The sequence below is a fragment of the Cedecea sp. NFIX57 genome, assembly GCF_900177785.1.
In the GTDB taxonomy this organism is placed as follows: domain Bacteria; phylum Pseudomonadota; class Gammaproteobacteria; order Enterobacterales; family Enterobacteriaceae; genus Cedecea; species Cedecea neteri_C.
The window spans coordinates 56,020-113,690 of record NZ_FXAS01000002.1 but is presented as its reverse complement, the minus strand read 5'-3'; the positions used below and the strand labels follow the sequence as shown (position 1 = coordinate 113,690).

Genomic DNA, 57,671 nt, shown 5'->3' with positions numbered 1-57,671 from the left:
ATGCCGCCGAGGTTGTACTCAGCCTGGCGCCGGAAACCAACGGCCAGGTGGCAGTGAAAGCCTGGGCCGCGCTCGGTGAATTTACCGGCCGCGACCACACGCACCTCGCACTGCCGAAAGAAGAAGAGAAGATTCGCTTCCGCGACATTCAGGTTCAGCCGCGCAAAATCATCTCCAGCCCGACCTGGTCTGGCCTGGAAGACGAACATGTGTCCTATAACGCGGGTTATACCAACGTGCACGAGCTGATCCCGTGGCGCACCCTGTCCGGCCGCCAGCAGCTTTATCAGGATCATCAGTGGATGCGCGACTTTGGCGAGAGCCTGGTGGTGTACCGTCCGCCGATTGATACCCGCTCCGTCGAGGGCATGATGGGCCACAAGTCCAACGGCAACCCGGAAAAAGCGCTTAACTTCCTGACGCCTCACCAGAAATGGGGCATCCACTCCACCTACAGCGACAACCTGTTGATGCTGACGCTGGGTCGCGGGGGCCCGATTATCTGGCTGTGTGAAGCAGACGCAAAAGAAATCGGCATCGCCGATAACGACTGGGTTGAAGTGTTTAACAAAAACGGGGCGCTGACGGCGCGAGCGGTAGTGAGCCAGCGCGTTCCCGCCGGGATGACGATGATGTACCACGCGCAGGAACGCATCATGAACCTGCCTGGGTCTGAAATCACCGGCCAGCGCGGCGGCATTCATAACTCGGTCACCCGCATCACGCTGAAGCCAACCCACATGATTGGTGGCTATGCCCAGCTGGCCTACAGCTTTAACTATTACGGCACGGTCGGCTCTAACCGCGATGAATTCGTGGTGGTTCGCAAGATGAAAGAAATTAACTGGTTAGACGGCGAAGGCAATGACCAGGTACAGGAGAGCGTAAAATGAAAATTCGTTCACAAATTGGCATGGTGCTGAATCTGGACAAATGCATCGGCTGCCATACCTGCTCGGTGACCTGCAAAAACGTCTGGACCAGCCGCGAAGGAACGGAATACGCGTGGTTTAACAACGTGGAAACCAAGCCTGGCCTGGGCTATCCGAATGACTGGGAGAACCAGGAAAAATGGAAGGGTGGCTGGATCCGCAAAATCAACGGCAAGCTGCAGCCCCGCATGGGCAACCGCGCGATGCTGCTGGGTAAAATCTTCGCTAACCCGCATTTACCGGGGATCGATGATTATTACGAGCCGTTTGACTACGACTACCAGAACCTGCACTCCGCGTCGGAGGGCAGCAAAGCGCAGCCCGTGGCCCGGCCTCGCTCGCTGATTACCGGCCAGCGGATGAACAAAATCGAATCCGGCCCGAACTGGGAAGAGCTGCTCGGCGGCGAATTTGAAAAACGCGCGCAGGACCAGAACTTCGTCAATATGCAAAAGGCGATGTACGGCCAGTTCGAAAACACCTTCATGATGTACCTGCCGCGCCTGTGCGAGCACTGCCTGAACCCGGCGTGTGTGGCGACCTGCCCGAGCGGCGCTATCTACAAGCGTGAAGAAGACGGCATTGTGCTGATTGATCAGGATAAATGCCGCGGCTGGCGGATGTGTATCACCGGCTGCCCGTACAAAAAAATCTACTTCAACTGGAAAAGCGGCAAGTCCGAGAAGTGCATCTTCTGTTATCCGCGCATTGAAGCGGGGATGCCAACAGTCTGCTCAGAAACCTGCGTTGGGCGTATTCGTTACCTCGGCGTGTTGCTGTATGACGCCGATGCGATTGAGCAGGCAGCCAGCACGGAAGACGAGAAAGATCTGTATCAGCGCCAGCTGGACGTGTTCCTCGATCCGAACGATCCGGCGGTTATTGCGCAGGCGCTGAAAGACGGGATCCCGCAGGGGGTCATTACGGCGGCTCAGCAGTCGCCGGTGTACAAAATGGCGATGGACTGGAAGCTGGCGCTGCCGCTGCACCCGGAATACCGCACGCTGCCGATGGTCTGGTACGTGCCGCCGCTGTCGCCGATTCAGTCCGCGAGCGATGCGGGCCAGTTGCCGCACACCGGCATTCTGCCTGACGTCGAAAGTCTGCGTATTCCGGTGGAGTATCTGGCCAACCTGCTGACTGCCGGGGACACAGCGCCGGTGCTGCGGGCGCTGAAACGCATGATGGCGATGCGTCACTACAAACGTGCTGAAACCGTTGAAGGCGTGATCGATACCCGCGCGCTGGAAGAGGTGGGGCTAACCGAAGCTCAGGCGCAAGAGATGTACCGCTACCTGGCTATCGCTAACTACGAAGATCGTTTTGTGGTACCGACCAGCCACCGCGAACTGGCGGAGAACTCTTTCCCAGAGCACAGCGGCTGCGGCTTTAGCTTCGGCGATGGTTGCCACGGCAGCGACACCAAATTCAATCTGTTCAACAGTCGCCGGATTGATGCCATTGACGTCTCAAGCAAAACGGAGCCGCATCCATGATTGACTTACTGATTATCTCCCGCCTGCTGGAGTACCCTGATGCTGCCCTCTGGCAGCATCATCAGGAGCTGCATGAGGTGCTGGCACAGAGTGAGGCATTGACGGAAATGCAGCGCGCTAGCCTGGATGGATTTATCGACTCACTCTGCCAGCGGGAGCTGCTGGACGCGCAATCCAGCTACAGTGAATTGTTCGACCGGGGCAGAGCCACCTCGTTGCTGTTGTTTGAGCACGTTCATGGTGAATCGCGCGATCGCGGCCAGGCGATGGTTAATCTGATGAACCAGTATCAGCAGGCCGGGCTGGAAATAGACAGCCACGAGCTGCCGGATCATCTGCCGTTGTATCTGGAATACCTGTCCCAGCGCACGCTGACAGAAGCGCAGGGTGGGCTGCAGGACATTGCGCCAATCCTCGCTTTGCTCAGCGCCCGGCTCAAGCAGCGTGAGAGCGACTATGCGCTGTTGTTCGACCTGCTGATCGCTCTTTCTGAAAGCGGCGTCAGCGTGGAAACCGTTCGCCAGCAAATTGCTAACGAAGCGCGCGACGACACGCCTCAGGCGCTGGATGCGGTGTGGGAAGAAGAGCAGGTGAAGTTCATGGCTGATGACAGCTGCGGAGAGACTGAAATTACCGCGCACCAGCGCCGTTTTGCCGGGGCGGTGGCTCCGCAGTACCTGAATATAGCAGGAGGGAAATAATGCATTTTCTCAACGTCTTCTTCTTTGACATCTACCCGTACCTTTGCGGGGCCGTGTTCCTGATTGGCAGCTGGCTGCGCTATGACTACGGGCAGTACACCTGGCGCGCCGCATCCAGCCAGATGCTGGATCGCAAGGGCATGAACCTGGCGTCAAACCTGTTTCATTTCGGCATTCTTGGGATTTTTGCCGGGCACTTCCTCGGCATGTTGACGCCGCACTGGATGTACGAGGCGTTTTTGCCGCTGGAAATTAAACAGAAAATGGCCATGTTTGCCGGGGGAGCCAGCGGCGTGATGACGCTGGTGGGCGGCCTGCTGTTGCTGAAGCGTCGCCTGTTTAGTCCGCGCGTTCGCGCCACTACCACTGGGGCCGATATCCTGATTCTTAGTCTGCTGATGATCCAGTGTGCGCTGGGGCTGGGCACCATTCCGTTCTCCGCCCAGCATATGGATGGCAGCGAAATGATGAAACTGGTGAACTGGGCGCAGCACGTGGTGACTTTCCGCGGTGGTGCCTCGGAATACCTGGACGGCGTGGCGTTTATCTTCCGCGTCCATCTGGTGCTCGGCATGACGCTGTTCCTGCTGTTCCCGTTCTCGCGCCTCGTGCATATCTGGAGCGCGCCGGTAGAGTATTTGACGCGCAAATACCAGATTGTTCGCGCTCGCCGCTAGTCGGTATGAATTATCACAAGCCCGGTATATGCCGGGCTTTTTACATTATTAACAAATTCGTTTTTTCGAATATGATGATTGACTTTAACGTCGTGAGCTTTACTATGGCCGCGTCAATCCAAGAGATTTCAATATGACTACCCTGACGCCTTTACAGCTTTTTAAACATCTGTCGGAAGAAACCCGGCTTTCTATTACCCTGCTGCTGAGGGCGAAAAGCGAGCTTTGCGTTTGTGAGTTGACCGCCGTGCTGGATCAGCCTCAGCCTAAGGTTTCCCGGCATTTGGCGATGCTGCGTGAGGGTGGTTTGCTGCAGGACAGAAGAGAGGGGAAATGGGTTTACTATCGTCTGTCGCCGCATATGCCCGCGTGGGCGGCGGCGGTCATTGAGCAGGCCTGGCAAAGCCAGGGGCATGAAGTGCTGGAGCGTTTGAAACGCATCGAGGCGAGCGGGGCTATGGCGCTTTGCCAGTAAAAAAATTTAACTAAACATATTCGTTTTTTCATATATGAATGTAATTGTACTTAAGCAGGAGTGAACATGTTTTTAGCTGGAGCACTATTTCTTCTCACCCTGGTACTGGTTATCTGGCAGCCGCGGGGGTTGGGAATTGGCTGGAGTGCGATGCTGGGCGCGGGGCTGGCATTGGTGACGGGCGTAGTTCAGGTCACCGATATTCCCGTAGTGTGGGCGATTGTCTGGAACGCTACGGCGACCTTTATTGCAGTGATTATCATCAGTTTGCTGTTGGATGAGTCGGGATTTTTTGAATGGGCGGCGCTGCACGTTGCCCGCTGGGGAAAGGGGAGTGGGCGGCTGCTTTTCACCTGGATTGTGCTGCTTGGGGCGGCCGTGGCGGCGCTGTTTGCCAATGATGGCGCGGCGCTGATTCTGACGCCGATTGTTATCGCCATGCTGTTAGCCCTGGGCTTTAGCCCCGGCGCGACGCTGGCCTTTGTGATGGCCGCAGGCTTTATCGCCGACACGGCAAGCCTGCCGCTGATTGTCTCTAACCTGGTGAACATCGTTTCCGCTGATTTCTTCCAGCTTGGGTTCAGTGAATACGCCTCGGTGATGGTGCCGGTGAACCTCGCTGCAATTGCTGCCACGCTTGTCATGCTGCATCTGTTTTTCCGCAAAGAGATCCCCCCGGTTTACGACCTCGAATTGTTGAAAACCCCGGCCAGCGCTATCAGGGATCCGGCTACGTTTAAGGCGGGCTGGGTTGTCCTTGTCCTGCTGCTGGTGGGATTTTTTGCTCTGGAACCGCTGGGGATCCCCGTCAGCGCAATAGCCGCCGTGGGGGCATTGATTCTGCTGGCGGTGGCAAAAAAAGGGCAGGCGATCAATACCGGCAAAGTATTGCGCGGCGCGCCCTGGCAGATTGTGATTTTCTCTCTCGGGATGTATCTGGTGGTTTATGGCCTGCGCAACGCTGGCTTGACTGAGCAGCTTTCCAGTTTGCTTAACATGCTGGCACAGCATGGACTTTGGACGGCGACGCTTGGTACAGGATTTATTACCGCCTTCCTGTCATCCGTGATGAACAACATGCCCACGGTGCTGGTCGGTGCCTTGTCGATTGAAGGCAGCAGCGCGGGCGGCGTTATTAAAGAAGCGATGATTTACGCCAATGTGATCGGCTGCGATCTCGGGCCTAAGATCACGCCAATTGGCAGCCTTGCCACCCTGCTGTGGCTGCATGTGCTTGCCCAGAAGAAGCTGACTATCAGCTGGGGTTATTACTTCCGGACCGGCATTGTGATGACGCTGCCGGTGCTGCTCGTCACGCTGGCGGCGCTTGCCCTGCGACTTTCTTTCTCTCACTGAGCGACCTTCTATGAGCAACATTACGATTTACCACAACCCTGAGTGCGGCACGTCCCGCAATACGCTGGCAATGATTCGCAACAGCGGCACGGAGCCCACGATTATCTATTACCTCGAGACGCCGCCGTCCCGTGAGGAACTTGCCGGGCTGTTGACCGACATGGCGATCGGCGCCCGTGAACTGCTGCGTAAAAACGTTGAGCCTTATGAAGTATTAGGACTGGAGAAAGGGGAGTTCAGCGAGGATCAACTCATTGAGTTGATGGTGCAGTACCCGCTGTTAATTAACCGACCGATTGTAGTGACTGAGCGGGGGACGAGACTTTGCCGTCCTTCGGAGCGTGTGCTGGATATTCTGCTGGAAGCACAGCAGGGCGCGTTCAGCAAAGAAGACGGCGAGCAGGTTGTGGATGAGCGGGGCCAGCGCCTGAAACCGTAAAACCCGCTTGAAACCCTGGGGGGAAGGGTTCACAATGCTTCGCAAGGTGATGGCGTTCCACCTTCCCCAACCGCCTCGTTCAGAGGCTGATGACGCCTGGTATGACTCTTTTAATCCAAGAGGCATGTCAGGCTGGTCAGCGTTTACCCCCCGGCTCTGCATGCTTCCCTTAACAGGGCTCGAGCCATGATACATGTTATTGGTCACCTTCATCCCGACAGCGATGCCGTTTGCAGCGCCGTGATGGTTGCTCGCTGGTTAACGCTGCGGGGCCGGACGGCACAGGCGTGGCGCTGCGGTGAGGTTAACCGTGAAACTGAACTGATTTTCTCCCGCGCCGGGCTTCCTCTGCCCGAGCTTCTCTCGTCTCCTCTGAGCAATAAAGACATCTGGCTGGTGGATTTTAACGAGCCAGGGCAAGGGCCAGACTCGCTTACCACCGGCAATATTGTCGGAATTATCGATCATCACCGTTTGGGCGGGCTGATAACCCGGCTGCCGCCAGAGGTGTGCATTAAACCCGTGGGCAGCACGGCCACGGTACTCTGGCAGCTTATGGACTCCCGACTTCGGGCTGGGATCTCTGCCAGCGAGGCTATTTTGCTCCTCGGTGCGCTGCTCAGTGACACTGTCACACTACGTTCGCCCACAACCACGCCTGAGGATCGGCTGGCAGCGGATGAACTGGCCGGGCGCATCGGCATCGATTATGAAGAGTTTATCGCCGACTTGCTGACGGCCAAGACATCTATTGCCGGGTTGAGCGCGAGGGAGCTGTTGCACAAAGATCTCAAGAGTTTTGACATCAACGGTGTTCGGCTAAAAATTGCGCAGCTGGAGCTACACTCTCTCACGCAACTTGCCCCTCTGCAGGATGCTCTACTGGAAGAAATGACCCGGCATGCAGCCGACGCCGATGTCGATCTTGTCGTGTTGATGGTGACCGACATTAATGCCGGGTTTTCCGAACTCTATTTCTCCACATCTTCATTGATTTCCGGGGCGCAGCCCCGCGTGATGCCCGGCATGATGAGCCGCAAAAAACAGCTTCTCCCCTGGCTGCAAAGCCAACTCAATCCTGCCTGGAGTCCGCTATGAGTCTCTATTCCCACGTTCTCGTACTTATTCAGGGCAAGACTGACGGACTGGTGCTGATCCAGCATGCCGCTCGCCTTGCCGGGGTGCTGCCTGTCCAAATCACGCTGGTACACATTAGCGAAGACTACCGGGAGATGAATTATGTCTCCGATGCGCGAATGGATGACAACGTATCTGCCGACCTGATTCAGGCGAAAGCGTTGTTTAGCGAGCTGGTGCGTTCCGTAAACGTGCCGGTAAAAACGCGAGAGCTGGTGACGTTGAACCGCTTTGAAGACGTTGAAAAGTGCATCTCGTCACTGGGAGTGGACCTGGTGATGGCCGGGCATCGCAATCGCTGGCTGGGGCAGATCTCTTCTGATTCGATGGAATACGTCAATCATCTGAATGTTGACGTGTTGATTAAACATATCGATGGCAAAAAATGAGGTAATCACCATGAATTTTACGCTGGATAAAATTGTTGCTCGTGAAATTTTGGATTCCCGTGGTAACCCCACGGTTGAAGTTGATGCTTATACCGCTGGCGGCGTGATGGCCCGGGCATCGGTTCCGTCCGGTGCCAGCACTGGTTCAAGGGAAGCCATTGAGCGACGAGATGGCGATAAACAACGCTATAACGGTAAAGGTGTGCAGAATGCCGTGCATTCAATCAACACTGAGATTCATCAGGCACTTGTGGGCGTTGATGCCCGTGAACAGCGGGAGGTAGATGACATTCTGCTGGCGCTGGACGGCACGGAAAATAAGGCGCGGTTGGGGGCCTACGCCATTCTCGGCGTGTCTCTGGCCGTGGCGCGACTTGCCGCTCAGGTGACCGGCCAGCCGCTGTTTCGTTATCTCGGCGGGCTGAGGGCAAATCTCTTGCCGGTTCCCTGCATGAATATTGTTAACGGCGGGGTGCATGCCCGTGGGCAGGGGGCGGATTTTCAGGAGTTTATGATTGCGCCGCATGGGGCGGGCAGTCTGACCGAAGCCGTTCGTCAGGGGAGTGAAGTCTACCAGGCGCTTCGCCAGATCCTGCTGGATAACAATCTCTCTGCGGCAGTCGGGGATGAGGGCGGATTTGCCCCGGCGGTGTCCTCTAATAAACAGCCGTTGCAGTTTATCGTGCAGGCGATTGAGAAAGCCGGCTACCGGCCTGGGGAAGATATCAGCATCTGTATCGATCCTGCTTCCAGCGAATTCTATACCGAGGGTAAATACCATTTAAGAACGGAAAGGTGCACGCTTAGCGCCGAAGAGATGACGAGCTATTATGCCGAGCTGCTAGGCCAGTTTCCGATTGTGCTGCTTGAAGATGGGTTGGCCGAGAATGACTGGGCAGGCTGGAAACACCTGAACCAAAAATTGGGCAACAGGGTCGAGCTGGTGGGCGACGATCTCTTCGTGACTAACGTGAAATACATCCGACGTGGCATAGAAGAGAACCTGGCTAACGCGGCGCTGATCAAGCTGAACCAGATAGGCACCCTAAGCGAAACCTTTGACGCGGTGGCACTTTGCCAGCAGCACGGCTGGGGAACGTTTATTTCGCACCGCAGCGGTGAAACGACGGACAGCTTTATTGCCGACATGACGGTTGCCCTGCGTGCGGGGCACCTGAAAACCGGCGCGCCTTGTCGGGGCGAAAGGGTAGAAAAATATAATCAGTTGATGCGAATTGAACAGGCGCCAGGCGCCGATGCGCATTTTGCCGGTCGTGGCGCTTTTATTCATAAAAGCTAAAAGCAAAGTTCTTATTTAACAACACCGTATCGTTTAGATCTTTTTGAGGGAAATATGGTTAAACCACTGTTTGCAGTTATTGTTGGCGGCTCAGCTGGGTGTGTGATTCGCTGGCTCCTTGCGTTACGTCTGAATGGCCTTTTCCCTCATTTGCCCCTCGGCACGCTGGCGGTCAACCTGTTGGCCGGGTTGATTATCGGTGGCGCGTTGGCTTTCTTTCTGCGCCAGCCGCATCTGGACCCTATGTGGAAACTGCTGATCACCACTGGCCTGTGCGGCGGTATGAGTACCTTCTCAACCTTTTCTGTTGAGTTATTTTCGCTGCTGCAGGGGGGAAATTATGCCTGGGCGATGGCGTCTGTTTTCGCTCATGTGCTGGGTTCACTGCTAATGACCGCGGTCGGTTTCTTTGTCATAAATGCCGTGATGTAACTTCTACGGACTCAGGCTACCTGAGTCCGCTTTTTTTAGGTTTAGTTTATCCCACTCAGTTTCTTCAGTCGTTCGATGCCCACCGGTTCTTCAGGCTGAAGCGGCGTGAGGGCTATGCGTCTGGCATGTTCGTTCTGAATTTCCTGAATAATTGGTATTTCTCTGCTGGCTCTGGCCTTCAGCAGTGGAGACGAGGGCTGCGCGGCGGAGAGGCTGTTGTTGATAATCCACGCCCAGGGCTCAATTGCGGCCCGTCGCAGATCGTTTTGCAGATTAACCGCCTCCAGCATCGGGGTTGTTTCCGCCAGCGTGACGATAATCACTTTGGTTTTCTCCGGGTCCTGCAGCTGCATCATCGGTGTGAGATAACGCTCTTCAGTATTGCCCATCTGACGCACCATCTCTTTGTGGTAGTTACCTGAGGCATCCAGCAGCAAAAGTGTGTGCCCGGTGGGCGCGGTGTCCATAATCACAAAATGGTCATCCGCCTCTTTGATGATACGGGAGAACGCCTGGAACACCGCAATTTCCTCGGTGCAAGGGGAACGCAGATCCTCTTCCAGCACGGCTCGCCCGGCGTCATCAAGATCTTTGCCCTGATTGTCCATTACAAAGCGGCGGTAGCGCTCGGTTTCTGCTTTGGGATCAATTCGACTCACCGTCAGGCCGGGCATGGCATCGGCAAGCGTATAAGAGAGATGCGCCGCCGGGTCGGACGTTGTCAGATGAACGTTATGTCCACGACTGGCCAATGCGACGGCCAGCGAAGCAGCAAGCGTGGTTTTTCCTACGCCGCCTTTGCCCATCGTCATCACCAGGCCTTTCCCCGAGAGACTTAATTCTTCTACCAGAGTGGAAAGCGGGGGCAGCGCTGGCGCAGTTGTCTGTGCCGGGATATCGGTGTATGAGGGCTGTTCATCAATGGGGTTAAGCAGCGCTCTCAGGGCATTAACTCCCACCAGGTTGAATGATTTTAGTGGTAGCCGGGTTTGCGGGAGCTGCAGCAGATTTTCAGGCATGGCCGCTAGCGCTTTTTCTTCCCGTGTCAGAATACTTTGCGCCAGCGGATCGTGCTCATCCGGCTGTGGCGTCAGCACGCCGTTAATGGCGAGGTGCTGATGCTTCAAACCCAGTTGAGAAAGTTCGTCGTGGGTGTGTGAAACCTCTTTCAGCGTGGAGGTTTGCGCGCGGGCCACCAACACCAGACGCGTCAGGTTTTCATCTGCCAGGACGGTGACAGCATTTGCATATTGATGCTGCTGTTTTTCAAGCCCAACCAGCGGGCCAAGATTAGCGGCGGCGTCCGGGTTAGCGTCCAGATAACCGCTCCATGCGCCCGGCAGTTCAAGCATACGGATAGTGTGGCCGGTGGGGGCGGTGTCGAACACAATATGCTGATATTTCTCGCGTAATGCTTCGCTGGTCAACAGTGCGGTGAACTCGTCAAAGGCGGCTATTTCGGTCGTGCAAGAGCCGGAAAGCTGCTCCTCTATGCTGCTTACGACGTCCGCCGGCATTTGATCCCGCACCGGATTAAGAACCCTGTCACGGTAAGCCTGTGCGGCAGCAAGCGGATCGACTTCCATCGCATCCAGGCCCGATACTTGCTCCACGGCCACGATTCGATGTCCGATCTGCTGATTGAATACCTGCCCTACGTTAGACGCCGGGTCGGTGCTCACCAGCAGCGTACGTTTCCCGCTGTCAGCCAGACGGACAGCCGTCGCGCAGGCCAGAGAGGTTTTGCCCACGCCGCCTTTGCCGGTGAAGAAAATAAACTGAGGGATGTCGGTTAAGAAAGACATTGCCATGATGTGCTCCTGAGATGAATTAAGGCAGACGGGGGATGGTGCAGCAGCCGGGTTCAGTGCTGTGTTGTTCCCAGTCCTGGGTGAAGGGGATGTTTGCCCAGCGGGCCAGATCCACGCGGTTCGGACGTTTACCTGCCAGGGCTAATACCCCATCGACCAGCACAACCGGCAGCACGCTGGAGCCAGACTCATTCAGGAGATTATTCACGGTGGGGTTATTGATAAAGCTGGCGGGATTTTTAGCCAGATTGTACCGCTGAATAGCGATACCGTTTTGCTTCGCCCAGTCGAGATCGGCGCTCCACTGCAGGTCGGCTTGCTGGACGTTTACGCTGCTGGTCGCGCAGCAGCCGGCTGCTTCATAAATTTCAATTCTGGACATGTTGTTTGCCTCAAAAGTAAGCCACAAAGTGTGGTATTGAGGTAAACGAACGAGGAAAGAAAAAGATGCAAAAATTAATGCATTTTTTTATGGCAGCAGACGGGGGAGTGTTCATCCGCTTCGATTTCACACAGATCAATCAGCTTTTGCTTCAGGCTTGATCTGGCGCGCAGCAGTCTGGATTTCAGGGCGCTCAGCGTCAGTTTGAGTTCGTCGGCAACGTCCTGCTGCGGGCGGCGATAAATATCGCATTGCTCAATAAGCCAGGCTTCACCTGCGGGAAGGGACTGGAGCGTTTCCGGCAGGCATTGTGCCAGGGAAGAAACCGGCTCAGCCAGAGAGAGTTCGGGAATCAGTGACTCAGGGACTTCAACGAATGTTTTTGCCTGACGATGTTCGTCAATCAGCAGGTTTCTCGCGGCGCGATAGAGCCAGGCTAAGGGATAATCCATCTCGCAGAATGTTCCGGCGTTAGCCCGGGCCTTTAAAAAAAGTTCCTGCAGCAGGTCTGCCGCTATGTCCGGATCGGCAGTTTTGGCTAACAGAAAGTGATACAACCCGGCCTGATGCTGAGGCCAGAAAGAGGCCATGCAGTGATTGAAGGTGTTTATATCAGGCATTTTATTTCCTCTGAATGAATACGGAAATAGCATAACGCAGTTCCGGGTGGGGCCGAAAGCGCTACGAATGAAGCGGGGAATCTGAGGTAGGAGAAGGATGACTGCGCAAGTGCGTTCTCACTGGCGTGAGTCGAACCTTAATCGAAGCTTCTCGTCCTTCCCCAACGGGGATCTGGAAGATTGTTCAAGTTTTGACGTTGAGATTTGTTCTGGAAGATGGTGGCGGGGGAAGGATTCGAACCTTCGAAGTCGATGACGGCAGATTTACAGTCTGCTCCCTTTGGCCGCTCGGGAACCCCGCCAGGGGTAATGCTTTGAATTTTGAGATGGTGGTGGGGGAAGGATTCGAACCTTCGAAGTCGATGACGGCAGATTTACAGTCTGCTCCCTTTGGCCGCTCGGGAACCCCACCACGGGGTAATGCTTGTTACTGGCCTGCTTCGCTGTGGAAGCGGGGCGCATCATATCAAATGAAGCGCCGCTGTAAAGCATTCACTTTAGGAAAATGAATCGTTTGCCGCTTTTTTACGCTGAGCGCCGCAAAGCTAACCAATTCATTTTCCGGGTGATTAGAGAATAATCGTGCGGTTACCGTAAACGAAGACGCGCTGGGCCAGCACTTCGTAGAGGGCCCGGCTTAGCACATTCTTCTCTACGTCACGCCCGGCACGCATCATGTCGTCGGCGGTGTAGGTGTGATCGACGTGAATCACGTCCTGCATGATGATTGGGCCTTCGTCCAGATTATCATTAACGTAATGCGCGGTAGCGCCGATAATCTTCACGCCGCGTTCGTACGCCTGATGATAGGGACGTGCGCCGATAAACGCCGGCAGGAACGAGTGGTGGATGTTAATTATCTGGTTCGGGAAGCGGGCGACAAACTCAGGCGTCAATACGCGCATGTATTTTGCCAGCACGACGTAGTCTGGTTTATGCGCGTCGATGGCATCAGCCATTTGCATGTCGTGCTCTTCGCGCGTCATCCCTTCGTGGCTGACTAACTGGAACGGAATCTCAAAACGCTCCACTAAGGTACGCAGGGTTTCGTGATTGCCGATGACGGCTGCGATTTCTACGTCCAGGCCGCCATAGGTAGATTTCATCAGCAAATCGCCCAGGCAGTGGGCTTCTTTGGTGACCAGAATAACAATGCGACGGCGCCCGGCAGGCGTGAGTTCACGAATTGAACCTTCCGGCAGCGCGCTGTCCAGGTCGGCCATCAGCGTGGTGTCGTTAAAAATGCCTTCAAGCTCGGTACGCATAAAGAAGCGGCCGGTACGATGATCGACAAATTCGTTGTTCTGAACAATATTGAGTTCGTGTTTGTAGCAAATGTTAGTGATTCGCGCGATGAGACCCTTCTGATCGGGGCAGATTGTGCGGAGAATTTTACGTTGTAGTGCCTGCATGAAGAGATAAATCCTGTTGAACGGTGTTTGCGAAACAATAATGCCGTTATGCGGTGAAGGCTATCATCCGCAGCATTTTTTATATTTTTTTCCTGAACCGCAAGGGCAGGGGTCGTTACGACCGAACTGCGGGCGGAGGCCGTCGATATAGTACCATTGGCCGCTTTCCCTGACGAAACGGGAACGTTCGATTATTGCGCTTTGCTTGCCGTTTTCCTGAAAACGGGCAACAAAGCTCACAAATCCTTCGTTGGCATCTTTGCCCTCGGCCTCTTCATATATAGTCAGGCCGAGCCATTCCGTGTCGCCGAAGCCGCTGGATATTTCTGATTTTAAAGACGGGCGGCGGCAGCTCTCATGCCAGCTTGCAACAAGATAATCCGCATCCTGCTTCACAAAAGCGGTGTAACGAGAGCGCATAAGCTGTGACGGGCGTTGCGGATGCTGGGCTGCGCTTAGGTAAGGCTGGCAACATAAGCTATACTCCAAACCGCTGCCACAGGAACAAAGTTGCAACATAATATCTCCAGGAAAAAATAAACGACGCCAATAATACGACGGCAGCACTTATGTTAACTGAGCGGTGGCGTTGGCGTCACGGAGTGATTACCGGGGAAGATTGACCGAGGCGTGATGAGACAGGTAAAGATCGGCCTGGCACTAGGGTCGGGTGCAGCCAAAGGATGGGCGCACATTGGCGTTATCAATGCGTTAAAAAAAGCAGGGATTCAGATTGATATCGTGGCAGGGTGTTCCGTCGGCGCGCTGGTCGGTGCCGCCTATGCCAGCCAGCGGTTGCCGGTGATGGAACGGTGGGTTCGCTCTTTCAGCTACTGGGATGTTCTGCGCTTGATGGATCTTTCCTGGCGTCGCGGTGGGCTGCTTCGCGGCGAGCGTGTGTTTAACAATGTCCGTAAAATCATTCCAGAAACCGCTATTGAGGGCTGTGGCATGAGATTTGGTGCCGTGGCCACCAACCTGAGTACCGGGCGAGAGCTGTGGTTTACCGACGGTGACCTGCATCAGGCTATTCGCGCTTCCTGCAGCATGCCGGGGCTGCTGTCTCCCGTTGCGCACAACGGTTATTGGCTGGTGGATGGCGCTATCGTTAATCCGGTGCCGATTTCGCTCACCCGCGCGCTGGGTGCGGATATCGTTATCGCGGTGGATTTACAGCACGATGCACATTTGATGCAGCAAGATCTGCTGTCGGTGAATATGACGCCAGCCGGGGAAGAAAATCTGGTGCAGCCTGCGTCCTGGCGCAGTCGTTTACGGGAGCGTTTGGGGAAAATGACCCATCGTAGGGCGAACGTCACGCCGACGGCGATGGAGATCATGACCACCTCGATTCAGGTACTGGAAAACCGGCTCAAGCGTAACCGTATGGCGGGCGATCCCCCTGATATTCTTCTGCAGCCCTTTTGCCCACAGATTTCCACGCTCGACTTCCATCGTGCGTCCGAGGCGATTGTGGCAGGGAGTCTGGCGGTTGAGAAAAAAATGGATGAGCTACTGCCGCTGGTTCGTACTCATGATTAAGTTAATACTTAACCCGTTACTGACAGGCGCTCGTTGCGATACCGTGCCACTATTGAAATATTGCCAGGCAGAGGAATGCGCATGAGTTACCCGCTGGAAGGAAAACAGATCCTCATTGTTGAAGACGAGCCCGTTTTCCGCTCTCTACTGGACAGCTATTTGACGTCGCTTGGTGCAGGCACGCTGCTTGCGTGGGACGGAATGGATGCGCTTGAGAAGCTTGGGCAATTTACGCCGGACCTGCTGATTTGCGATCTGGCGATGCCAAGAATGAACGGACTCGAGCTGGTAGAGCATATCCGCAATGAAGGTAATCAAACACCTATTTTGGTTATTTCGGCGACGGAAAATATGTCTGATATAGCCCAGGCTTTGCGGCTCGGGGTGCAGGACGTATTGCTAAAACCCATTAAAGATCTTAATCGATTAAAAGAGACCGTACTCTCCTGTATCTACCCCGCAATGTTTAATTCACGGGTAGAAGAAGAGGAGCGGTTGTTTCAGGACTGGGACGCATTGGCACGGGATCCTCAGGCTGCATCGAAGCTGTTGCAGGAACTCCAGCCGCCGGTCCAGCAGGTTATGTCACGTTGCCGAATAAATTATCGCCAGTTAATCTCTGTCGACCAGCCTGGCCTGGTGCTCGATATTGCGCCACTTTCAGATAATGACCTGGCTTTTTATTGCCTCGATGTTACCCGCGCCGGCGATAACGGTGTATTAGCGGCGCTGTTACTCAGAGCATTATTCAATGGATTATTACAGGAACAGCTTTCCCATCAAGGGCAGCGTTTACCTGAGTTGGGTAATTTACTTAAACAGGTCAATCAGCTATTGCGTCAGGCAAACCTGAGCGGACAATTTCCGCTCATTGTTGGTTATTATCACAGCGGATTAAAAAACCTCATCCTGGTCTCAGCCGGGCTTAATGCAACCTTAAATACCGGCGAGCACCAAATTCAGGTCAGCAACGGCGTGCCGCTGGGTACGCTGGGTAACGCTTACCTCAATCAAATCAGCCAGCGATGCGAAGCCTGGCAATGTCAGGTGTGGGGTTCAGGCGGACGTTTACGCCTGATGTTGTCTGCGGAATAAACAACGGAACAACTGATTACATTTAGCTTTTTTCCTGGCACCCGGGCGGTGGTAATATCGCGCTCAACCTAATCGTATTTGTCTTAAATTAGCCGCTGCCGGAGTAAACGGGGGGCGGTTTTTGTTTTTAAGCTGATATACTCAACCGCGTTTTTAAATTGACGACAAGTGTGAAACTTGAACAGTCCTGGAGGTTTTTTCGATGGCTGCCATTAATTCTAAAGTAAGAAAAGCTGTTATCCCGGTTGCGGGGTTGGGAACTCGTATGTTGCCGGCAACAAAGGCAATTCCAAAAGAGATGCTGCCGCTGGTTGATAAACCGCTGATTCAGTATGTCGTTAATGAATGTATCGCTGCCGGTATTACTGAAATTGTGCTGGTTACCCACTCTTCGAAGAACTCTATTGAGAACCACTTCGATACCAGTTTTGAACTGGAAGCCATGCTTGAGAAACGTGTTAAGCGCCAGCTTCTGGAAGAAGTACAGTCTATTTGCCCGCCGCACGTCACCATCATGCAGGTGCGTCAGGGGCTAGCGAAAGGCTTGGGTCACGCCGTCATGTGCGCACACCCTGTTGTCGGTGATGAGCCGGTAGCGGTAATCCTGCCGGACGTAATTCTGGACGAGTTTGAGTCCGATCTTTCTCAGGACAACCTGGCTGAAATGATCCGCCGCTTTGACGCGACAGGAAACAGCCAAATCATGGTTGAGCCTGTTGCGGATGTGACTGCATATGGCGTGGTTGACTGCAAAGGTGTCGCACTTTCTGCAGGTGACAGCGTCCCTATGGTCGGGATTGTTGAGAAGCCTAAAGCTGACGTTGCGCCGTCAAACCTGGCCGTTGTCGGACGTTATGTCCTGAGCGCGGATATCTGGCCGCTGCTGGCGAAAACCCCTCCAGGTGCCGGGGATGAAATTCAGCTCACCGACTCTATTGCCATGCTGATGGAAAAAGAGACCGTTGAAGCCTACCACATGAAGGGCGTGAGCCACGACTGCGGCAACAAACTGGGTTATATGCAGGCGTTTGTTGAGTACGGTATTCGTCATAACACGCTGGGTGCGGACTTTAAAACCTGGCTTGAAGCCACCGTTGGCGCGAAGAAATAAGTTCATTCAACGCAGGATGGTAAGATGAAAGTTACCGTATTTGGTATTGGCTACGTTGGCCTAGTCCAGGCCGCCGTGCTCGCCGATGTTGGGCATGACGTCATGTGTATTGACGTAGATGCAAAGAAAGTGGAAAACCTTAAAAAAGGCGAAATCCCTATCTTTGAGCCAGGCCTTGCGCCGTTGGTGAAGAAAAATTATGAAGAAGGGCGCCTGCAGTTTAGTACCAACGCTGAAGAGGGCGTCAACCATGGTGAAATGCACTACATCGCCGTGGGGACTCCACCGGATGAAGACGGTTCCGCTGACCTGAAATATGTGACAGCCGTTGCGCGTACCATTGCGCAGTATATGGATTCACATAAAGTCGTCATCGACAAATCAACGGTTCCTGTTGGCACGGCAGACAAAGTGCGTGCGGTGATGGAAGAAACGCTGAAATCTCGCGGTCTGGAGATTAATTTTGATGTGGTTTCTAACCCGGAGTTCCTGAAAGAAGGTGCCGCGGTTGCCGACTGTATGCGTCCTGAGCGCATCGTCATCGGGACGGATAACGAAGAGGTGGTTGAGCTGCTTCGTGAACTGTATGAACCGTTCAACCGCAATCACGATCGCATGATTCTGATGGATATCCGCAGCGCCGAGCTGACCAAATACGCCGCTAACTGCATGCTGGCGACCAAAATCAGCTTCATGAACGAAATTGCTAACCTGGCCGAACGTCTCGGGGCTGATGTCGAGAAAGTTCGCATGGGTATCGGCTCTGACTCCCGGATTGGCTACAGCTTCATCTATCCTGGCTGTGGTTACGGTGGTTCTTGTTTCCCGAAAGATGTTCAGGCGCTGATTCGCACCGCGGAGCAGATTGGCTATACGCCTAAAATTCTGCAGGCGGTCGAAGAAGTTAACTATGCTCAGAAGCAAAAGTTGCCTGAATTCGTGACTCGCCACTTCGGCCAGGATCTCAAAGGCAAAACCTTTGCGCTTTGGGGACTGTCTTTCAAGCCGAATACAGACGATATGCGTGAAGCTTCCAGCCGCGTGCTTATCGAGGCACTTTGGGAACGTGGTGCACAGGTGCAGGCTTACGATCCGGAAGCCATGGACGAAACCCAGCGTATTTATGGTCACCGTAGTGATTTAAGGCTGATGGGGACCAAAGAGGCGGCCCTGCAGGGCGCTGATGCACTTGTGGTTTGTACCGAATGGCAGAGCTTTAAGGCACCGGATTTCGACCTCATGAAGAAGTCCCTGAAGCAACCGGTTATCTTTGATGGCCGTAACCTTTATGATCCAGAAAGACTGAATAAACGTGGTTTTGTTTATTACGCTATCGGTCGTGGTGCCTCCATTAATATCGTCTAAGAAATACCCACCTTTTGTTATTTAACGTGATCGGCACGACAGGACTCTCAGAGAGCCTGTGCGCTGCCGGTCACGATATCCATCTTTGGCTATCCGTAAGCTTTTAAATCCTCGCCACAGCTTGTCTACAGGCTATTTCAGCCCGTCATCGGTGCGTTTTGCTGACAGCCATCTAACGTCCTTATACTCCACGCCGGAATACAGTTTTGTGCTCGTTATTTAACCGTCTGGCCGCGATGTGTGCATAAAGGCTGGTCATCAGGTTAAATGGCAAAAGGATGAATATTCATGACTCAAAGGGCGGGAATATACTTAATCAAACTGAAGCGAGGTGGAACGGGAGGTTCCAGGCGGGTAGTTTTAAGAAGATTAAAACCACGTAAGCCATGCTTAATAATCATCGTTAATGAGATCTTTAGGCAGGAAGGCATTTCCTCAGGCTATGATTCAACATTATGTAGCAATGTTTACTTTTTAGTTGATACCGCTTACGGAGTATATCGGCTCAGGAAAAGGATTATCTTAACGTCAGATAAATCAGTTTCGGGCTTAACCTGATGATTAGCGAGCGAAATTAACTGTACTAAAGGACAGGTATTGTATCTAAAGATATTAGATACGATTCATTAATAAAGAAACGTAAGCTGTTATAGGATTGTTTTACTGAAGCAATGCATAGCCGGGGCATAAAAATGAGGTGCGTCACAAATAAAAAATCCCGCCGGAGCGGGATTCTTAATAAGCAGCACTGAGTGGATTACAGCAGGAAGTCTTCCAGTTTCTTACCTTGCTCATCCATTGCTTTCTTGATAACTGCTGGGGTACGGCCCTGGCCAGTCCAGGTTTTAGTTTCGCCGTTTTCGTCGATGTACTGGTATTTAGCAGGACGCGCAGCGCGCTTCGCTTTACCTGCAGATTTAACAGCAGCAATGCTGTTCAGCAGTTCGTTAGGGTCGATGCCGTCAGCAATCAGCATTTCACGGTATTGCTGCAGTTTACGAGTACGCTCTTCAACTTCAGCCGCCGCCGCATTTTCTTCTTCACGACGTTCGTTAACGACAACTTCTAATTTCTCCAGCATCTCTTCCAGAGTTTCCAGGGTGCATTCTCTTGCCTGGGCACGAAGAGTACGGATGTTGTTCAGAATTTTAAGTGCTTCGCTCATTGTAGTAATCTCAAACTTATTATTGGGGGGTGACGTTTGAGCTAATAATAGAGCGTTATATTAAGTTCTGCAATAGCCGTGAATGTAAGGAATTCAAAATTTGCTGATATATATGCGGCGGTTTAAATACCGTTAACTTAATTTCTGGCTTCCAGGCCACGCGAAATGGCACTTTAAGACTCAAATTTTAGACAACAACCCTGGCATCAAAAGGGTTTGTTGCAGGCAGAGAAAGATAGAAATTTCGCATTAATCATCAAATATCATGCGAGTGTATTAATGTTTATGAGCGCTGCAGGTCGTTTACAATTTATAATAATTGAGGTACTGAATAATTTCATGGGCGCGCGATAAACGTGCGGGAAGGCCTCCGCTGTAGCCGTTCCATATCTGCACGGCTACAACTATTACCCGCTGTATAAGCGGGATTTATTAATATATCTGATGCAATTAACCCGCATCTTTAGCAAGGTAATCGGCAATCCACTGATGTCGTACCGTGTGGTACAATCCGCCGAAACATAATTTACACTTTGATTCAGGCTACAGGTGCAATGGCTCAACTCTATTTTTACTACTCAGCAATGAATGCGGGAAAATCAACCGCGCTGCTCCAGTCCTCCTGGAATTACCAGGAAAGAGGAATGCGCACGTTGGTGTATACCGCAGAGATAGATAATCGTTTTGGTGTGGGAAAAGTCAGTTCGCGTATTGGCCTGTCTTCCCCTGCAAGGCTTTATAATTCGACCACGGATCTGTATGCCGACATTCGTGCAGAGCAGCAGTCTGCGCCCGTACACTGCGTGCTGGTGGATGAAAGCCAGTTCTTATCTAAAGAACAGGTTTATGCTTTATCTGACGTTGTCGATGAGCTTGATATCCCCGTTTTGTGCTACGGCCTGCGTACGGATTTTCGCGGTGAGCTATTCAGCGGCAGCCAGTACCTGCTGGCGTTGTCCGACAAGCTGGTTGAGCTGAAAACGATTTGTTTTTGCGGGCGTAAAGCAAGCATGGTGCTTCGTCTCGATCAGGACGGGCGACCTTATAATGAAGGTGAGCAGGTGGTGATCGGCGGTAATGAGCGTTATGTCTCGGTTTGCCGCAAGCATTATAAAGAAGCGCTAATTAAAGGCTCTCTGCAGGAGATGCAGGGCAGTTAATTTAAACGGGGCGTATTCCTTGCCTCGTTATTAAACGTGCCGCAGTGGCCTGTACATTGCGTTCAGGCATAAAAAAACCCGCCTTTCGGCGGGTTTTGTGTTTTAAGTGCTAATGTTTAAGCGGTCTTCTTCGCTTTTTTGTCAGCTTTTGCTGCAGGTGCGGCTTCTTTCGTCGCTACGCCTTCTACGAACTCACGGCCGTAGTAGGTATCCAGCAGAATTTGTTTCAGTTCAGAAATCAGCGGATAGCGCGGGTTAGCACCGGTACACTGGTCATCAAACGCATCCTCAGACAGTTTGTCGACGTGTGCCAGGAAGTCTGCTTCCTGTACGCCAGCCTCACGGATGGACTTAGGAATGCCCAGTTCAGCCTTGATGGATTCCAGCCATGCCAGCAGTTTCTCGATCTTAGCCGCGGTACGGTCGCCCGCTGCGGTTAGACCCAGATGGTCTGCAATTTCAGCGTAGCGACGACGAGCCTGTGGACGGTCGTACTGGCTGAAAGCAGTCTGTTTGGTTGGGTTGTCATTGGCGTTATAGCGAATGACGTTGGAGATCAGCAGGGCGTTCGCCAGACCGTGAGGAATGTGGAACTGAGAACCCAGTTTGTGAGCCATGGAGTGACACACGCCCAGGAAGGCGTTAGCAAACGCGATACCGGCGATGGTCGCGGCGTTGTGAACGCGTTCGCGGGCAACCGGGTTTTTAGAGCCTTCATTATAGGACGCTGGCAGGTTTTCTTTCAGCAGTTTGAGTGCCTGCAGAGCCTGGCCGTCAGAGAATTCGCTTGCCAGGACGGAAACGTAAGCTTCCAGCGCGTGGGTCACCGCATCCAGACCACCAAAGGCGCAGAGCGACTTAGGCATATCCATCACCAGGTTGGCATCAACAATGGCCATATCCGGGGTCAGTGCATAGTCGGCCAGTGGGTATTTCTGGCCAGTCGCATCGTCGGTAACAACCGCAAACGGTGTCACTTCAGAACCGGTACCGGAAGTCGTGGTCACCGCAATCATTTTCGCTTTTACGCCCATTTTCGGGAACTTGTAGATACGTTTACGGATATCCATAAAGCGCAACGCCAGTTCTTCGAAGTGGGTTTCTGGGTGTTCGTACATCACCCACATGATTTTGGCTGCGTCCATTGGGGAGCCGCCGCCCAGCGCGATGATCACGTCTGGTTTGAAGGAGTTCGCCAGTTCAGCACCTTTGCGAACAACGGTCAGGGTAGGGTCAGCTTCAACTTCGAAGAAGACCTCAGTTTCAACGCCAGCGGCTTTCAGCACGGAGGTGATCTGATCGGCATAGCCGTTGTTGAACAGGAAACGGTCGGTCACAATCAGCGCACGTTTGTGGCCATCAGTAATCACTTCATCCAGCGCAATTGGCAGAGATCCACGGCGGAAGTAGATAGATTTCGGAAGTTTATGCCACAGCATGTTCTCAGCTCGCTTAGCAACGGTTTTCTTGTTGATCAGGTGCTTAGGACCCACGTTTTCGGAGATGGAGTTACCGCCCCATGAACCACAACCCAGCGTCAGAGAAGGCGCCAGTTTGAAGTTATACAGGTCACCGATACCACCCTGAGACGCCGGGGTGTTAATCAGAATACGTGCGGTCTTCATTTTGTCACCGAAGAACTTAACGCGTGCAGGCTGGTTGTCCTGGTCGGTATAAAGGCAAGAGGTATGGCCGATACCGCCCATCTCAACCAATTTTTCCGCTTTGATCACAGCGTCTTCAAAGTTCTTAGCACGATACATGGCCAGCGTCGGAGACAGTTTTTCGTGAGCGAATGGTTCTGACTCGTCTACAACGGACACTTCACCGATGAGGATTTTAGTATCTGCTGGCACAGTGAAGCCTGCCAGTTCTGCAATTTTAGTGGCCGGCTGACCTACGATAGCGGCGTTCAGCGCGCCATTCTTCAGGATGATGTCCTGAACGGCTTTCAACTCTTTACCCTGCAGCAGGTAGCCACCGTGGGTCGCGAAGCGTTCACGTACTGCGTTATAAGCGGAGTCGACAACGATGACGGACTGTTCAGAAGCACAGATAACGCCGTTATCGAAGGTTTTGGACATCAGGATAGAGGCAACAGCACGTTTGATGTCTGCGGTTTCGTCAACCACAACCGGGGTGTTACCGGCGCCAACGCCGATAGCAGGTTTACCGGAGCTGTATGCTGCTTTAACCATGCCTGGGCCACCGGTCGCCAGGATCATATTGATATCCGGGTGGTGCATCAGGGCGTTAGACAGTTCTACAGACGGCTGGTCGATCCAACCGATCAGATCTTTTGGTGCACCGGCAGCGATGGCAGCCTGCAGCACGATATCAGCCGCCTTGTTGGTTGCATCTTTAGCGCGTGGGTGTGGCGAGAAGATAATGGCGTTACGGGTTTTCAGGCTAATTAAAGACTTGAAGATAGCGGTAGAAGTAGGGTTAGTCGTTGGCACGATACCGCAGATGATGCCGATAGGCTCAGCGATAGTGATGGTACCGAAGGTATGATCTTCAGACAGCACACCGCAGGTTTTCTCATCTTTATAAGCGTTATAGATATATTCGGAAGCGAAGTGGTTTTTAATCACTTTATCTTCGACGATACCCATACCGGATTCAGCGACGGCTAATTTAGCCAGGGGGATTCGAGCGTCGGCAGCGGCCAGGGCGGCAGCACGGAAAATCTTATCGACTTGCTCTTGAGTAAAGTTGGCATATTCACGCTGGGCTTTCTTTACGCGCTCTACGAGGGCGTTCAGTTCCGCGACATTAGTTACAGCCATAATGCTCTCCTGATAATGTTAAACTCTTTTAGTAAATAAGCTGCGCGAGTCGACAGTATAGTCAGCAGCCACAGAATGCGTGTTTAAGACAAAAAACTGTCATAAAAATGACCTGGATTCATGCGCTGATTTACTAAAAGAGCCTCATCTGAATAAGCTGTGTTAGTGGAGAAACCTGCTTTCCAGATGTGTCCAAGAGTACTCACTTCTGAGTAGGTTTTTCGTGATCTAAATCACAACTAATTGATGCTGACACCATTCAGCAGGCGCTATCCAGGTGATTGATAAATCTTTAAAAATTTAGTCACAGCGACGTCAAAACAAATTACCATAAATTCAACATTCAGGTAACAGTTCACCATAATGCTAAAATAAGTTGCTGTAGGTGCTGATTAAGTAAGGAAATAGCGTAGCGGCAGGGGTGTTTTTCCATTACATTACGCCTGCTTTTGCTTTGTTCATTTGCGGAGTTTTGCGTGGCTCAATCCTTTTTCGACCTGCCCACCTATATTAAGTTCTTTATCGGGATGTTTGCTCTGGTCAACCCGGTAGGGATCATTCCCGTATTTATTAGTATGACCAGTTACCAGAGTGCCGCAGCAAGAAATAAAACCAACCTCACGGCCAACCTCTCGGTGGCGATTATTCTCTGGACCTCGCTTTTTTTGGGTGACGGTATTCTGCAAGTTTTTGGTATTTCGATTGATTCATTTCGTATTGCCGGTGGGATTCTGGTTGTCACCATCGCGATGTCAATGATCAGCGGCAAGTTGGGTGAAGATAAACAGAACAAGCAAGAGAAGTCGGAGAGCGCGATTCGCGAAAGCGTGGGGGTTGTTCCGCTCGCATTGCCGTTGATGGCAGGGCCTGGCGCCATCAGTTCAACGATTGTCTGGGGAAGTCGCTATCATAACTGGGGCCACCTTCTGGGCTTCTCCCTTGCCATCGCGCTGTTTGCATTTTGCTGTTGGCTGCTGTTCCGTATTGCACCGTGGCTGGTACGTATGTTGGGGCAAACTGGAATCAACGTCATCACCCGTATTATGGGTTTGCTCCTTATGTCTCTGGGTATCGAGTTTATTGTTACCGGCGTCAGAGCCATCTTCCCTGGTCTGGCAAGTTAATTCCGCTGCCGCCTTCAAATGAAAAAGCAGAATCTCTATTCTGCTTTTTTTCTTTCAGTAGAAGAAAATTTCATCTGTTCGCTATCCTCATTATCGCAAAAGTAATTGCGAATCTTTCATAAGAAAATGCTTTGGAAAACCGTGCATTAGCGGTTGACGTTGTAACAAGCTGTACAGAAAAGTGGCGATCGAAATGATATTTAGCATCCGTTATGCAATCAGGCTTGCTGCGGGTTTATTGAGATGATATTAGTAATTCATGCCTTCCCGCAGAGGAATGTGCTAAAAAATAATCAATTGTTAATTTTTTGTGAGTGATGAAGCAGGCGATAAACCGACCTCCTCTCTAATGCAGTGATAGTATACTAACCCCATGATAATCAAGATTATGATTGGGTTTTTATAGACATCCTTTCTGCATGACACTCCCCACAATCTCTCCATAAAAGAGAAATGGTTAACAAATTTGCAAATTGTATTGGCGGGTATCTGAAGCTTTTGATACTTTCCGGGCAAAACAATTCGCTGAAAAATGTTTCTTTTGTAGATGAGAATGATTTCGCAGCGTAATCATGTCCTGCGAACAACTAAATCATGGCCGTCGACCACGCAATCGGCGGCAGAAAGAATCGACGTAATGAGGCTGCCAAATCGAGCGGCCCGAAAATAAAGTCGGTGATAGCGAAGCAGTAAGGAAAGCAGTATCCCGTACGGACGTTTAACGCTCCTGCGCTGTAAGGGACCCCTGAGGGGAAGAGGCCGGCTTTCGGGTCGGTAATTATAATGAGTGGAGTACCAACACAATGACAAATATCACTAAAAAAAGCCTGATAGCAGCGGGCATTTTAACTGCGCTGATTGCTGGCAATGTCGCGATGGCGGCAGATGTTCCGGCGGGTGTGCAATTGGCAGAGAAACAAGATCTGGTCCGTAATAACGGCTCAGAACCTCAATCTCTTGATCCGCACAAAATCGAAGGTGTGCCAGAGTCCAATATTAGCCGTGACCTGTTTGAAGGTCTGCTGGTAAGCGATCTGCAGGGCCACCCATCTCCGGGCGTCGCAGAGTCTTGGGACAACAAAGATTTTAAAGTCTGGACCTTCCACCTGCGTAAAGACGCTAAATGGTCCAACGGCGAACCTGTCACCGCGCAGGACTTTGTTTATAGCTGGCAGCGCCTGGCTGACCCGAAAACCGCTTCTCCTTATTCAAGCTATCTGCAGTACGGCCACCTGACCAATATCGACGATATCATCGCCGGTAAGAAGCCAACCAGCGATCTGGGCGTGAAAGCCATCGATGACCACACTCTGGAAGTCACGCTGAGCGAGCCGGTGCCATACTTCTACAAACTGCTGGTTCACCCATCCGTTTCTCCAGTGCCGAAAGCCACTGTTGAGAAGTTTGGTGACAAGTGGACCCAGCCTGCAAACATCGTGACCAACGGTGCATACAAATTAAAAGATTGGGTGGTAAACGAGCGTATCGTTCTGGTGCGTAACACCAACTACTGGAATAACGCGAAAACCGTGATTAACCAGGTGACCTACCTGCCAATCTCTTCTGAAGTAACAGACGTTAACCGCTACCGCAGCGGTGAAATCGACATGACGTATAACAACCTGCCGATTGAGCTGTTCCAGAAACTGAAAAAAGAAATCCCAACTGAAGTTCACGCCGATCCGTACCTGTGTACTTATTACTACGAGATCAACAACCAGAAAGCTCCGTTCACCGATCCTCGCGTCCGTGCGGCTCTGAAACTGGGCCTGGATCGCGACATCATCGTGAATAAAGTTAAAAACCAGGGCGACCTGCCGGCTTATGGTTACACTCCACCGTATACCGATGGCGCGAAACTGACTCCACCAGAGTGGTTCACCTGGTCTCAGGACAAGCGTAACGAAGAAGCCAGAAAACTGCTGGCTGAAGCGGGCTACACCAAAGACAAGCCGCTGACCTTCAACCTGCTGTACAACACCTCCGATCTGCACAAGAAGCTGGCTATCGCCGTGGCATCTATCTGGCAGAAAAACCTGGGCGTGAACGTCAAGCTGGAGAACCAGGAGTGGAAAACCTTCCTGGATACCCGTCATCAGGGGACCTTCGACGTGGCGCGTGCCGGCTGGTGTGCGGACTACAACGAACCGACTTCCTTCCTGAACACCATGCTGTCCGACAGCTCTAACAACACCGCGCACTATAAGAGCCCGGCGTTCGATAAGATCATTGCCGACACGCTGAAAGTGACCGACGAAGCCCAGCGTACCGCGCTGTACGAGAAAGCTGAGCAACAGTTGGATAAAGACTCAGCCATCGTCCCGGTTTACTACTACGTTAACGCCCGTTTGGTTAAGCCATGGGTAGGTGGTTACACCGGTAAAGACCCAATGGATAATGTCTACGTAAGAGACTTGTACATTATCAAACATTAATGGCAATTCGTGGGGCAGGAGCCACCGGTTTCGACCGGTGGATAAATTCTGCCCCATCGTGTCTTATTTACATCGCACTGCAAAGGCACAGGCCAGAAGGTACGGGCAATGTTGAAATTTATTCTACGTCGTTGTCTGGAAGCAATTCCGACACTCTTTATTCTTATTACGATCTCCTTCTTTATGATGCGTCTTGCACCGGGAAGTCCTTTTACCGGCGAACGTACGCTGCCGCCAGAAGTTATGGCAAACATCGAAGCGAAGTATCACCTTAACGATCCGATCACGACTCAGTACTTCAGCTATTTAAAACAGCTGGCGCACGGGGATTTTGGGCCGTCATTTAAATACAAAGACTATTCGGTCAATGACCTGGTGGCGTCCAGCTTCCCGGTATCCGCAAAATTAGGCGCAGCTGCTTTCATCTTTGCCATTGTGCTGGGTGTGACGGCGGGCGTGGTTGCGGCGCTGAATCAAAACACCAAATGGGATTACACGGTAATGGGCTTTGCCATGACGGGGGTGGTTATCCCCAGCTTTGTGGTGGCGCCATTGCTGGTACTGATATTCGCTATCACCCTGAAATGGCTGCCCGGTGGCGGCTGGAACGGGGGAGCGCCGAAGTACATGATACTGCCGATGATCGCCCTGTCTTTGGCGTACATCGCGAGCATCGCGCGTATTACCCGCGGCTCAATGATTGAAGTTCTGCACTCTAACTTTATTCGCACCGCTCGCGCTAAAGGCCTGCCGATGCGTCGTATTGTGCTGCGTCATGCTCTGAAACCTGCGCTGCTGCCGGTCCTGTCCTACCTCGGACCAGCGTTTGTGGGGATCATCACGGGCTCTATGGTTATTGAAACAATTTATGGCTTGCCGGGTATCGGTCAGCTGTTTGTTAACGGGGCGCTGAACCGTGACTACTCACTGGTTCTCAGCCTGACCATTCTGGTCGGTGCGCTGACGATTCTGTTCAACGCGGTCGTTGACGTGCTGTATGCCGTTATCGACCCGAAAATCCGTTACTAAGCTGGAGTGGCCATAATGTTGACTAAGAAAAACAGCGAGGCGCTGGAAAACTTCAGTGAAAAACTGGAAGTTGAAGGCCGTAGCCTGTGGCAGGATGCGCGTCGCCGTTTTATCCATAACCGTGCGGCGATCACCAGCCTGTTTGTTCTGGCGCTGATTGCGCTGTTCGTGGCGTTTGCGCCCGTTCTGTCGCAGTTTACTTACTTTGATACCGACTGGGGCATGATGTCGGCGGCCCCTGACATGGCATCCGGTCACTATTTCGGTACCGATTCGTCGGGCCGTGACCTGCTGGTGCGAGTCGCCATCGGGGGACGTATTTCCCTGATGGTCGGTATTTCTGCTGCGCTGGTGGCGGTAATTGTCGGAACGCTTTACGGCTGTCTGGCCGGTTATCTCGGCGGAAAAATTGACTCCGTGATGATGCGTTTGCTGGAGATCCTGAACTCCTTCCCGTTCATGTTCTTCGTTATTTTGCTGGTGACCTTCTTCGGGCAAAACATCCTGCTGATCTTCGTGGCTATCGGCATGGTGTCCTGGCTGGATATGGCGCGTATCGTGCGTGGCCAAACCCTGAGCCTGAAACGCAAAGAGTTCATCGAAGCGGCACACGTAGGCGGTGTTTCTACCCTCAACATCGTTCTGCGCCACATCGTGCCGAACGTCCTCGGCGTGGTGGTAGTTTACGCCTCGCTGCTGGTGCCTAGCATGATCCTGTTCGAATCTTTCCTGAGCTTCCTGGGCCTCGGCACGCAGGAGCCTCTGAGCAGCTGGGGAGCGCTGTTAAGCGACGGCGCAAACTCCATGGAGGTATCACCGTGGCTTCTGCTGTTCCCGGCAGGCTTCCTGGTGGTTACGCTGTTCTGTTTTAACTTTATCGGCGATGGCCTGCGTGATGCCCTCGACCCGAAAGATCGTTAAGGAGTCCTCCATGAGTACTATTGAAACCTCTCCGGTGGCCGCTCCACTGAACAAATCTGAAGTTCTGCTGGACGTTAAAGACCTGCGCGTGACCTTTGGCACGCCCGACGGTGACGTCACGGCAGTTAACGACCTCAACTTTAGCCTGCGTGCCGGTGAAACCCTCGGCATCGTCGGCGAGTCCGGCTCGGGCAAATCCCAAACGGCCTTTGCGCTGATGGGTCTGCTGGCGGCCAATGGCCGTATCGGCGGCTCTGCGAAATTCAACGGCAAAGAGATCCTGAACCTGCCGGAGTCGCAGCTTAACCGCCTGCGCGCCGAGCAAATCTCAATGATTTTCCAGGATCCCATGACCTCGCTGAACCCCTACATGCGCGTGGGCGATCAGCTGATGGAAGTGCTGATGCTGCATAAAAAACTCGGTAAGGCGGAAGCGTTTGAAGAGTCTGTGCGGATGCTGGATGCAGTAAAAATGCCGGAAGCGCGTAAACGCATGCGCATGTTCCCGCACGAATTCTCCGGCGGGATGCGCCAGCGCGTGATGATTGCCATGGCGCTGCTGTGCCGGCCAAAACTGCTGATTGCTGACGAACCGACTACTGCGTTGGATGTGACCGTTCAGGCGCAGATCATGACGCTGCTGAACGAGCTGAAGCGTGAGTTCAACACGGCGATCATCATGATCACCCACGACCTGGGCGTTGTGGCCGGGATCTGCGACAAAGTGCTGGTGATGTACGCCGGGCGTACGATGGAATACGGCAACGCGCGTGACGTGTTCTACAAGCCGGTGCACCCGTACTCCATCGGCCTGTTGAACGCGGTACCGCGTCTGGATGCGGAAGGTGAATCTCTGCTGACCATTCCAGGCAACCCGCCGAACCTGCTGCGCTTGCCGCAGGGGTGCCCGTTCCAGCCTCGCTGTCAGTTTGCGATGGAAGCGTGTAATAGTGCTCCGCCACTGGAGCAGTTTGGTGATGGCCGCCTGCGTGCCTGCTTTAGACCGGTGGAGGAATTAGTATGAGCACCGTTGCAGAAGAGAGAAAAGTTCTGTTAGAAATCGCCGATCTGAAGGTGCATTTTGACATCAAAGATGGCAAGCAGTGGTTCTGGCAACCTTCCAAAACCCTGAAAGCCGTCGATGGCGTGACGCTGCGCCTGTACGAAGGGGAAACCCTCGGCGTGGTAGGCGAATCTGGCTGTGGTAAATCGACTTTTGCCCGCGCCATCATTGGCCTGGTGAAAGCAACCGATGGCCGCGTCGCGTGGCTGGGCAAAGATCTGCTGGGCATGAAGCCGGAAGAGTGGCGTGACGTGCGCAGCGATATTCAGATGATTTTCCAGGATCCGCTGGCTTCGCTGAACCCGCGTATGAACATCGGCGATATCATCGCCGAGCCGCTGCTGACCTATCATCCAAAAATGCCAAAGCAGGAAGTACGCGACCGGGTGAAGGCAATGATGATGAAAGTCGGCCTGCTGCCAAACCTGGTCAACCGCTACCCGCACGAGTTTTCCGGCGGCCAGTGCCAGCGTATCGGCATCGCGCGCGCGCTGATTCTTGAGCCAAAACTCATCATCTGTGATGAGCCGGTCTCGGCGCTGGACGTGTCGATTCAGGCGCAGGTGGTTAACCTGCTGCAGAAACTGCAGCGCGAAATGGGGCTGTCGTTAATCTTTATCGCCCATGACCTCGCTGTCGTGAAACACATTTCGGATCGCGTGCTGGTGATGTATCTGGGCCATGCGGTGGAGTTGGGCACCTACGATGAGGTTTATCACAACCCGCTGCACCCTTATACCAAAGCGCTGATGTCGGCGGTGCCGATCCCCGACCCGGACCTGGAAAAGAATAAAACTATCCAGCTGCTGGAAGGGGAGCTGCCGTCGCCAATCAACCCGCCATCTGGCTGCGTGTTCCGCACCCGCTGCCCGATAGCCGGCCCGGAATGCGCCAAAACGCGGCCGGTGCTGGAAGGCAGTTTCCGCCATGCGGTTTCCTGTCTGAAGGTTGACCCGCTATAATCTCGCCTGGGGCCAGCACCGCGCTGGCCCTTTCTTTTTGCGAGGATTACCGTGGCAGGGAACATTTCATCACTTCGTGTGTTGCTTTACCGCTTTCTGTTCGATCAAAACACCCGTTCCGGGCGCCGTTTCGAGGCGTTTTGCGGCCTGCTGGCGCTGCTCAGCGTTGCCGTTGTTTTTACCGAGTCCAGCGTCGGGAGCGACCCCCGGCTAACCTACGGCGAATGGCAGCTGTTTATCTGGCTGGAAATCATCTTCACGCTGCTGTTCAGCTGTGAATATCTGCTGCGAGTCTCCACCTGGCCGCAGCCCATCCGCTACGTGTTTAGCTTCTGGGGCATTATTGATCTGGCGACCATGCTGCCACTCTATGTCCTGTGGCTGTGGCCAGAGTTTGCCATTCATTACTATTTTGCCTGGCGAGCAATGCGCGCCATCCGAGTGCTGCGTATCCTCAAACTCCTGCGCTATATGCCCGCGCTTAAAAGCCTGTGGCGCAGCCTGATCAACGCCAGCAATCAGCTGATCCTGTTCTACTCGTTTATTGCCATCGTGATGGTCGCGGCGGGGGCGCTGATGTACGGCATAGAAGGGAAGGCCAACGGTTTTACCAGCCTGGGCGTAGCGGTCTACTGGGCCGTTGTGACGGTGACAACCGTCGGTTATGGCGATATTGTGCCGCACACTGCACTGGGTCGTTTTGTTGCCTCGCTGCTGATTCTGATTGGTTATTCGGTGATAGCCATCCCCACCGGAATTTTAACGGCGCAGATGTCACAGGATTTGCAAAGAAGGCGGTCAGTGAGGGAATGTACACGCTGTCATCAGCAGGATCATGCCAGTAATGCGCATTACTGCAAAACTTGCGGGGAGCATCTTCCGCCCAATGAGAAGTAACCGCGCGGCCTGAAGGCCGCGCAGGAAAGATTACTCACGCCACAGGATGTGGCAAAGCTTGTGGTCTTTCTCACGGCACAGCAGGACGCGAGCAAAGATATCGTTCAGCTCGCCGCCGTCGGTATCCGCCAGCCCGATAACCACTTCTGCGAAGAAGTCAGGGTTCAGGTCGAAATCGACGTGCTCCTGCCAGTCTTCAGCCGGATCAAACAGCTCCGCACCGCCGCGCTCCTCGAACTGCAGATTGAAAAGAATAATGTCGGCAGGATCGAGATTATCGCCCGCCAGCTCGAGAAAAATATCGTAAGCCTGTTCTAAAGTCTCGTCTTCGGTCAGGCGGTTATTCAGATCCATTTCCATCTCTACATCCACTTATCGAGTGCTGATGCGCCACGTTTTACAGCAACGGACTAAAGAAGTAAAACAGTCGCTCGGCCATTCGCTGCCAGAGCGGGCGTTTTAGCCACAAATGCGCGTCCAGCAGCCGTGAGCGAGAGATATAGTCGTCCTGCACGGCGGCCAAATCCCCGGCAAACCCTTCATCATCGATGACCAGCGTAATCTCAAAATTGAGCCACAGGCTGCGCATATCCAGGTTAACCGTACCGACCAGACTTAATTGCCCATCGACCAGCACGCTCTTGGTGTGCAGCAGTCCTCCTTCAAACTGGTAAATCTTCACGCCCGCCGCCAGCAGTTCAGTGAAGAAGGCACGGCTTGCCCAGCCTACCAGCAGAGAATCGTTTTTACGCGGCACGATGATGCTCACGTCCACACCGCGCTGGGCTGCGGTGCAAATGGCATGAAGCAAATCATCGCTCGGCACGAAGTACGGGGTCGTCATGATCAGGTATTCACGCGCGGCATAAACGGAGGTCAGCAGCGCCTGATGAATCAGATCTTCCGGGAAGCCTGGCCCAGAAGCGATAGTATGAATCGTGTGTCCGCTGGCCTCTTCGAACGGCATGATGTTCTCATCCGGCGGTGGCGGAAGGATCCGTTTCCCGGTTTCTATCTCCCAGTCGCAGGAGTAAACAATGCCCATTGCGGTGGCGACCGGGCCTTCCATACGCGCCATCAAATCGACCCACTGGCCCACATTCGCATCCTGCTTGAAGAAACGAGGGTCGACCATATTCATGCTGCCGGTATAGGCAATATAGTTATCGATCATCACCATTTTGCGGTGCTGGCGCAGGTCCATACGACGCAGGAAAACACGCATCAGGTTAACCTTCAGCGCCTCAACCACCTCAATGCCCGCGTTACGCATCATATTGGCCCACGGGCTGCGGAAGAAGGCGACGCTGCCTGCGGAGTCGAGCATCAAGCGGCAATGAATGCCGCGCCGTGCTGCGGCCATCAGGGATTCTGCTACCTGGTCGGCCATGCCGCCGGGTTGCCAGATATAGAACACCATTTCGATGTTATGGCGCGCCAGTTGGATATCGCGGATCAGCGCCTGCATCGTGTCATCTGAACTGGTTAACAGTTGAAGCTGATTACCCTTCACGCCGGCAATCCCCTGGCGGCGCTCGCAAAGCTGGAACAGTGAGCTGGCGACCTCGCTGGTTTCTGAGGCAAAGATATGCTTGCAGTTTTTCAGGTCTTTGAGCCACTTAGCCGTAGAAGGCCACATGGCGCGAGCGCGTTCTGCCCGGCGTTTGCCGAGGTGCAGTTCTCCTACGGAGAGATAGGCAATAATCCCGACCAGCGGCAGAATATAGATGATTAACAGCCACGCCATGGCCGATGGAACAGCCCGGCGTTTCATCAATATACGCAGCGTAACGCCGGCGATAAGCAGCCAGTAGCCGAGAATGACCAGCCAGCTCACCACGGTATAGAAGGTTGTCATGCCTTAAAAATCCTTTTGAAACCGAAGAGTTGAGAGTGTACGCAGAACTTTCATTGCTTAATACTAAAAGTATACGCAAAACGGATGGTTTGCCCGGCAGAAGGTTCTATAATGGCACGTCTTTTTTAGGAAATTGAGTCGTAGACATGAGACGTAGCAGAACGGAAGTTGGGCGTTGGCGTATGCAGCGTCAAACGCAAAAGCGCAGGGCGCGTTGGCTGGAAAGCCAGTCACGGCGCAATATGCGCATTCATGCCATTCGTAAATGTCTGGTTAATCAGCAGCGTAATTCATTGCTGTTTGCCATCCACGATCGCTGGGCATAAAGTTCGGGCACCGCGTGCGGTGCCCATAAAATCCCTGGGAAATAAACCTTCCCTTTACCCTGAAATTTTATTTCCAAATGACGGAAATTTGTTTTTAAAATGATCGTGATCATCATTCAAGCCTAAAACAACGCCATAATCCTCGCGAATTTTCTTATATCGCCAGGATATCAAAATCAGTGATCAGTGATTTAATAAAAAAGGATTTTTCTTACGCCAGGAAAATAAATTTCCTGTTTGTGATTATCATTTCCGTGTTAGTCGTCTTTAGCACTATTATGGCCTGCGTAAGTTATAATCATCTGGGAAGCACACTGAATGAAGAGAATGAGGGTTTTGTCCATAATGTCGCCACTTTCTTTCTGAAGCAACAGCTAAAAACCTTAGAAAATGCACTATGGCAAAATACTGTTTTGCTGGACAACGAATGTGTCGAAGCACTGGTCAAGTCTGAAGATGAAGAGCTGGAGAAAAAACTTACCGCGTCAATATCAATGCTGCCTGCTATTTCAGGGTATATCATTGCCACGCGCGATGGTCGATATAACAGCATTCCCAAATCCTATGTAGACAGTAATTACATTCTTGCAGGCCGCACCTGGTACGAACGTCTTAGCGCAAAGAGCTCTTTTGTTAATTACTCTGAAATTTATGCCAATGCAGTAGATGGCTTACCCGTGGTGACAATAGCCAAACTATTGCATGACGACAAAGGTGAGCGCTATGGCGTATTTGCCATGGATCTGAATCTGATCAATCTGAGCCAGGTGCTGCGCCAGCTGGAGAGCCCGAGTGAAGGGCACTTATCGATTGTTGATCGCAGGGGACGCGCCATATTGGATGCTGACAGCGATGCGATAGGCACGCCGGTTGTCCCGCAGGCGGCAATTCACCGAATGACTAACGGGCTCGGATCATTTCACGATAAAGTGACCGGAAAACATTATTACTATTATTCTTTCTCGAATCCCGACTTTGAGATAACGGACAACAGCGTCATGTTGGATGACGCGGGACGCGAAAATGCCGCTCGCCTTCGTGAGACCGGTTTTTTACTGGCCTGGGATGATATTCACAGCGTGGAGCAACTACAGGACAGACTGGCGCAGGTGGAAACGGACTTTATCAAACTTGATCGTTCCTGTTTCAAGGCGACGTGCAGCGAGGAAACGCTGCGTATTATCCGATGCGCTCAGGAAAGTGAAGTGGACGTTATTGCCGAAGGGGTGGAAACCTTTTCGCAAATGCAGATGCTGTTCAATAACAATGTCAGGCTGGCACAGGGTTATCTCTTCTCACGGCCTCTGAGCCGGGACAACTTCCGACAAAAGCATTTACAGGCGACGGAAAACTAACGGGCTATTGAGCCTGCTCACCGCAGGCTCACAGAACAGTAAATCAGAACACTTTCTTGAAGGGTTTGACTTCAACTTTAGCGTACACGCCTGCGGCGGCATACGGGTCTGCATCCGCCCAGGCTTTCGCCTCTGCCAGAGACGCAAACTCGGCAATGACCGTTGAGCCGGTAAATCCGGCGCTGCCGGGATCGTTACTGTCAACAGCCGGCATCGGGCCTGCGGTCAGCAGCCGACCTTCGTCGCGTAACACTTGAAGACGAGCCAGGTGGGCAGGGCGGACGGACAGGCGCTTTTCCAGTGAATCAGCAATATCTTCGGCATAAATGACGTACAGCACGGGCACTCTTCCTTCTTGGTGTTGGGTTGTAAACCACGTTAAGTGAACCGTGGGCAGACTGCAATTGAAAGATAAACAGGATGTTAAATCCTTGAGAAAATAGCGGGAAACTCGCGCAGGTAGCAGGAAAAAGTGCGCCTTTGGGCAATGCGTTGTTGAATATGATTGTTATTTGCATTTAAAATCGTTGTCTCTTGAAAGACACTGAAACCATTATGACGTCAATGACCCTGGAATTACCTCGCCGCTTTCCGTGGCCGACTCTTCTCTCCGTCGGGATTCATGGTGCCGTTGTGGCCGGGTTGCTCTACACCTCGGTACATCAGGTTATTGAGTCCCCAGCACCTTCGCAGCCGATCAGCGTCACGATGGTTGCGCCTGCTGACCTTGAGCCACCTCAGCCTCAGGTTGTTCAGCCTCCGCCGCAGCCGGTCGCGGAACCTGAACCGGAGCCAGAACCGATACCTGAGCCGCCGAAAGAGGCGCCAGTTGTGATTCATAAGCCGGAACCCAAGCCAAAACCGAAGCCTAAACCGGTGAAAAAGGTCGAGCAGCCGAAGCGTGATGTTAAGCCGGTTGAGCCTCGCCAGGCGTCTCCGTTTGAAAACAATGCGCCTGTGCAGCCTGCGCCAACCCCAGCAGTGAAACCTGCCCCGGCAGCGCCGGCGCCATCGGTGAATACCGGGCCGCGCGTTATCAGCCGCGACAGGCCGCAGTACCCAACGCGTGCTTTTGCACTGCGTATGGACGGCAACGTTCGCGTGAAGTTTGATGTCGATGCCGATGGCCGGGTGAATAATGTCGAGATCCTCTCTGCCCAGCCGGCCAACATGTTCGAACGCGAAGTGAAGCAGGCGATGAAAAAGTGGCGCTATGAGAGCGGTAAGCCAGGGCAGGGCATTACCGTTAACATCAAATTCCGCATTAGCGGTGGCGCAAGTATGGATTAACCATCTCCCGTCTTTAAAAAAGGCCACGTATGAGAATACGCGGCCTTTTTTATTTTTTAGATTAACATTCGTTCAATTAATGGCTTGGTAAACTATGTCGGATAAAACAATGCATTCGCTATTTTGTGCTTTATCCTAAATTGAATAATTACACTTAAAGCAAATTCACTACCAATATTAATAGGACGTTTATTTAAGACTTTTCTTATTTATTGCTGCGCTGGCATACTGAAAAGAAATGACAAAAATAGACTCTTATTTTATGCGCCATTATTACAAAGCCGCCTTCCTGTGCGCGCTTTTTTACTCTGACCTAAGCTATGCCGCGCCGCTAACGCCTGCCGATCGGGACACTATTCAGCAGCAACAGCAGGATTTGTTGTTGCAGAACAGGCAACAGCGAGAGGAGATTCAGCGCAGCCTCCAGCCTCGACTGGCAAGCCCTGTTGTCAATCCTGACCAGGGGCCCTGTTTCACCATTCGTCATATTGAGATTGATAATACGACTCTGCTTTCCGAACAGGCCCGCAACCGCTTAATTACTCCCTATATTAATCAATGCCTCGGCATGGCGAAGATCAATCAGCTGACCCGGGAGATTTCTGATTGGTATATCAGCCGCGGATACATCACCAGCCGTGCATTTTTGACCGAACAAGATCTTTCGGAGGGAACGCTGCATATTGCAGTGCTGGAAGGCAAGCTACAGGCCATTCGTATTGAAGGTGCACCTTCACGCCAGCTAACAATGGCGTTTCCGGGGCTGGAAGGGAAAATACTTAACCTGCGTGATATTGAGCAGGGGATGGAGCAAATAAACCGGTTACGTACCACGCCGGTACAAATTGAAATCTTGCCGGGTGAAAAGGCCGGGGAATCCATTGTTAATCTTACGGCGACGCCGGAATTTCCACTTTCTGCTGCCGCCGGGTTTGATAATAGCGGGCAAAAAAGCACCGGCACCGGGCAACTCACCGCCTCACTGACCGCCAATAATCCGCTGGGACTGGCAGATAAATGGTTTATCAGCGGTGGGCGCAGCAGCGATTTTGCAAGCGACCATGATGCCCAAAGCTTTCAGGCCGGGGTGAACGTGCCCTGGGGTTATAGCCTCGTAGATTACAGCTACAGCTGGAGCGACTACCTCACCACCCTGGATAACAAAGGTTATCTGTGGCGTTCGACGGGCCGCGCCGAAACGCATCGTCTGAACCTCTCCCATGTGCTTTACCGAAACGGGGACTTAAAAACCGCCGCCTCCGTCGGCCTGACTCACCGGATCGGCCGCAACTACCTGAACGACGCGCCGCTGCTGAGCAGCAGCCGGAAGCTCACCAGCCTGCAATTCGGCCTTAACCACACGCAGAAAATCGCGGGCGGTGTGGCCACCCTGAACCCGTCATTCAGCCATGGCGTGCCCTGGTTTGGCGCAGAAAATGACAACGGCAAGCGGGGCGACGTGCCAAAAGCTGAATTCAAAAAATGGAGCCTGAGCGGCAGTTTCCAGCGCCCGCTGACGCAAAAAATCTGGTGGTTAACCAGCGTCTACGGGCAATGGTCACCTGACCGATTATATGGCAGTGAGCGCTTAACGATTGGCGGGGAAAGCTCGGTGCGTGGCTTCAAAGAGCAATACCTTTCCGGCGACAACGGGGGCTATCTGCGCAACGAACTGAACTACGCCCTGTTCAGCCTCCCTTATCTGGGTGAGGTCAGCCTGAACGCTGCCGTGGACGGTGGCTGGCTGCGCAATGACAGCGACGATAAGCAGGCTGCCGGCACGCTGTGGGGCGCTTCCGCCGGCCTCACCGTGGCCGGACGCTACTACTCCAGCCAGTTCACGGTGGGTACGCCAATTCATTATCCGGGCTATCTGGCGCCGGATCACCTCGTGATTTATTACCGCCTGGGCCTGGCGATTTAAGGTAAAAAAATGGATAAGCACCCCGTTGGATTAGCGAAGCGCCTGTTAAGTTACCTCATCATCTGCCTGCTCGCCGGTCAGCCGGTGTTTCCGGCAGTGGCGGCGACCATTAACCCGGTCACGCCGGGTACGCAGATGGATCAGGCCGGAAACGGCGTTCCGGTTGTTAACATTGCAACGCCCAACCAGGCGGGGATCTCCCATAACCAGTTCCAGAACTATAACGTCGGAAAAGAGGGGCTGATTCTGAACAATGCCACCGGGCAGCTGACGCAAACTCAGCTCGGGGGACTTGTTCAGAACAACCCTAACCTTCGGGCCGGACAGGAAGCGACCGGCATCATCAATGAAGTCGTCGGCGGCAATCGCTCACAGCTGCAGGGCTATACCGAAGTGGCGGGCAAGGCGGCCAACGTCATGGTCGCTAACCCCTACGGCATCACCTGTAACGGCTGCGGATTCATCAACACCCCCAATGCCACGCTGACCACCGGCAAACCCCAGTTTGATGCGGCAGGCAACCTGCTGGCGCTGGACGTCAGTAAAGGCACCATCACGGTCGAAGGCCAGGGCCTTGACGCCAGCAAAAGCGATGCGCTGTCGATCATTGCCCGGGCGACGGAAGTCAACGCCGGTATTCACGCCAAAGATCTTAAGGTAACCGTGGGCGCCAACCGCGTTTCATCCACGGGCACAGTCACGCCGATAGCCGGAGAAGGGGCTGCGCCCGTGGTGGCCGTGGATACCGGCGCGCTGGGCGGTATGTATGCCAACCGTATTCACCTTGTGTCCAGCGACAAAGGCGTGGGCGTTAACCTGGGGAACCTGAATGCGCGCCAGGGCGACATCACCCTGGATGCCAACGGCAAGCTGGTGGTGAATAACAGCCTGGCGAGCGGCAATCTCACGGCTCAGGCGGATAACGTAGTGCTGAGCGGCGAGCATAAAAGCGGAGGCGCAACGCAGGTTAATAGCCGTACTGACATCACCGTCGCCAACGGTAACTTAGCCAGCGACCGGGACATATCTTTGAACGGCAGCGGAAAACTGGCGCTGAACAACGGCCTGCTCGCCGCAGGCAATGACATCACTCTCAATGCCGGGGCGGTAAGCACGGATGCCGCCAGCGAAGCCAATGCAGGTGGCACGATTCGGGCCAGCGCGGCGACACGTATGGACAACGCCGGTAAGTTGACGGCAGGGCGTGACGTAGCTGTATCCGCAGACCAGTTAATCAACAGCGGCCAAATTGCGGCCAACGGGAACCTTAACGCCAGGGCAGGCAGCTTTAACAACAGCGGTAACCTGCAGGCGCAGCGCAATATCCAGCTCGATCTTGGCTCGTTCACCCACAACGGCCAGATGCTGGCCGGGGCAGGGCTCATGGCCACGACCGGCGATGCGTGGATAGACGGCATGTTGAGCAGCGGCACCGACCAGGCATGGACCAACCGCAACGCCTTTACTGTGGGCCGAAATGGTCAACTGCTGAGTGGCGGCAATCTTGCGCTTCAGGCTGACAGTTTCAGCAATGCGGGGACGGTTAACGGCAAGCAGGATGTGACGTTAAGCAGCAATCGGTTTAACGGCTTGCAGGGAAGCGCGCTGGCAAGCGGGGGCAACCTTGAGTTGCTGACTCAGCAGCTGCAAAGCGCCGGGCAAATCACCTCGCAAAAAGATCTGATATTCAAGGGCGAGCGATTTGAAACCTTAGCTGGCGGGCAATTGCAATCTGAAGGCAATATGCTGCTGCAGGCGAATAATAGCGTCACGCTGAATGGCACGCACGCCGCAAAAGGGGCGCTCACGGTTAACACCGGGTCGCTGACCCACAGCGGAAGCACCAAAGGTAATACCGTTACGCTTGGAGCTAAACAGCTCGACACTAGCGGAAATATTCAGGCTGACGGCGGGATGTCGCTCACCGCAGACAGCATTGTACAACAGGCCGGTGGCGCTCTGCTGGCACAGAAAAATTTAGAGATTAATGCCCAGAATCTTACCAACCGGGGTTCGCTGGACAGCGATGCTTTGACACTGGCGATCGCGGGGAATATCGACAACCAGGCCAGCGGGAAAATCACCGCCCGCAAGGATCTGAACAGTACCTCCGATAGCTTTAACAACGATGGGCAGGTCGCGGCTTCCACGCTTGATCTGACTGCGCAGACCGCCCTGACCAACACCGGCAGCCTGCTGGCAGAGAAAAACCTGAATGCCACAGCGGCGCAGCTAAAAAACACCGGGCAGTTGGGCGCTGCCTCCCTCGACCTGAAAACAACCTCTTTGGACAACGGCGGGCTGCTTCAGGGCGGCCAGAGCCTGACGTTAACCGCCGCGGAGCTGACTAACCGAAGCGGCGGCAAAATCATCAGCGGCAGCGGCCTGGCGCTCAGCATCCCTCAGCTCACCAATGCAGGACTGATTTCCGTTCAGCAGGGGCTGGCCATTGAGAGCCTGATGCTGACTAACAGCGGCAATATTGAATCGCAGGCCATGACGCTGAATGCGGGCCGGCAGTTAGACAACCAGGCCAGTGGTGCACTGCTGGCGCAAGATACACTCTCGCTCACGGCTGACAATTTCAATAACGCCGGGAGCCTGCAGGGAAAAAACATCGCGATCGGCTCGGGGCAATGGAATAACAGCGGGCTGACCAGCGGAAGCGAGAGCTTAACGGCCAGCGTCAGCGGGGAACTGAAGAACGGCCCGCAAGGGAAAATCATCGTCGGTCAGCCGGACGGTGAGGGTGCCATCTCGGGCGGCCAGTTTGATCTCAACGCCGGCAGCGTGACCAATGCAGGCTGGCTGCAAAGCGGCGGCGGCATGAACGTCACCGTCCAGGCCCTGGTGAACGCGGGGGTGATTTCCGCCAGCCAGGCTGTGACCCTCGAAGGGCTGACGCTCGATAACCGGGGCCGCATTGAGGCGCAGGATCTTCAACTGAAACTGCGTGACAAAGTCAATAACTTTGCCGGTGCCGTGCTGGTGGCAAAACGCAGTCTGCAGCTTTCCTCATCTGAATTAGATAACGCGGGCCAGTTAATTGCGGACAACGCCGTGCTGGACGCACAAAACGTCTCTAACACGGGCTTGCTGCAAGGGGATTCCTCGCTCAACGCCACAAGCGATACGTTCAATAACGCCGAAGGCGGCACCGTATTGGCCGAAAAAGCACTGACGCTTGCCGCTCGCCAGATGACCAATGCGGGAGATATGCAGGCCGACAGCGCAACGCTAAAAGTCAGCCAGATGACCAACAGCGGCAAGCTGCTTGGCTTGTCCATCCTCAACCTGACCGCGACAGATAACCTTGTTAACACCGGTAAAATCCTCGGTAAGGACAAGCTCGCGCTGACCAGTAGCAGCCTCGAAAACCGGGGCTCGCTGGCGGCGGCTGACCTCAGCGTTGAAAGCCAGCGTAGTGTCAACGGCGGCCTGTTGCAGGGGGAAAAATCGCTGCGTCTGGGCGCCTCGGTGCTGAATAACCTCGCGCAGGGGAAAATCATCAGCGGCAGCGGACTGTCGCTGTCTATTCCCGAGCTGAACAACGCCGGGCTGATTTCCGTCGAACAAGGGCTGATGGTCGACGGGGTGAATCTCACCAACAGCGGCAATATTGAAGCCAGCGACGTGAAGCTGGGGCTGACGCAAGAGCTGGATAATCAGGCCGGCGGCGTGCTCCTTGCCGACAACACGCTCTCGGTGACGGCGGCAAAAGGCAGCAACGCCGGGAAACTGATGGCCAACAATACCACCCTGGCGGTTGACGACCTGACCAATAACGGATTGCTCCAGGGTAACCAGGCCATTAGCTCTCTGGGTAAGACGCTGACTAACGGTGGCGCAGGCCAGCTGTTAAGTGACGGAAATATCGACGTTACGGCTGCGCGTCTGGATAACGCCGGTCGGCTGCAGGGCAGAAATATCACTCTTACCGGCGGGCAAAATGGCGGTGAAAACACGGGGCAGATCCTTGGCCGCGAAGCGCTGAATATTTTATTCGGTGGGGCGTTCGACAACGGCGGGCGGCTGATTAGCCAGAATTATCTCGGCCTGAAGACCGGGCCGCTCCGCAATACCGGCATTATCGCCGCTTCTGCCCTGGACATTGATGCCGGGCAAGCCCAGGCAGGCAACAGCGGCCTGATTCAGGCCGACGGAAAACTCAGGTTAACGGCCACGTCGCTGCAAAACGACAAAGGTGCCACGGTGGCAGGCGGGGATGACGTCACCCTGACCCTGCCCGAACTAAACAATGCGGGCACGATTTCTGCCGGCAAACATCTTCAGCTCGACGGGAGAAATTTAGATAACCTCGGGGCCATCGACGCCCAGAACCTGGATTTGAACCTGAGCGGGAAGTTAAACAATCTGGCGGGGGCCTCACTGCTGGCGGGCAACCAGATGGCAATGACTACTGGCGGCTGGACTAACGCCGGGCAGATTATCGGTGACAACGTCACGATATCTACGCTGCAAGGGCAAAATGATGGCCTGCTACAGGGCGACAGTTGCCTGAAGCTCAACGCCACGCAGTTTGGCAACGGCGCGGCAGGCAAAGTGCTGACCGGGGGCTGGCTTGATCTTCGCGGCAACCAGTGGAACAACACCGGACTGCTGCAGGGACAAACCCTGACGCTGCAGTGCGGCGATCTGCACAATACCGGCTCGCTGTCCGGTAAAGACAGGCTGTCGATTAACACCGATAAATCGGTCACTAACGACGGGCAGATGCTGAGTCAGGGCGAGCTGCAGCTTGCCACCGGCCAGCTTGATAATAATAGCGTACTGGCCGCAACAAAGGTCGGTGTTCAGGCCGACACGCTTAATAACCGGGGAACGCTGCAGAGCAACAGCGGGTTGGATCTCCATACTGCCGCCGTGACAAACAGCGGCACGCTGCTGGCGAAGCAGGCGCTGAATATTATCGGCGCAAACCTCGACAACAGTGGCATGGTTCAGGGTGATGCGCTCACCCTTGCCTTGCAAAACGGACTCACCAATCAGGCGACAGGGAAACTGCTGGCAACCGGCACGCTTGATTTCAGCGGGGAGTCGCTGAGCAATAGCGGCGCGGTGGCAGCGGATAACGCGCGCCTGGCGGTCAACATTTTTAATAATAGCGGGCTGGTGCAGGGCAATAATGGCCTGTCGCTCTCCGGTGCAGGGGCCAGTCGCCCTCAGATGATGCTGTTCAGAAGTTTTGCCGCTGCTCCGCTTCCGGCCGTTCGTGTTCTGAATAACCTGAGCGGCGGGAAGCTGTTAAGCGGCGGCCAGCTCGACATTGCCGCTAACGACGTAAACAACACCGGCACCGTTCAGACCCGGGACAATCTGACCTTCACCGCAGGCAGCCTGAGCAACCAGGGCACGCTTTCTGCGGGCAATCTAGCGCTGAATATCGTCGGGCAGTTAAATAACCAAAACGGCGGCAAATTACTGGCAGCAGACACGCTCCACAGCCAGAGCGAAACCCTGGCGAACAGCGGCGTGATTGCCGCGGACAAGCTCGAGCTCAGCAGCAACCGCATTGATAACCAGGGCGTACTCAAGGGCGACAAGACGCTGGCGCTGAATACCCCGCAGTTCAACAACCTTGCCGACGGGCAGATCGTTAGCGGTAGTTCGCTTAGCCTGACTATCCCGCAGATGGTCAACCTGGGTTTGATCTCCGTCAAAGAGGCGCTCACGCTTTCCGGCGCGAGCCTGGATAACCAGGGCATGCTCCAGGGCGGCAGCCTGGCGCTGAACTTTACCGACAGCATCCTCAACCGCAACGCGGCCAAACTTCTGGCAGAGAGAGGCCTGACTCTGCAAACCGCCAGCCTTGACAATCAGGGCACGCTGGCAGGTGACGCCGTTCAGATAACGACGAATACCCTCAACAACGCGGGCCTGTTGCAGGGTAATACGGCGATGACCCTGGCCTCAGGCACGCCCTCCACGCTGACGATCACGAACCAGAACGACGGGAGAATACAGACCGGCGGGGCGCTGGCGCTTAACCTGTCGACGCTTGCCAATCAGGGAACCCTGCTGGCGCAGCAGGGAATGACGGTCAATGCCGATACCGTGGATAACCAGGGCACGCTGCAGGGGCAAGACCTGACGGTTAACGCTGCCACGGTGAACAACCTGTCCGGCGGCAGAATGCTCACGGGCGGACAACTGGCGCTGAACGGCCAAAAGATTAGCAATGCCGGGGTTATGCAGGGGCAGACCCTGGGCGTGAAGGCGACGAACTGGGACAACAGCGGCAGTGCGCTCGGCCTCAGCGGGCTGACGGCTCAGGTTGATAACCAACTGACCAACGGCGGGCGTTTACTCAGCCAGGGCGTGAGCCAGATAAGCGCCGGAACGTTCAACAACACCGGCGCATTGTTAAGCGAGGGAGACTTAACGCTTAGCGGCAGCGCGCTGCTGAACCGCGGTAATATTCAGGGTAGCAACCTCACGGCCAGCAACACGGCGATAGACAACGCGGGATCGGTGATTGGCCTGAAATCGCTGACCCTGCAGCCTCAGCAGGACATCAACAACCGGCTGGGCGGTGCCATGCAAACCCAGGGCGCAATGCTGGTGGCCGGGCAGAACGTCATCAACGGCGGCCTGTGGCAGGCGCAGTACCTGAAGCTGAATGCTCAGCAACTGCAAAATAGCGGCACGCTGCAAAGTACCGGCAACCTCGATCTGGCGCTGACGTCTGGCCTGACGAATACCGGTGCCATCACGGCTAATAACACGGCCATCGTCATGGCTCCGGGGATAACAAACCAGGGGCAGATCCAGGCTAAAAATCTCGCGCTCAGCGGCAGCTCGCTCAATAACGGCGGCAATATCAGCGGCGTTGAAGGTCTGGGCATCTCGCTGGGCGGTAACCTGGACGTACAAAGTGGCGCCAGGCTGCTGACCAATGGCCTGCTGACCGTCGGGGCTAATATCATCACCAACCTGGGCCACGTTCAGGGCAACGCGGTCACGCTCAACGCCGCCGCACTGAACAACCAGGGGCGTGTAGAAGCGAATTCTGCCCTCACCGGCACACTGAGCGGCAGCCTGGATAACGGGCCAAACGCGGTCCTGCTAAGCCAGGGCAGCCTGGATCTTGGGGCGCAGCAGCTAAGCAACACCGGTACCGTTCAGGGGAACGGCAATACCCGCATCGACCTGCGTGAGCGCGGCAACAACCAGGGCCAGCTCCTGAGCGGGGGCACGCTCACGCTTAATGCGCCAGGGTTTACCAACGGTGGCTGGGTTCAGGGCTCTGGGCTTTGGCTAAACGCGGGCTCGCTGAGCAACAGCGGGACGGTGCTGGCGCAGCAGCAGGGGACGATCGGCGGCAGTTATATCCTGAATAACGGCATGCTGCAGGGGGGCAATTTAACCGTTAATCCAGGACAACTGGATAACAACGGCACCGTGTATGCCACGCAGAACCTGGGCATCACGGCCAGCCAGGTTAACAGCTCTGCCGGGGCGCGGCTGCTGAGCCAGGGCAATATGGGGATCAACGCCGTGAATAGCAGCCTGCAGGGGCAGGTGGCGGCGCTGGGCAACCTGTCGCTTAACAGCCAGGGCAGCTACAACCAGCTGACCACGCTGGCGGCGGGCAATGCGCTGGCGGTCAGTAGCCAGGGCGATATTAACGTCAATGGCCTGATGCAGGGCCAGGGCGTGCAGCTCTCTGCCGCAGGCACGTTGAATAATAACGGGCAGGTGCGTGCGGGCTACGGCGAAAGTCACCTCAATGCCGGGCAGCTTAATCTGAATGGCGCAGGCAGCGTACAGGCAGGCGGGACGCTGCGCCTGACCAGCCAGAACGGCATCAACAACGCGGGCTTCGTCGGTACCGCCGGTGATTTAATTGCCAGCGCGGGCGGGACGCTGCTCAACAGCGCGCTGCTGTATGCGGGCAATAATATGAGCCTGTTTGCCAACAGCATTCGCAACTACCGCGGCGATATTCTGGCTGGCAACAGCCTGTGGATGCAGCGTGATGCGGCGGGTAACGCCAACGCGGAAGTGGTGAATACCTCAGGAAATATTGAGACGCAGAATGGCGATATTTCTATTCGCACCGGGCATTTATTGAATGAGCGGGATGGGTTTAATATTCGGCAATGGACTGAAAACAATAATCAGGCCGTTGGCGATATAAGTCTTAATGTTGCTCTTAAGGACTTGAACCCTAATTCTTATACAATAAAAAAATGGACAGAAACTGTTATACAGAATTGTACTTGTAACACTACTGATACAACCTATTACGCCAAGTATGTTCCTACTGCTGAGTATATGACAAGGAGTATAGCCGGAGGTGTGACTCACCTTGATGTCACAGCGAGCGCAGGGGCTGCAAGAATAGCATCTGGCAGTAATCTATTTTTAACTACAGGGACGCTTGATAATCAGGCAAGTAATATTTTGGCCGCCGGGAATGTGGTGGCAAGTGGCATCTCATTAAGTAATATGAGCTATCAAACTGGCACATCGACTGATTATTATGTTTATCAATACCAATATACTGATGTTGGGGGGACATGGCGTTCTAAAAACCCTCAGGCCAAAGTTGATCTTAAACCAATAAAAGCAAATTTTATTTATAATCTTACCGGGCATACTACACAGCAAGTACAGGGTGAGCTATATCGCGCTGTGATCCAGGCCGGTGGCGCAGTCGTCGCCAACTTTAGCAACAACATCAGCAATACGGCTGTCTCAGCGAATACGCCAGGGTATACCCCAGGGCGAAGCGCGCCGGGGCTTAATTTAGCCGGTGGTCCAGGTGTTACTGGCGGCGCGCAGGCCACCGATCTAAAAACGGGCACCAATAATACTGTGGCCGCACCGCAAGCAACGATTAATTTGCCTGGCAGCGGGATTGGCAGTATCGAAAACCCAACCGGAAACGGTGGATTAGCCGCCGTGGATAACCGGCCACAGAATGGCGCGGACTATGGTCAGGCCGGCGGTAAGATTGCCGATATAAATCTCAGTCAGCAGGGCGGGTCCGGTATCGATTTAGCGGGCAACACGACGGGCCTGGCGGATTCGAAGGCGAATGGTGGCAATCTCACGCCTGTCAACGGTGACGCCGTCGAGCTGACCAGACAGTCCTCGGGGGAACCGTCTCGTCAAAAAAATGATGAGATTGCCGCCGCTGCCGCTCAGGTGATAGCGCAATCCAGCGGAGGTAAAACGCCACCGCCGCCGGGATATGATTATCGGCCTATTGAGCTGACGGATATTTCGGCGATTACCTCGAAGCTGACGGCCAGCGGGTCGCCAATTAAGCTCAGCGATTATCCGCTGCCTGCCGGCAATAACGGCTATTTTGTGGTCAATAAAGATCCGAAAAGCCCGTACCTGATCGTCACCAACCCCAAGCTGGATGGCCTTGGAAAGCTCGACAACAGCCTGTTCAACGATATTTACAAGCTTGCCGGGATGGCCGGGCCAAACGCGCCGCAGGAAATGCGCGCCGCTTATACCGATGCCAATAAATTCCTCGGCTCGGATTATTTCCTCGCTCGCCTGAATCTGCGCCCGGACTATGACTATCGCTTCCTGGGGGACGCGGCTTTTGATACCCGCTATGTCAGCAATCAGATCCTGAACCAGACCGGGAACCGCTACGTGAACGGCGTCGGCTCCGATCTGGAGCAGATGCAGTACCTGATTGACCATGCCGCTCAGGCTCGTGACAAACTGGGCTTAAAACTGGGCGTCAGCCTTTCCGCGGACCAGGTCGCGGCGCTGGATTCCAGCATCCTGTGGTGGGAAAACGCGGTGATCGACGGGCAAAATGTCCTGGTCCCTAAACTGTATATCTCTCCGAAGGACGTTGCGGTGAATAACGGCAGCGTGATCGCCGGGAACCAGACGATCCTCAATGCCGGGAATATTACCAATGACGGCAGTACGCTGCAGGGAAAAACGCTGCTGAGCGCCAGCAGCCAGAACGCCATCAGCAATATTAACGGCGGGGCAATTAACTCGGGCGGCAGCCTGCAGCTCAGCGCGCTGGGGGATATCAACAATATTGGCTCCACCATCGCCGGGCAGAAGGTCAGCCTTGAGAGCGTAGGCGGCAGCATTATTAACCAGACGCTAACCAGTCAATGGAATGCATCCGGGAAAACCAGCGGCTGGTATGGGGTGGATGTGTCCTTCACGAAAACTGACGTTGGTCCACTTGCCTCAATCAACGCCACTGACAGCCTGAGCCTCAGCGCGGGTAAAGATATCCTCAATACCGGCGCGAACCTCAGTGCAGGTGGCGACATGCTGCTGAAGGCGCTGGATAACATTTCCCTTACGGGCAACCAGCTTGTGGAACGTGACCAGCATGGCCGCAACATCAATGAGACGGTTACCCATCAGGGAAGTAGCGTCAACAGCGGGGGGAACCTGAACCTGCAGGCCGGGCGCGATCTGACCGTTACCAGCAGCAACCTCAATGCCGGCGGCAGCGCCGCGCTCTGGGCAGGGAACGACCTGACGCTGGACGTGGCGAAGAACAGCCGCCATAGCCAGACCAGCAGCATAGACATCCTCGATACCAGCAACACCCGCACGGCCATTAGCGCCGGGAAGGATCTCTCCCTGGCTGCCGGACGAGACCTGAACAGCATGGGTGCGGCGCTGGCAGCACAAGAGAACGTAGGGTTGCAGGCCGGGCGGGACGTTAACTTAGAGGCGGCGGAATCTACCCACAGCGATAAGTACACCGCGAAGAAAAAAGTTGATATCAACGAATCTGTGCGCCAACAAGGCACGGAGATCGCCAGCGGTGGGAACACCACAATTATTGCCGGGCGCGATGTTAACACCCAGGCCGCGCAGGTGACGGCTCACGGGGATATCGGGGTAGGTGCAGGGCGGGACATCAACCTCGCTACGGCCACCGACAGCGACTATCACTACGACGAAGAAACCAAAACCAAAAAAGGGTTCCTGAGCAAGAAAACGACCCACACCATCAACGAAACCAGCTCGACCCGCGAAGCCGGAACGCTGCTGAGCGGTGATAACGTGACGCTGAAAGCGGGCAACGATCTGCTGGTGAAAGGTTCCGCGGTTACCGCTGATGGCGACATTGCGCTGAAGGCCGGGAACAATGTCACGGTTGAAGCCGCCGAAGATCAAAGCTCAAGCTACAGCATGAAGAGCGTGAAGAAGAGCGGCGTCTTTGGCGGCGGCGGTCTGGGGATCACCATTGGCTCGCAATCCGCAAAAACTGAGCGTAATGGCGCAGAAGTGAAGCAAAGCGATGCGCGGAGCGTGATCGGCACCACCGGCGGGAACGTGGTTATCGATGCGGGCAAGCAGGTCACCTTGAGCGCGGTCGACATGGTTGCAGGGCGTTCCGCCGACGATACGGCAAGAAAAACGGGCCATATTGATATTACCGGCAGCGACATTGCCATCATTCCTGGCAAAGATACCGTTCAGGAAACGGTGAAGCAGTCTCAAAAAAGCCAGGGGATCGGGATTTCCTTATCTAACCCGATTGTCGACTCGGTGCTGAATCTTCGCGATATCGTCAAAGCCCGTGGGGACGGGATCTCTCAGTTTAAAGCGCTGGCCGCGGAAGGGGCTGCATCCGTAGCTGATTTCTCACTCGGGACATCGCTGCCAATCAGCTATGGCCGCTCGTCGTCTCACAGTGAATCGCAGTTCAATGCGGAATACCTCGCCGGCAGCCATCTGCAGGCGGCAGGCAACGTTCAGCTAAATGCAAAAGGAAACGCAGGCCAGGGCGATATTCTGATTAACGGCAGCCGGGTGGGGGCTGGTGAGGCGATCATTGCCGAGGCGAAGCACGACATCACCGTCAACGCGTCGACAGATCGTGAACGGTTCAGCCAGCAGTCTGACAGTAAAAGCTGGGGCGTCACCAGCGCGATGCCAACGATTGGCTCTGCGATACGCACGGTAAATGGCGGCGCCAGCCACGGCAGCAACGTGTTGCCGTTCGGCATGGAACGCTCATCGGCGAACGGCGACCGGGAAACGCAGGCTCAGACGGGATCTCAGCTTAGCGGCCGGGAAATTTATCTGAACAGCCATGAAGGACGCATAGATATTTCCGGCAGTTCTCTGGCGGCAATCAACGATCTGCTATTGTCCGCGGACAAAGGCGACATCAGCGTCACGGCCGGAAACCACACGGTGCGCGATGAGCAGCACGGCAGTCAGACGAAAGTAGGCAACCTTGGCGGCGATGGCTACAGCGGCACCGTGGGCTGGAGCAAAGGCAGTCAGTCGTCTCTGCTGGAGAGCCAACAACAAAGTACGTTGCGCAGCCAGCTTGCTAGCCAAAACGGCAATGTAGCTCTGCAGGCCGGACAGGACATCGCGCTAAGCGGGGCGGATATCAGCGCCGGGAAAACGCTTCTGCTGAACGGCGAAAACGTTCGGATTGACGTCAGTAAAGACGATCGTCATACGCAAAGTGAATCCTCTTCCACGCAATACGGTGTTAAAGGATCAACCTCAGGCGTTATCGTCAGCGCCGTGCAGGCCGCAGAAAAATCGGCCCGTTCAGTTCAGGATGGGAAAGATCCGCGCCTGACGGCTATTTATGCGGCTCAGGCGGGGCTGAATATGGCCAGCCAGACCATCCAGAATGACATGAATGCTCCTCTCGTTAAGGTGAATGTAAGCGTTACGGCAGGAAGCTCGCAGCAGCAGCAGGAGGCAACCAGTCAGCATCAGCAGGGCAGCACGCTTCATGCCGGGGAGTCCGTCATCCTTAAAGCGCGCCAGGATATCGAAGGTGCAGGCGTTGATATTCGGGGGAAAACCGTTGTGCTGGATGCCGGGCGTGACATTACGCTCACGGCTGCACAAAACACTCAGTCGCAAAACAGCAGCAGCAGCGGTAGCCAGTTTAATGCAGGCGTGGGCTTCACATTAGGTAAGAGCCAGGACGGCATCACGATTGAAGCTGGCTATAGCGCCAACAACAGTCATGCCAACGGCAATAGCCTGAGCAATAAGAACAGCACCGTGCACGCCGACGAGCTTCTGAGCGTCAACAGCGGGCGCGATACTGCTTTAACTGGCGCGGTATTGAGCGGGGATAAAGTTATCGCCAATATTGGGCGCGACCTGACCATTGCCAGCGTGCAGGACACCGCGAAGTATGACAGCCGCTCCACATCGTCCGGAGCCAACGTCAGCGTCTGCGTGCCGCCAATCTGCGTGGGCAATACGGTACAGGGTAGCGCCAGCTTTAGCGCGGAGAAGCTGCGTAACAATTACCAGTCTGTGTTGGAGCAAAGCGGCATTCATGCCGGGCAGAGTGGGTTTGACATTACCGTAGGCAATCACACTCAGCTGGACGGGGCGGTGATTGCCTCAGACGCAACGGCAGATAAAAACCGCTTGGATACGGGCACGCTGGGTTGGAGCGAGCTGCGTAATAAATCCGACTGGAGCGGCAACTCCGTTAACGTCTCCGTGTCGGGTGGCGCGACTCAGGATCTCAACACTGGCCAGTGGTCTCCTGTTTCACAGGGGATGCCAACGACAGGCTATGGACAGAGTAAGGGCAAAGAACAGGGCACGACCAGCAGCGCAATTGCGGATGGCAGCATTGTTATTCGCGATCCTGCAGGCCAGAAGCAGGATGTCACCGACCTCAGCCGCGACACGGCCAATGCTAACCACAGCGTGAAAGACGGATTTGATGCCGATAAGGTAAGAGATCGTCTCGAGATCCAAAGAGAAACTATCGCGCTGGGCACTCAGGCTGCGGATGTCTATAAATCGGCGATGATGAAAGAGGCCGACGAGAAAAACGCTGCGCTAAAAGAGGAGTTACGTAAACAACACCCGCTGGCGACGGACACAGCGCTGGATGGCGTAGTGAAAAGTGACCCTCGCTATATTGACGCTGATAAAGAATATGGCCCTGGCAGCGACTTCTGGCGAGCAACCAGCGCCGTGACTGGCGTAATGGCGGGCGTGCTGGGGGGCAATATTCAGGGCGGTATGGCTGCCGGTGCGGCGCCTTACATGGCGAAGCTGGTGAAGGATGTTAGTCAGGGTAATGAAGCCGCTCGTATTGCGCTGCATGGTATTGTATCGGCCGGGCTCGCCAGTGCTCAGGGCGGTAACCCGCTAGCCGCAGCTGCCGGAGGTATGAGTTCGGCAGTGATGGGCGACGGCCTGGCAATGGCGTTTTACGGCAAAAAAGCCGAAGAGCTTGAGGGCAAAGAGAGGGACTTCATCAGCAACCTTGCTACCGCTATAGGCGCAGTGGCAGGCGGTAGCGTGGGTGGCGATACGTTCTCAGCCGCCAGCGGTGCAAATGCTGCCCGGGTTGAGGTTGAGAATAACTCACTGAATAGTACTATGTGTGCAGAAAGCCCTTGGGCCTGTAGGGGTAATCCGCTAATAGAAGGTGGGCGTGGACCGGGGGGCGGTGGAATAGCAGCAGGCGCCGGTGCTGGTGTTGCCATAGGTGAGACGTTGAATGGTGATGACAAAGGGCAGCCTAATATTGGTAAAGACGTTGCGAATGCGACGGATAAAGAAAAAGCCGATATTGGTGGGACTGGGTCAGGAACACCGGGCGGCTGGGGGCCTCAGGATGAGGAGAATGCACGGAACGGGCAAAAAGAAACCGTTGACGATTTAATATCTTCATCATCAAAGGGACAAGAAACAACGGGACGATCAAAACTCTTTGAAAGGACTGGCGGTAATAATGCTGCTAACAAAGAATTTGATTCATTAGCTCCTACAGAGATTAAAGAAATTCCTGGTGGCCGAGTGGGTAAACTTCCTGATGGTCGAACTGTTATTGTTCGTGAGCGCAGTACTGATGGAAGACCAACATTAGAAATCCAGTCAGGCAAAAACAGGATCAAATTTAGATATGACGAGTGACTTATATGACTGAAAAATTGATGTGTATCACCTGTGGTGTAAATTATTCTAAGATGAATCAATTAGTTGATCTTAGATATTTATCTGGAACTTTGGAACTGATTTTAGCTTCAGGTCATGCAGATGAAACGAAAAAAAGCTGTGTTGCATTTGATTGGGTGCATTCTTTCCGTGTTACCGACGAAGGTGATCTGTTAAGAATGCAAGATGACTTGAATGGTCAAATGGTTATAGGGATCTATACAGTAGAAGGATCCCGATATCTAACATGGTTTAACGAACAAAGCGTCAGTGCCCATGACGGAGATAATATAACTCATTACTTAATAGTTACAGATAATGATGTGATTGATGTTCTATCTTCCGTTAGCCCAATAATATCATTCTGTTGAAAGAATTCCGGCCATCTTGCATATGCCGCGGGCAACAGCATTGTGGCTGACGTGGGGCGCAACCACTAACGGGGAGGTATATAAATGGATAAGGATGTTTTTTACTGTAAATCATGGTTTAGAGCAAAGAAAAAACCAATTGAGTTATGGCATGAAAAGAAAGCCCTCAAAAAACATAAGGTAGGTGAGCCCTACACTGTGCTGATTGGTTCTGATACGAATCCATCATGTTTTATTAATGTAACGCAGAATGCTGGATGGGTCAGTGTGAGCTTTCTGGATAAAGAACTCAGAGAGTATCTTTTGTATAGCTTCAAAATATTAAACGATATTGATATTTTCTTATCAACGGCGGTTTATAGAGAGTTTGCTGAAAATGAAGGCGAAGGTGCGGGTATATTAAATGTATCACGAGGAACCACCTACATTTTTAATGAAGATGGCAAGACTGTGGTACAGGAAGAGCAGTTTAATCCTCATCTTTTAGAGGAAGGCGAGACGATGGCTGATTTGTCAGGAAATTATGATCGTTTCCCTGAGTTTGGTTGTTATGATTCACTGATTAAAATTGAACGATAATAAAATCTGGTATTACCGGGCTTCTCTTAAGCATTAATCTATCTGAGGTATCGTAGCGAGGCGACCTTCCTTATCCACGGCGACATAGATAAATATCGCCTCGGTGGCTTTGACCTGCTCCCCGTTGATTAATACACACCGATGTTAGTAATGTCTTCATAAGCCACATGAGGACATTCCCATGAAGAAGCGTTTTTCCGACGAACAGATCATCAGTATCCTCCGCGAGGCTGAAGCCGGGGTTTCTGCCCGTGAGCTCTGCCGTAAGCACGCCATTTCCGACGCCACCTTTTACATCTGGCGTAAGAAGTATGGCGGTATGGAGGTGCCCGAGCTTAAGCGCCTGAAGTCGCTTGAGGAAGAGAACGCCAGGCTCAATAAACTGCTTGCCGAAGCCATGCTGGATAAGGAGGCGCTTCAGGTGGCTCTGGGGCGAAAGTACTGACGACAGGCCAGAAGCGGGAAGCCGTGGTGTTGATGTGTGATGCGATCGGTCTGTCGCAACGTCGTGCCTGCCGGCTTATAGGTTTGTCCCTGTCGACCTGCAGTTATGATGCTCAGCGTCCGGCTGCTGATGCACATTTATCAGGACGTATTACTGAGCTGGCGATTGAACGCAGACGTTTTGGTTATCGGCGCATCTGGCAGTTGCTGCGTAGGGAGGGCCTTCACATCAATCACAAGCGGGTATACCGTATTTACCACCTTAGTGGACTGAGCGTAAAACGCAGACGACGCCGTAGAGGGCTGGCGACCGAACGGTTTCCGCTTCTGCGCCCGGATGCACCGAACCTTACATGGTCGATGGATTTCGTTATGGATGCACTGGCCAACGGTCGCAGGATCAAGTGCCTGACCTGTGTGGATGATTTCACGGAGGAGTGTCTGACGATCACCGCTACTTTCGGTATTTCAGGCGTTCAGGTCACGCGTATTCTGGACAGCATCGCGTTGTTTCGAGGGTATCCGACGACAATAAGAACCGATCAGGGCCCGGAATTTACCTGCCGCGCGCTCGATCAATGGGCCTTTGAGCATAGTGTGGAACTACGGCTTATCCAGCCAGGTAAACCAACGCAGAACGGATTTATTGAGAGTTTTAACGGACGCTTTCGCGATGAGTGTCTGAATGAACACTGGTTCAGCGATATTCTTCATGCCCGGAAAACGATTAATGACTGGCGGCAGGATTATAACGAGTGCCGTCCCCATTCATCTCTGGATTACCAGACACCAGCTGAATTTGCAACGGACTGGCGAAACAGGAAATATGAAGAAAAACCAACCGACATTACTAACTGAAGGTTGTATCTAATCCTGGGGGCAGGTCACGGCAGGTTTATCTGTCGGTAAGGATGGCATCAGTGTATCCCTTGGTGCTGGCCCTAGTATTGGGTTGAAAACATCCACAACCTCACATCAGAGTGAAAAAATTGAAATGAATGGCGATACGACTAAGGAAATTTATCACTATGATTTCAAATGATATTGTATTTAATGTGCTGTCTGTGATGATGTTATTTTTCCTAATTATGTTCGCAGGGTGTTTTTTCATTTTTGTTTATAAGGTGCTTGGTGGTCAAAAGGTTGGACGTGATTCTTTTCTTTTTTTTAATTTCATCTTTTTCAGGCGTAATATTTTATCAGGACTGGCATTGATCTTTCTTGTGCTGGCCTATACGGCTGAAGCTTTTGCTCAGTTGCGGGAAGGTGCAAGTATCATGTCACTACTAGCGAACGTGTCCGGGAGTCTGTCAATTTTGCTTTTCGGTGTATACGGGAAGTATTTATATCGGGGAGTTATTGATGATAAAAATCCATTTTTTTTCATCAAGGTATTCCTGACTAAGATTAGTTTTTCTTTTGCGGATGTACTTCTCTGGCTATCGAGATTTACCTATACTGCCTGGATTGTAATAATTATTTATAACTAAATCTTGCCGGTTAACTGCAGTCTAAAGGCTTAGGGAATAAAAAAACCCGGCATGGCCGGGCTTCTCTTAATCATTAATCTGTCTGAGGTATCGCGCGAGGCTTGCCTTCTTTATCCACGGCGACATAGATAAATATCGCCTCGGTGGCTTTGTAGCGCTGGCCGATTGGCTCGGAAGAAACCTTTTTCACCCAGACTTCCACATTGATGGTGATGGACGTTGTCCCGCGCTTAACGCAGCGGGCGTAGCAGCAGACCACATCGCCTACTGCCACTGGCTTCAGGAACGTCATGCCGTCCACGCGCACGGTCACCACGCGGCCATGCGCGATTTCTTTGGCCTGAATGGCGCCGCCCATGTCCATCTGCGACATCAGCCAGCCGCCAAAAATATCGCCGTTGGCGTTGGTGTCCGCTGGCATCGCCAGGGTGCGCAGCACTAATTCACCTTGCGGTAATTCGTTCGGCATTACTGCTCTTCCTTTGGCATATGACGGTAGATGTAGACGCCGCTCAGCAGGGTAAAGACCAGCGTGATAGCGGTCAGCCCGAAGACTTTAAAGTTAATCCAGATGCTTTCCGGGAGCCAGAACGCCACGTAAATATTCAATAAACCACAGGCGATAAAGAACAGCGCCCAGGCGATATTCAGGCGCGTCCACACCTCGGTTGGCAAGGTGATTTCTTTACCCAGCATGCTTTGAATCAGCAGCTTGTTCATGCCGAACTGCATCACCAGCAGAGCCGCGGCGAACAGGCCGTAAATCAGCGTGACCTTCCACTTAATGAATTCGGCGTTGTGGAAGTAAATCGTCAGACCGCCAAAGACGGCAACCATCACAAAGGTCACCAGCGTGGTTTTTTCCAGCTTGCGGTATTTCACCCAGCTGTAA

45 protein-coding genes, 2 tRNA genes and 1 riboswitch (2 of these 48 only partly in view) are annotated in these 57,671 nt (G+C 53.7%); of the genes, 33 read left to right on the top strand and 14 right to left on the bottom strand.

Annotation, left to right across the window (positions count from 1 at the left end; translation table 11 throughout):
* From B9Y90_RS01920 to crcB, 11 genes are all read left to right on the top strand, one after another.
* A protein-coding gene (locus tag B9Y90_RS01920) for a nitrate reductase subunit alpha (protein ID WP_085540045.1) crosses the window boundary here: on the top strand, positions 1–893 show its 3' end. The gene continues 2,854 nt to the left of window position 1, outside the view; 893 of the gene's 3,747 nt are visible here — the last part of the coding sequence; its start codon lies beyond the left edge, outside the window; the stop codon is at positions 891–893.
* Positions 890–2,428 (top strand): nitrate reductase subunit beta, encoded by a 1,539-nt coding sequence (gene narH / locus B9Y90_RS01915; RefSeq protein ID WP_085540044.1) that lies wholly within the window; start codon positions 890–892, stop codon positions 2,426–2,428. The genes B9Y90_RS01920 and narH overlap by 4 nt, the downstream gene beginning before the upstream one ends.
* The gene (gene narJ, locus B9Y90_RS01910) at positions 2,425–3,129 is read left to right on the top strand and encodes a nitrate reductase molybdenum cofactor assembly chaperone (RefSeq protein ID WP_085540043.1); all 705 of its coding nucleotides are present in this window, start codon (positions 2,425–2,427) and stop codon (positions 3,127–3,129) included. The genes narH and narJ overlap by 4 nt, the downstream gene beginning before the upstream one ends.
* On the top strand, positions 3,129–3,806 hold the full coding sequence (narI, locus tag B9Y90_RS01905) for a respiratory nitrate reductase subunit gamma (protein ID WP_085540042.1): 678 nt from the start codon (positions 3,129–3,131) through the stop codon (positions 3,804–3,806). The genes narJ and narI overlap by 1 nt, the downstream gene beginning before the upstream one ends.
* 133 nt (positions 3,807–3,939) lie before the next feature.
* A complete protein-coding gene (locus tag B9Y90_RS01900) occupies positions 3,940–4,281 on the top strand; it encodes a metalloregulator ArsR/SmtB family transcription factor (RefSeq protein WP_085540041.1) in 342 nt (113 codons plus the stop codon).
* A 66-nt stretch (positions 4,282–4,347) separates the two neighbouring features.
* The gene (locus B9Y90_RS01895; RefSeq protein ID WP_085540040.1) at positions 4,348–5,637 is read left to right on the top strand and encodes an arsenic transporter; all 1,290 of its coding nucleotides are present in this window, start codon (positions 4,348–4,350) and stop codon (positions 5,635–5,637) included.
* A 10-nt stretch (positions 5,638–5,647) separates the two neighbouring features.
* Positions 5,648–6,076 carry a glutaredoxin-dependent arsenate reductase gene (gene arsC / locus B9Y90_RS01890; RefSeq protein ID WP_085540039.1) on the top strand — a complete coding sequence of 143 codons (429 nt, stop codon included), beginning with the start codon at positions 5,648–5,650 and terminating at the stop codon, positions 6,074–6,076.
* Positions 6,077–6,112: 36 nt separating this feature from the next.
* Positions 6,113–6,182, top strand: a riboswitch (Fluoride riboswitch).
* An 80-nt stretch (positions 6,183–6,262) separates the two neighbouring features.
* Positions 6,263–7,174, top strand: a complete 912-nt coding sequence (locus B9Y90_RS01885; RefSeq protein ID WP_085540038.1) for a DHHA2 domain-containing protein — start codon at positions 6,263–6,265, stop codon at positions 7,172–7,174.
* Complete coding sequence (locus B9Y90_RS01880) at positions 7,171–7,602, top strand: universal stress protein (RefSeq protein WP_085540037.1); 432 nt, start codon at positions 7,171–7,173, stop codon at positions 7,600–7,602. The genes B9Y90_RS01885 and B9Y90_RS01880 overlap by 4 nt, the downstream gene beginning before the upstream one ends.
* A gap of 10 nt (positions 7,603–7,612) precedes the next feature.
* Positions 7,613–8,902 (top strand): phosphopyruvate hydratase, encoded by a 1,290-nt coding sequence (gene eno, locus B9Y90_RS01875; RefSeq protein WP_085540036.1) that lies wholly within the window; start codon positions 7,613–7,615, stop codon positions 8,900–8,902.
* Positions 8,903–8,956: 54 nt separating this feature from the next.
* Positions 8,957–9,334: a fluoride efflux transporter CrcB gene (gene crcB, locus B9Y90_RS01870; protein WP_039294176.1), complete on the top strand. Its 378-nt coding sequence runs from the start codon at positions 8,957–8,959 to the stop codon at positions 9,332–9,334.
* A 41-nt stretch (positions 9,335–9,375) separates the two neighbouring features.
* On the opposite strand, the gene arsA is transcribed toward crcB, so the two are convergent.
* From arsA to B9Y90_RS01835, 7 genes are all read right to left on the bottom strand, one after another.
* Positions 9,376–11,145, bottom strand: a complete 1,770-nt coding sequence (gene arsA, locus B9Y90_RS01865) for an arsenical pump-driving ATPase (RefSeq protein WP_085540035.1) — start codon at positions 11,143–11,145, stop codon at positions 9,376–9,378.
* A gap of 19 nt (positions 11,146–11,164) precedes the next feature.
* Positions 11,165–11,527 (bottom strand): arsenic metallochaperone ArsD family protein, encoded by a 363-nt coding sequence (locus B9Y90_RS01860; RefSeq protein ID WP_085540034.1) that lies wholly within the window; start codon positions 11,525–11,527, stop codon positions 11,165–11,167.
* Positions 11,528–11,601: 74 nt separating this feature from the next.
* Positions 11,602–12,147 carry a sigma-70 family RNA polymerase sigma factor gene (locus B9Y90_RS01855; protein WP_085540033.1) on the bottom strand — a complete coding sequence of 182 codons (546 nt, stop codon included), beginning with the start codon at positions 12,145–12,147 and terminating at the stop codon, positions 11,602–11,604.
* 217 nt (positions 12,148–12,364) lie between these two features.
* Positions 12,365–12,449, bottom strand: a tRNA-Tyr gene (locus tag B9Y90_RS01850).
* 25 nt (positions 12,450–12,474) lie between these two features.
* Positions 12,475–12,559 (bottom strand) — tRNA-Tyr (locus tag B9Y90_RS01845).
* Between the two features lie 157 nt (positions 12,560–12,716).
* The gene (gene purU / locus B9Y90_RS01840; RefSeq protein ID WP_085540032.1) at positions 12,717–13,559 is read right to left on the bottom strand and encodes a formyltetrahydrofolate deformylase; all 843 of its coding nucleotides are present in this window, start codon (positions 13,557–13,559) and stop codon (positions 12,717–12,719) included.
* A gap of 63 nt (positions 13,560–13,622) precedes the next feature.
* A complete protein-coding gene (locus tag B9Y90_RS01835) occupies positions 13,623–14,078 on the bottom strand; it encodes a YchJ family protein (RefSeq protein WP_085540031.1) in 456 nt (151 codons plus the stop codon).
* Positions 14,079–14,192: 114 nt separating this feature from the next.
* On the opposite strand from B9Y90_RS01835, the gene rssA reads away from it, so the two are divergent.
* The 4 genes from rssA to B9Y90_RS01815 all read left to right on the top strand — a co-directional run bounded on the left by rssA (position 14,193) and on the right by B9Y90_RS01815 (position 18,672).
* Positions 14,193–15,101, top strand: a complete 909-nt coding sequence (gene rssA, locus B9Y90_RS01830) for a patatin-like phospholipase RssA (protein ID WP_085540030.1) — start codon at positions 14,193–14,195, stop codon at positions 15,099–15,101.
* An 81-nt stretch (positions 15,102–15,182) separates the two neighbouring features.
* Entirely contained in the window at positions 15,183–16,196 is a 1,014-nt protein-coding gene (gene rssB, locus B9Y90_RS01825) for a two-component system response regulator RssB (RefSeq protein WP_039294161.1), read from the top strand.
* A 202-nt stretch (positions 16,197–16,398) separates the two neighbouring features.
* Positions 16,399–17,307: a UTP--glucose-1-phosphate uridylyltransferase GalU gene (galU, locus tag B9Y90_RS01820; RefSeq protein ID WP_039294159.1), complete on the top strand. Its 909-nt coding sequence runs from the start codon at positions 16,399–16,401 to the stop codon at positions 17,305–17,307.
* A 24-nt stretch (positions 17,308–17,331) separates the two neighbouring features.
* On the top strand, positions 17,332–18,672 hold the full coding sequence (locus tag B9Y90_RS01815) for a UDP-glucose dehydrogenase family protein (RefSeq protein WP_039294157.1): 1,341 nt from the start codon (positions 17,332–17,334) through the stop codon (positions 18,670–18,672).
* 757 nt (positions 18,673–19,429) lie between these two features.
* On the opposite strand, the gene hns is transcribed toward B9Y90_RS01815, so the two are convergent.
* Positions 19,430–19,837, bottom strand: coding sequence for a histone-like nucleoid-structuring protein H-NS (gene hns, locus B9Y90_RS01810; RefSeq protein ID WP_008454242.1), 408 nt, complete (start codon positions 19,835–19,837; stop codon positions 19,430–19,432).
* 554 nt (positions 19,838–20,391) lie between these two features.
* On the opposite strand from hns, the gene tdk reads away from it, so the two are divergent.
* The gene (gene tdk / locus B9Y90_RS01805) at positions 20,392–20,997 is read left to right on the top strand and encodes a thymidine kinase (RefSeq protein WP_039294155.1); all 606 of its coding nucleotides are present in this window, start codon (positions 20,392–20,394) and stop codon (positions 20,995–20,997) included.
* 116 nt (positions 20,998–21,113) lie between these two features.
* On the opposite strand, the gene adhE is transcribed toward tdk, so the two are convergent.
* Complete coding sequence (gene adhE, locus B9Y90_RS01800; RefSeq protein WP_039294153.1) at positions 21,114–23,786, bottom strand: bifunctional acetaldehyde-CoA/alcohol dehydrogenase; 2,673 nt, start codon at positions 23,784–23,786, stop codon at positions 21,114–21,116.
* A 476-nt stretch (positions 23,787–24,262) separates the two neighbouring features.
* Here adhE and B9Y90_RS01795 point away from each other — a divergent pair, with 476 nt between their 5' ends.
* The 7 genes from B9Y90_RS01795 (at position 24,263) to B9Y90_RS01765 (ending at position 32,217) form a co-directional block, all read left to right on the top strand.
* Complete coding sequence (locus B9Y90_RS01795; RefSeq protein ID WP_039294151.1) at positions 24,263–24,910, top strand: YchE family NAAT transporter; 648 nt, start codon at positions 24,263–24,265, stop codon at positions 24,908–24,910.
* Positions 24,911–25,713: 803 nt separating this feature from the next.
* The gene (gene oppA / locus B9Y90_RS01790) at positions 25,714–27,345 is read left to right on the top strand and encodes an oligopeptide ABC transporter substrate-binding protein OppA (RefSeq protein ID WP_039303723.1); all 1,632 of its coding nucleotides are present in this window, start codon (positions 25,714–25,716) and stop codon (positions 27,343–27,345) included.
* 108 nt (positions 27,346–27,453) lie between these two features.
* Entirely contained in the window at positions 27,454–28,374 is a 921-nt protein-coding gene (gene oppB / locus B9Y90_RS01785; RefSeq protein WP_008454251.1) for an oligopeptide ABC transporter permease OppB, read from the top strand.
* A 12-nt stretch (positions 28,375–28,386) separates the two neighbouring features.
* Positions 28,387–29,295, top strand: coding sequence for an oligopeptide ABC transporter permease OppC (oppC, locus tag B9Y90_RS01780; protein ID WP_085540125.1), 909 nt, complete (start codon positions 28,387–28,389; stop codon positions 29,293–29,295).
* 10 nt (positions 29,296–29,305) lie between these two features.
* Positions 29,306–30,319, top strand: a complete 1,014-nt coding sequence (locus tag B9Y90_RS01775) for an ABC transporter ATP-binding protein (protein WP_039294150.1) — start codon at positions 29,306–29,308, stop codon at positions 30,317–30,319.
* The gene (gene oppF / locus B9Y90_RS01770) at positions 30,316–31,320 is read left to right on the top strand and encodes a murein tripeptide/oligopeptide ABC transporter ATP binding protein OppF (protein WP_039294149.1); all 1,005 of its coding nucleotides are present in this window, start codon (positions 30,316–30,318) and stop codon (positions 31,318–31,320) included. Before B9Y90_RS01775 ends, oppF begins: the two co-directional genes overlap by 4 nt.
* A gap of 51 nt (positions 31,321–31,371) precedes the next feature.
* On the top strand, positions 31,372–32,217 hold the full coding sequence (locus B9Y90_RS01765; protein WP_085540029.1) for an ion transporter: 846 nt from the start codon (positions 31,372–31,374) through the stop codon (positions 32,215–32,217).
* A 30-nt stretch (positions 32,218–32,247) separates the two neighbouring features.
* Here the strand turns inward: B9Y90_RS01765 and B9Y90_RS01760 are convergent, their stop codons facing one another.
* Both B9Y90_RS01760 and cls read right to left on the bottom strand, forming a co-directional pair.
* Complete coding sequence (locus B9Y90_RS01760; protein WP_008454257.1) at positions 32,248–32,577, bottom strand: HI1450 family dsDNA-mimic protein; 330 nt, start codon at positions 32,575–32,577, stop codon at positions 32,248–32,250.
* A 37-nt stretch (positions 32,578–32,614) separates the two neighbouring features.
* A complete protein-coding gene (gene cls / locus B9Y90_RS01755; RefSeq protein WP_039294147.1) occupies positions 32,615–34,075 on the bottom strand; it encodes a cardiolipin synthase in 1,461 nt (486 codons plus the stop codon).
* Between the two features lie 146 nt (positions 34,076–34,221).
* On the opposite strand from cls, the gene B9Y90_RS01750 reads away from it, so the two are divergent.
* Together B9Y90_RS01750 and B9Y90_RS01745 are read left to right on the top strand one after the other, a co-directional pair.
* Positions 34,222–34,401, top strand: coding sequence for a YciY family protein (locus B9Y90_RS01750; protein WP_008454259.1), 180 nt, complete (start codon positions 34,222–34,224; stop codon positions 34,399–34,401).
* Between the two features lie 179 nt (positions 34,402–34,580).
* The gene (locus B9Y90_RS01745; protein WP_085540028.1) at positions 34,581–35,756 is read left to right on the top strand and encodes a cache domain-containing protein; all 1,176 of its coding nucleotides are present in this window, start codon (positions 34,581–34,583) and stop codon (positions 35,754–35,756) included.
* Positions 35,757–35,799: 43 nt separating this feature from the next.
* On the opposite strand, the gene B9Y90_RS01740 is transcribed toward B9Y90_RS01745, so the two are convergent.
* Complete coding sequence (locus tag B9Y90_RS01740) at positions 35,800–36,096, bottom strand: YciI family protein (protein WP_085540027.1); 297 nt, start codon at positions 36,094–36,096, stop codon at positions 35,800–35,802.
* A 224-nt stretch (positions 36,097–36,320) separates the two neighbouring features.
* Between B9Y90_RS01740 and tonB the strand changes: the two genes are divergently transcribed.
* The 8 genes from tonB to B9Y90_RS01670 all read left to right on the top strand — a co-directional run bounded on the left by tonB (position 36,321) and on the right by B9Y90_RS01670 (position 56,779).
* Positions 36,321–37,046: a TonB system transport protein TonB gene (gene tonB, locus B9Y90_RS01735; protein WP_085540124.1), complete on the top strand. Its 726-nt coding sequence runs from the start codon at positions 36,321–36,323 to the stop codon at positions 37,044–37,046.
* 262 nt (positions 37,047–37,308) lie between these two features.
* Positions 37,309–38,970 carry a ShlB/FhaC/HecB family hemolysin secretion/activation protein gene (locus B9Y90_RS01730; protein ID WP_085540026.1) on the top strand — a complete coding sequence of 554 codons (1,662 nt, stop codon included), beginning with the start codon at positions 37,309–37,311 and terminating at the stop codon, positions 38,968–38,970.
* Positions 38,971–38,979: 9 nt separating this feature from the next.
* Positions 38,980–53,874 (top strand): hemagglutinin repeat-containing protein, encoded by a 14,895-nt coding sequence (locus B9Y90_RS26330; protein ID WP_139827328.1) that lies wholly within the window; start codon positions 38,980–38,982, stop codon positions 53,872–53,874.
* A gap of 5 nt (positions 53,875–53,879) precedes the next feature.
* Positions 53,880–54,266 (top strand): exonuclease SbcCD subunit D C-terminal domain-containing protein, encoded by a 387-nt coding sequence (locus B9Y90_RS01690; protein ID WP_085540025.1) that lies wholly within the window; start codon positions 53,880–53,882, stop codon positions 54,264–54,266.
* Between the two features lie 84 nt (positions 54,267–54,350).
* Positions 54,351–54,845: a hypothetical protein gene (locus tag B9Y90_RS01685; protein ID WP_085540024.1), complete on the top strand. Its 495-nt coding sequence runs from the start codon at positions 54,351–54,353 to the stop codon at positions 54,843–54,845.
* Between the two features lie 181 nt (positions 54,846–55,026).
* Positions 55,027–56,147, top strand: a protein-coding gene (locus B9Y90_RS01675) for an IS3 family transposase (protein ID WP_139827327.1) whose coding sequence is annotated in 2 segments (ribosomal slippage) — positions 55,027–55,285 and positions 55,285–56,147 — 1,122 coding nt in all. Because the reading frame shifts where the segments join, the coding sequence is not laid out codon by codon here.
* 58 nt (positions 56,148–56,205) lie between these two features.
* Positions 56,206–56,331: a polymorphic toxin type 25 domain-containing protein gene (locus B9Y90_RS27530; RefSeq protein ID WP_139827333.1), complete on the top strand. Its 126-nt coding sequence runs from the start codon at positions 56,206–56,208 to the stop codon at positions 56,329–56,331.
* On the top strand, positions 56,318–56,779 hold the full coding sequence (locus B9Y90_RS01670; protein WP_085540023.1) for a hypothetical protein: 462 nt from the start codon (positions 56,318–56,320) through the stop codon (positions 56,777–56,779). The genes B9Y90_RS27530 and B9Y90_RS01670 overlap by 14 nt, the downstream gene beginning before the upstream one ends.
* Positions 56,780–56,852: 73 nt before the next feature.
* On the opposite strand, the gene yciA is transcribed toward B9Y90_RS01670, so the two are convergent.
* Together yciA and B9Y90_RS01660 are read right to left on the bottom strand one after the other, a co-directional pair.
* On the bottom strand, positions 56,853–57,248 hold the full coding sequence (yciA, locus tag B9Y90_RS01665) for an acyl-CoA thioester hydrolase YciA (RefSeq protein WP_085540022.1): 396 nt from the start codon (positions 57,246–57,248) through the stop codon (positions 56,853–56,855).
* Positions 57,248–57,671, bottom strand: the 3' portion of a protein-coding gene (locus B9Y90_RS01660; protein ID WP_039294111.1) for a septation protein A. Its footprint extends 113 nt past the window's final position; 424 of the gene's 537 nt are visible here — the last part of the coding sequence; the start codon falls outside the window, past its right edge; its stop codon occupies positions 57,248–57,250. Before B9Y90_RS01660 ends, yciA begins: the two co-directional genes overlap by 1 nt.

Excerpts from the sequence above, each read along its gene's own strand:
- tdk (WP_039294155.1), top strand. The coding sequence starts at position 20,392 with ATGGCTCAACTCTATTTTTACTACTCAGCAATGAATGCGGGAAAATCA.
- narH (WP_085540044.1), top strand. The coding sequence starts at position 890 with ATGAAAATTCGTTCACAAATTGGCATGGTGCTGAATCTGGACAAATGC.
- crcB (WP_039294176.1), top strand. The coding sequence starts at position 8,957 with ATGGTTAAACCACTGTTTGCAGTTATTGTTGGCGGCTCAGCTGGGTGT.
- B9Y90_RS01895 (WP_085540040.1), top strand. The coding sequence starts at position 4,348 with ATGTTTTTAGCTGGAGCACTATTTCTTCTCACCCTGGTACTGGTTATC.
- rssB (WP_039294161.1), top strand. The coding sequence starts at position 15,183 with ATGAGTTACCCGCTGGAAGGAAAACAGATCCTCATTGTTGAAGACGAG.
- B9Y90_RS01880 (WP_085540037.1), top strand. The coding sequence starts at position 7,171 with ATGAGTCTCTATTCCCACGTTCTCGTACTTATTCAGGGCAAGACTGAC.
- yciA (WP_085540022.1), bottom strand. The coding sequence starts at position 57,248 with ATGCCGAACGAATTACCGCAAGGTGAATTAGTGCTGCGCACCCTGGCG.
- rssA (WP_085540030.1), top strand. The coding sequence starts at position 14,193 with ATGAGACAGGTAAAGATCGGCCTGGCACTAGGGTCGGGTGCAGCCAAA.
- oppF (WP_039294149.1), top strand. The coding sequence starts at position 30,316 with ATGAGCACCGTTGCAGAAGAGAGAAAAGTTCTGTTAGAAATCGCCGAT.
- B9Y90_RS01730 (WP_085540026.1), top strand. The coding sequence starts at position 37,309 with ATGCGCCATTATTACAAAGCCGCCTTCCTGTGCGCGCTTTTTTACTCT.
- purU (WP_085540032.1), bottom strand. The coding sequence starts at position 13,559 with ATGCAGGCACTACAACGTAAAATTCTCCGCACAATCTGCCCCGATCAG.
- B9Y90_RS01670 (WP_085540023.1), top strand. The coding sequence starts at position 56,318 with ATGATTTCAAATGATATTGTATTTAATGTGCTGTCTGTGATGATGTTA.
- cls (WP_039294147.1), bottom strand. The coding sequence starts at position 34,075 with ATGACAACCTTCTATACCGTGGTGAGCTGGCTGGTCATTCTCGGCTAC.
- narJ (WP_085540043.1), top strand. The coding sequence starts at position 2,425 with ATGATTGACTTACTGATTATCTCCCGCCTGCTGGAGTACCCTGATGCT.
- B9Y90_RS01690 (WP_085540025.1), top strand. The coding sequence starts at position 53,880 with ATGACTGAAAAATTGATGTGTATCACCTGTGGTGTAAATTATTCTAAG.
- B9Y90_RS01760 (WP_008454257.1), bottom strand. The coding sequence starts at position 32,577 with ATGGAAATGGATCTGAATAACCGCCTGACCGAAGACGAGACTTTAGAA.
- adhE (WP_039294153.1), bottom strand. The coding sequence starts at position 23,786 with ATGGCTGTAACTAATGTCGCGGAACTGAACGCCCTCGTAGAGCGCGTA.
- B9Y90_RS01685 (WP_085540024.1), top strand. The coding sequence starts at position 54,351 with ATGGATAAGGATGTTTTTTACTGTAAATCATGGTTTAGAGCAAAGAAA.
- B9Y90_RS26330 (WP_139827328.1), top strand. The coding sequence starts at position 38,980 with ATGGATAAGCACCCCGTTGGATTAGCGAAGCGCCTGTTAAGTTACCTC.
- arsC (WP_085540039.1), top strand. The coding sequence starts at position 5,648 with ATGAGCAACATTACGATTTACCACAACCCTGAGTGCGGCACGTCCCGC.
- B9Y90_RS01835 (WP_085540031.1), bottom strand. The coding sequence starts at position 14,078 with ATGTTGCAACTTTGTTCCTGTGGCAGCGGTTTGGAGTATAGCTTATGT.
- galU (WP_039294159.1), top strand. The coding sequence starts at position 16,399 with ATGGCTGCCATTAATTCTAAAGTAAGAAAAGCTGTTATCCCGGTTGCG.
- B9Y90_RS01815 (WP_039294157.1), top strand. The coding sequence starts at position 17,332 with ATGAAAGTTACCGTATTTGGTATTGGCTACGTTGGCCTAGTCCAGGCC.
- B9Y90_RS01855 (WP_085540033.1), bottom strand. The coding sequence starts at position 12,147 with ATGCCTGATATAAACACCTTCAATCACTGCATGGCCTCTTTCTGGCCT.
- B9Y90_RS01900 (WP_085540041.1), top strand. The coding sequence starts at position 3,940 with ATGACTACCCTGACGCCTTTACAGCTTTTTAAACATCTGTCGGAAGAA.
- oppB (WP_008454251.1), top strand. The coding sequence starts at position 27,454 with ATGTTGAAATTTATTCTACGTCGTTGTCTGGAAGCAATTCCGACACTC.
- hns (WP_008454242.1), bottom strand. The coding sequence starts at position 19,837 with ATGAGCGAAGCACTTAAAATTCTGAACAACATCCGTACTCTTCGTGCC.
- B9Y90_RS01860 (WP_085540034.1), bottom strand. The coding sequence starts at position 11,527 with ATGTCCAGAATTGAAATTTATGAAGCAGCCGGCTGCTGCGCGACCAGC.
- B9Y90_RS01775 (WP_039294150.1), top strand. The coding sequence starts at position 29,306 with ATGAGTACTATTGAAACCTCTCCGGTGGCCGCTCCACTGAACAAATCT.
- narI (WP_085540042.1), top strand. The coding sequence starts at position 3,129 with ATGCATTTTCTCAACGTCTTCTTCTTTGACATCTACCCGTACCTTTGC.
- B9Y90_RS01885 (WP_085540038.1), top strand. The coding sequence starts at position 6,263 with ATGATACATGTTATTGGTCACCTTCATCCCGACAGCGATGCCGTTTGC.
- oppA (WP_039303723.1), top strand. The coding sequence starts at position 25,714 with ATGACAAATATCACTAAAAAAAGCCTGATAGCAGCGGGCATTTTAACT.
- eno (WP_085540036.1), top strand. The coding sequence starts at position 7,613 with ATGAATTTTACGCTGGATAAAATTGTTGCTCGTGAAATTTTGGATTCC.
- arsA (WP_085540035.1), bottom strand. The coding sequence starts at position 11,145 with ATGGCAATGTCTTTCTTAACCGACATCCCTCAGTTTATTTTCTTCACC.
- tonB (WP_085540124.1), top strand. The coding sequence starts at position 36,321 with ATGACCCTGGAATTACCTCGCCGCTTTCCGTGGCCGACTCTTCTCTCC.
- B9Y90_RS01750 (WP_008454259.1), top strand. The coding sequence starts at position 34,222 with ATGAGACGTAGCAGAACGGAAGTTGGGCGTTGGCGTATGCAGCGTCAA.